The sequence below is a fragment of the Streptomyces sp. NPDC017520 genome, assembly GCF_044329855.1.
Classification (GTDB): domain Bacteria; phylum Actinomycetota; class Actinomycetes; order Streptomycetales; family Streptomycetaceae; genus Streptomyces.
Genome location: NZ_JBIRKB010000002.1, coordinates 806,461 through 861,962 on the forward strand (window position 1 = coordinate 806,461; position 55,502 = coordinate 861,962).

General features: G+C 71.2%; 51 protein-coding genes and 1 pseudogene (1 of these 52 running past the window's edge). 13 read left to right on the forward strand and 39 right to left on the reverse strand.

The genetic code is table 11. The features are described 5' to 3' along the window. Window positions 1-678, reverse strand: partial view of an amino acid adenylation domain-containing protein gene (locus tag ACH4KB_RS07445; protein WP_398064528.1) — the 5' portion only. The gene continues 2,556 nt to the left of window position 1, outside the view; the window shows 678 of its 3,234 coding nt (coding positions 1-678); its start codon is at window positions 676-678; its stop codon lies off the left edge, out of view. 264 nt (window positions 679-942) lie between these two features. Here ACH4KB_RS07445 and ACH4KB_RS07450 point away from each other — a divergent pair, with 264 nt between their 5' ends. The 3 genes from ACH4KB_RS07450 to ACH4KB_RS07460 are packed head-to-tail and all read left to right on the forward strand — an operon-like array spanning window position 943 to window position 3,942. Continuing rightward, window positions 943-2,610, forward strand: a complete 1,668-nt coding sequence (locus ACH4KB_RS07450) for an AMP-binding protein (protein ID WP_398064530.1) — start codon at window positions 943-945, stop codon at window positions 2,608-2,610. 58 nt (window positions 2,611-2,668) lie between these two features. Next, window positions 2,669-3,007: a PadR family transcriptional regulator gene (locus tag ACH4KB_RS07455; protein ID WP_398064532.1), complete on the forward strand. Its 339-nt coding sequence runs from the start codon at window positions 2,669-2,671 to the stop codon at window positions 3,005-3,007. Next, window positions 3,004-3,942, forward strand: coding sequence for an HAAS signaling domain-containing protein (locus tag ACH4KB_RS07460; protein WP_398064534.1), 939 nt, complete (start codon window positions 3,004-3,006; stop codon window positions 3,940-3,942). Before ACH4KB_RS07455 ends, ACH4KB_RS07460 begins: the two co-directional genes overlap by 4 nt. A gap of 90 nt (window positions 3,943-4,032) precedes the next feature. Here ACH4KB_RS07460 and ACH4KB_RS07465 read toward each other — a convergent pair whose 3' ends face one another. Then, the gene (locus ACH4KB_RS07465; protein ID WP_398064536.1) at window positions 4,033-5,100 is read right to left on the reverse strand and encodes a diiron oxygenase; all 1,068 of its coding nucleotides are present in this window, start codon (window positions 5,098-5,100) and stop codon (window positions 4,033-4,035) included. 214 nt (window positions 5,101-5,314) lie between these two features. On the opposite strand from ACH4KB_RS07465, the gene ACH4KB_RS07470 reads away from it, so the two are divergent. The 6 genes from ACH4KB_RS07470 to ACH4KB_RS07495 all read left to right on the forward strand — a co-directional run bounded on the left by ACH4KB_RS07470 (window position 5,315) and on the right by ACH4KB_RS07495 (window position 15,745). Next, window positions 5,315-6,115: a thioesterase II family protein gene (locus ACH4KB_RS07470; protein WP_398064538.1), complete on the forward strand. Its 801-nt coding sequence runs from the start codon at window positions 5,315-5,317 to the stop codon at window positions 6,113-6,115. Between the two features lie 157 nt (window positions 6,116-6,272). Further along, a complete protein-coding gene (locus ACH4KB_RS07475; RefSeq protein ID WP_398064540.1) occupies window positions 6,273-12,578 on the forward strand; it encodes an amino acid adenylation domain-containing protein in 6,306 nt (2,101 codons plus the stop codon). A gap of 60 nt (window positions 12,579-12,638) precedes the next feature. Continuing rightward, on the forward strand, window positions 12,639-12,848 hold the full coding sequence (locus tag ACH4KB_RS07480; protein ID WP_398064542.1) for an MbtH family protein: 210 nt from the start codon (window positions 12,639-12,641) through the stop codon (window positions 12,846-12,848). A 45-nt stretch (window positions 12,849-12,893) separates the two neighbouring features. Beyond that, window positions 12,894-14,036, forward strand: a complete 1,143-nt coding sequence (locus tag ACH4KB_RS07485; RefSeq protein ID WP_398064543.1) for a glycine amidinotransferase — start codon at window positions 12,894-12,896, stop codon at window positions 14,034-14,036. Window positions 14,037-14,410: 374 nt separating this feature from the next. Further along, the gene (locus tag ACH4KB_RS07490) at window positions 14,411-14,632 is read left to right on the forward strand and encodes a hypothetical protein (protein ID WP_398064544.1); all 222 of its coding nucleotides are present in this window, start codon (window positions 14,411-14,413) and stop codon (window positions 14,630-14,632) included. An 84-nt stretch (window positions 14,633-14,716) separates the two neighbouring features. After that, window positions 14,717-15,745 carry a sporulation protein gene (locus ACH4KB_RS07495; protein WP_398064546.1) on the forward strand — a complete coding sequence of 343 codons (1,029 nt, stop codon included), beginning with the start codon at window positions 14,717-14,719 and terminating at the stop codon, window positions 15,743-15,745. Between the two features lie 351 nt (window positions 15,746-16,096). Here ACH4KB_RS07495 and ACH4KB_RS07500 read toward each other — a convergent pair. After that, window positions 16,097-16,592: pseudogene (locus ACH4KB_RS07500) on the reverse strand (hypothetical protein); the annotation flags it as partial. A 3-nt stretch (window positions 16,593-16,595) separates the two neighbouring features. Continuing rightward, entirely contained in the window at window positions 16,596-16,997 is a 402-nt protein-coding gene (locus ACH4KB_RS07505) for a BlaI/MecI/CopY family transcriptional regulator (protein ID WP_398064548.1), read from the reverse strand. 242 nt (window positions 16,998-17,239) lie between these two features. Between ACH4KB_RS07505 and ACH4KB_RS07510 the strand changes: the two genes are divergently transcribed. From ACH4KB_RS07510 to ACH4KB_RS07520, 3 genes are all read left to right on the forward strand, one after another. Further along, entirely contained in the window at window positions 17,240-17,815 is a 576-nt protein-coding gene (locus tag ACH4KB_RS07510) for a TerD family protein (protein WP_398064549.1), read from the forward strand. Window positions 17,816-17,890: 75 nt separating this feature from the next. Then, window positions 17,891-18,136 carry a twin-arginine translocase TatA/TatE family subunit gene (locus tag ACH4KB_RS07515; protein ID WP_398064551.1) on the forward strand — a complete coding sequence of 82 codons (246 nt, stop codon included), beginning with the start codon at window positions 17,891-17,893 and terminating at the stop codon, window positions 18,134-18,136. Between the two features lie 238 nt (window positions 18,137-18,374). Next, window positions 18,375-19,415: a sodium:calcium antiporter gene (locus ACH4KB_RS07520; protein ID WP_398064553.1), complete on the forward strand. Its 1,041-nt coding sequence runs from the start codon at window positions 18,375-18,377 to the stop codon at window positions 19,413-19,415. 207 nt (window positions 19,416-19,622) lie between these two features. On the opposite strand, the gene ACH4KB_RS07525 is transcribed toward ACH4KB_RS07520, so the two are convergent. From ACH4KB_RS07525 to ACH4KB_RS07575, 11 genes are all read right to left on the reverse strand, one after another. Further along, complete coding sequence (locus ACH4KB_RS07525) at window positions 19,623-20,240, reverse strand: NADPH-dependent FMN reductase (protein WP_398064555.1); 618 nt, start codon at window positions 20,238-20,240, stop codon at window positions 19,623-19,625. A gap of 159 nt (window positions 20,241-20,399) precedes the next feature. Continuing rightward, window positions 20,400-21,431 carry a glutathione S-transferase C-terminal domain-containing protein gene (locus ACH4KB_RS07530; protein ID WP_398064557.1) on the reverse strand — a complete coding sequence of 344 codons (1,032 nt, stop codon included), beginning with the start codon at window positions 21,429-21,431 and terminating at the stop codon, window positions 20,400-20,402. Further along, complete coding sequence (locus tag ACH4KB_RS07535) at window positions 21,428-23,080, reverse strand: dipeptide ABC transporter ATP-binding protein (RefSeq protein WP_398064559.1); 1,653 nt, start codon at window positions 23,078-23,080, stop codon at window positions 21,428-21,430. The genes ACH4KB_RS07530 and ACH4KB_RS07535 overlap by 4 nt, the downstream gene beginning before the upstream one ends. Further along, window positions 23,077-23,853 (reverse strand): ABC transporter permease, encoded by a 777-nt coding sequence (locus ACH4KB_RS07540; protein ID WP_398064561.1) that lies wholly within the window; start codon window positions 23,851-23,853, stop codon window positions 23,077-23,079. Before ACH4KB_RS07540 ends, ACH4KB_RS07535 begins: the two co-directional genes overlap by 4 nt. Window positions 23,854-23,927: 74 nt before the next feature. Next, a complete protein-coding gene (locus tag ACH4KB_RS07545) occupies window positions 23,928-24,872 on the reverse strand; it encodes an ABC transporter permease (RefSeq protein ID WP_398064563.1) in 945 nt (314 codons plus the stop codon). Then, window positions 24,869-26,506, reverse strand: coding sequence for an ABC transporter substrate-binding protein (locus tag ACH4KB_RS07550; RefSeq protein WP_398064565.1), 1,638 nt, complete (start codon window positions 26,504-26,506; stop codon window positions 24,869-24,871). The genes ACH4KB_RS07545 and ACH4KB_RS07550 overlap by 4 nt, the downstream gene beginning before the upstream one ends. Before the next feature lie 55 nt (window positions 26,507-26,561). Beyond that, a complete protein-coding gene (locus ACH4KB_RS07555; RefSeq protein ID WP_398064567.1) occupies window positions 26,562-27,479 on the reverse strand; it encodes an LLM class flavin-dependent oxidoreductase in 918 nt (305 codons plus the stop codon). A 176-nt stretch (window positions 27,480-27,655) separates the two neighbouring features. Continuing rightward, window positions 27,656-28,279, reverse strand: coding sequence for a TetR/AcrR family transcriptional regulator (locus ACH4KB_RS07560; RefSeq protein ID WP_398064569.1), 624 nt, complete (start codon window positions 28,277-28,279; stop codon window positions 27,656-27,658). A 186-nt stretch (window positions 28,280-28,465) separates the two neighbouring features. Continuing rightward, a complete protein-coding gene (locus ACH4KB_RS07565) occupies window positions 28,466-28,816 on the reverse strand; it encodes a DoxX family protein (protein WP_398064571.1) in 351 nt (116 codons plus the stop codon). Window positions 28,817-28,909: 93 nt separating this feature from the next. After that, window positions 28,910-29,827, reverse strand: coding sequence for an aldo/keto reductase (locus ACH4KB_RS07570; RefSeq protein WP_398064573.1), 918 nt, complete (start codon window positions 29,825-29,827; stop codon window positions 28,910-28,912). Between the two features lie 5 nt (window positions 29,828-29,832). Further along, a complete protein-coding gene (locus tag ACH4KB_RS07575; RefSeq protein WP_398064575.1) occupies window positions 29,833-31,386 on the reverse strand; it encodes an MFS transporter in 1,554 nt (517 codons plus the stop codon). Between the two features lie 89 nt (window positions 31,387-31,475). On the opposite strand from ACH4KB_RS07575, the gene ACH4KB_RS07580 reads away from it, so the two are divergent. Then, window positions 31,476-32,138 (forward strand): TetR/AcrR family transcriptional regulator, encoded by a 663-nt coding sequence (locus tag ACH4KB_RS07580; RefSeq protein ID WP_398064577.1) that lies wholly within the window; start codon window positions 31,476-31,478, stop codon window positions 32,136-32,138. Between the two features lie 81 nt (window positions 32,139-32,219). Here the strand turns inward: ACH4KB_RS07580 and ACH4KB_RS07585 are convergent, their stop codons facing one another. From ACH4KB_RS07585 to ACH4KB_RS07700, 24 genes are all read right to left on the reverse strand, one after another. Next, a complete protein-coding gene (locus tag ACH4KB_RS07585; RefSeq protein WP_398064579.1) occupies window positions 32,220-32,705 on the reverse strand; it encodes a nuclear transport factor 2 family protein in 486 nt (161 codons plus the stop codon). 10 nt (window positions 32,706-32,715) lie between these two features. After that, window positions 32,716-32,970 (reverse strand): acyl-CoA carboxylase subunit epsilon, encoded by a 255-nt coding sequence (locus tag ACH4KB_RS07590; protein ID WP_398064581.1) that lies wholly within the window; start codon window positions 32,968-32,970, stop codon window positions 32,716-32,718. A gap of 31 nt (window positions 32,971-33,001) precedes the next feature. Then, complete coding sequence (locus ACH4KB_RS07595) at window positions 33,002-34,555, reverse strand: acyl-CoA carboxylase subunit beta (protein ID WP_398064583.1); 1,554 nt, start codon at window positions 34,553-34,555, stop codon at window positions 33,002-33,004. Further along, a complete protein-coding gene (locus tag ACH4KB_RS07600) occupies window positions 34,552-35,430 on the reverse strand; it encodes a 4'-phosphopantetheinyl transferase family protein (protein WP_398064585.1) in 879 nt (292 codons plus the stop codon). The genes ACH4KB_RS07595 and ACH4KB_RS07600 overlap by 4 nt, the downstream gene beginning before the upstream one ends. Next, window positions 35,427-36,701 (reverse strand): MFS transporter, encoded by a 1,275-nt coding sequence (locus tag ACH4KB_RS07605; RefSeq protein WP_398064587.1) that lies wholly within the window; start codon window positions 36,699-36,701, stop codon window positions 35,427-35,429. Before ACH4KB_RS07605 ends, ACH4KB_RS07600 begins: the two co-directional genes overlap by 4 nt. 10 nt (window positions 36,702-36,711) lie before the next feature. Next, window positions 36,712-37,623 carry an alpha/beta hydrolase gene (locus tag ACH4KB_RS07610; protein WP_398064589.1) on the reverse strand — a complete coding sequence of 304 codons (912 nt, stop codon included), beginning with the start codon at window positions 37,621-37,623 and terminating at the stop codon, window positions 36,712-36,714. A 76-nt stretch (window positions 37,624-37,699) separates the two neighbouring features. Further along, on the reverse strand, window positions 37,700-39,133 hold the full coding sequence (locus tag ACH4KB_RS07615; protein WP_398064591.1) for an NDP-hexose 2,3-dehydratase family protein: 1,434 nt from the start codon (window positions 39,131-39,133) through the stop codon (window positions 37,700-37,702). Continuing rightward, on the reverse strand, window positions 39,130-40,137 hold the full coding sequence (locus tag ACH4KB_RS07620) for an NAD-dependent epimerase/dehydratase family protein (RefSeq protein ID WP_398064593.1): 1,008 nt from the start codon (window positions 40,135-40,137) through the stop codon (window positions 39,130-39,132). Before ACH4KB_RS07620 ends, ACH4KB_RS07615 begins: the two co-directional genes overlap by 4 nt. Next, a complete protein-coding gene (locus tag ACH4KB_RS07625) occupies window positions 40,128-40,739 on the reverse strand; it encodes a dTDP-4-dehydrorhamnose 3,5-epimerase family protein (protein ID WP_398064595.1) in 612 nt (203 codons plus the stop codon). The genes ACH4KB_RS07620 and ACH4KB_RS07625 overlap by 10 nt, the downstream gene beginning before the upstream one ends. Beyond that, window positions 40,736-41,476, reverse strand: coding sequence for a class I SAM-dependent methyltransferase (locus ACH4KB_RS07630; protein ID WP_398064597.1), 741 nt, complete (start codon window positions 41,474-41,476; stop codon window positions 40,736-40,738). The genes ACH4KB_RS07625 and ACH4KB_RS07630 overlap by 4 nt, the downstream gene beginning before the upstream one ends. Continuing rightward, entirely contained in the window at window positions 41,469-42,590 is a 1,122-nt protein-coding gene (locus ACH4KB_RS07635) for a DegT/DnrJ/EryC1/StrS family aminotransferase (RefSeq protein ID WP_398064599.1), read from the reverse strand. The genes ACH4KB_RS07630 and ACH4KB_RS07635 overlap by 8 nt, the downstream gene beginning before the upstream one ends. Window positions 42,591-42,661: 71 nt before the next feature. Beyond that, on the reverse strand, window positions 42,662-44,143 hold the full coding sequence (locus ACH4KB_RS07640) for an FAD-dependent monooxygenase (protein ID WP_398064601.1): 1,482 nt from the start codon (window positions 44,141-44,143) through the stop codon (window positions 42,662-42,664). A gap of 41 nt (window positions 44,144-44,184) precedes the next feature. Beyond that, window positions 44,185-45,174, reverse strand: coding sequence for a dTDP-glucose 4,6-dehydratase (gene rfbB, locus ACH4KB_RS07645; protein ID WP_398064603.1), 990 nt, complete (start codon window positions 45,172-45,174; stop codon window positions 44,185-44,187). Continuing rightward, window positions 45,171-46,346 (reverse strand): nucleotide disphospho-sugar-binding domain-containing protein, encoded by a 1,176-nt coding sequence (locus ACH4KB_RS07650; RefSeq protein WP_398064605.1) that lies wholly within the window; start codon window positions 46,344-46,346, stop codon window positions 45,171-45,173. Before ACH4KB_RS07650 ends, rfbB begins: the two co-directional genes overlap by 4 nt. Window positions 46,347-46,380: 34 nt before the next feature. Then, on the reverse strand, window positions 46,381-47,061 hold the full coding sequence (locus ACH4KB_RS07655; RefSeq protein ID WP_398064607.1) for an antibiotic biosynthesis monooxygenase family protein: 681 nt from the start codon (window positions 47,059-47,061) through the stop codon (window positions 46,381-46,383). Window positions 47,062-47,094: 33 nt separating this feature from the next. Further along, window positions 47,095-47,964: a glucose-1-phosphate thymidylyltransferase RfbA gene (rfbA, locus tag ACH4KB_RS07660; RefSeq protein WP_398064609.1), complete on the reverse strand. Its 870-nt coding sequence runs from the start codon at window positions 47,962-47,964 to the stop codon at window positions 47,095-47,097. 124 nt (window positions 47,965-48,088) lie between these two features. Then, entirely contained in the window at window positions 48,089-49,546 is a 1,458-nt protein-coding gene (locus ACH4KB_RS07665; RefSeq protein WP_398064611.1) for an FAD-dependent monooxygenase, read from the reverse strand. Next, window positions 49,546-50,484 carry an aromatase/cyclase gene (locus ACH4KB_RS07670; protein WP_361883432.1) on the reverse strand — a complete coding sequence of 313 codons (939 nt, stop codon included), beginning with the start codon at window positions 50,482-50,484 and terminating at the stop codon, window positions 49,546-49,548. Before ACH4KB_RS07670 ends, ACH4KB_RS07665 begins: the two co-directional genes overlap by 1 nt. A 22-nt stretch (window positions 50,485-50,506) precedes the next feature. Further along, window positions 50,507-51,292: a 3-oxoacyl-ACP reductase FabG gene (gene fabG, locus ACH4KB_RS07675; protein ID WP_398064613.1), complete on the reverse strand. Its 786-nt coding sequence runs from the start codon at window positions 51,290-51,292 to the stop codon at window positions 50,507-50,509. 57 nt (window positions 51,293-51,349) lie between these two features. Next, window positions 51,350-51,625 carry an acyl carrier protein gene (locus tag ACH4KB_RS07680; protein ID WP_326703848.1) on the reverse strand — a complete coding sequence of 92 codons (276 nt, stop codon included), beginning with the start codon at window positions 51,623-51,625 and terminating at the stop codon, window positions 51,350-51,352. Window positions 51,626-51,788: 163 nt separating this feature from the next. Continuing rightward, complete coding sequence (locus ACH4KB_RS07685) at window positions 51,789-53,024, reverse strand: ketosynthase chain-length factor (RefSeq protein WP_398064616.1); 1,236 nt, start codon at window positions 53,022-53,024, stop codon at window positions 51,789-51,791. After that, window positions 53,021-54,292: a beta-ketoacyl-[acyl-carrier-protein] synthase family protein gene (locus ACH4KB_RS07690; RefSeq protein WP_398064618.1), complete on the reverse strand. Its 1,272-nt coding sequence runs from the start codon at window positions 54,290-54,292 to the stop codon at window positions 53,021-53,023. The genes ACH4KB_RS07685 and ACH4KB_RS07690 overlap by 4 nt, the downstream gene beginning before the upstream one ends. Continuing rightward, the gene (locus ACH4KB_RS07695) at window positions 54,289-54,618 is read right to left on the reverse strand and encodes a TcmI family type II polyketide cyclase (protein ID WP_398064620.1); all 330 of its coding nucleotides are present in this window, start codon (window positions 54,616-54,618) and stop codon (window positions 54,289-54,291) included. The genes ACH4KB_RS07690 and ACH4KB_RS07695 overlap by 4 nt, the downstream gene beginning before the upstream one ends. A gap of 275 nt (window positions 54,619-54,893) precedes the next feature. Then, a partial coding sequence (locus tag ACH4KB_RS07700) for a biotin/lipoyl-containing protein (protein WP_398064622.1) occupies window positions 54,894-55,502 on the reverse strand: 609 nt, incomplete at its 5' end.

Genomic DNA, 55,502 nt, shown 5'->3' on the forward strand with positions numbered 1-55,502 from the left:
GATCGCCATGCCCGCCGCGCCCGTCGGCGCTCCCGGCGCCAGACCGGCCGTCTCGGGCCGGTCGGCGAAGACGCCGGCCCAGTACGCCCGGTCCGCGGTGTAGTCCGCCGACGCGCGGTAGGCGCTCTCGTCCGCCAGCAGGTCCTGGAGCCGGCCCAGCGGTTCACCGTCGGGCTCCGTCCCGGCGGCCAGCGCCTCGTAGCACGCGGAGATGCGGCGCGAGTGCAGTACCGATCCGAAGGCGTCGGACAGGATGTGGTGGCTGCGCTGGTACCAGACGTGGTGATCGGCTCCGACCCGGATCAGGATGTGCGCCGACAGCGCGTCCTTCTCCAGGTCGAGCGGGGTCGCGCGGTCACGGTCGATCAGCGTCCGCGCGGCGGCGAGAGGGTCCGGCTCGTCGCTGAAGTCGTACTCCTGCCAGGTCGAACAGCCGGGTGGGACGGGCCGCTGGTACGTGCCGTCCGGCCGCTCCACCAGTTCGACGTCGAAGCTTCCGCTCTCCCCCTCGGCCCGGCGGATCGCGCGCTGGAGCAGCCCGCCGTCCAGCGGTCCGCGCACCTCCATGGCGACCATGGTGTTGTAGGCCGGGTTGGCGGGGTCGAGCTGTTGGGCGAAGAACACCCCCCGCTGGGCCGCCGTCAGCGGCAGCAGACCGTTCTCGGCGCGTGAAGTCATCGGGTCGTAACCGCTCTCTCGTGCATCCCCGCGAGCCTGGAGGCCCGGATCTCGCGACGATGCTGCATCGCCCGCCCGGGCGGAAACCAGGCAACCGGACCGGCAATCAGCGGCGCTGTTCGAAATGCCGCCCGGTCCGTGCCGAGTTACCGGCCGCTTGCCTGGTCCTCGTACGGGAGGCGGGTGATGCTGCGGCGAGCCGGGTACGGCGCCACGCCTCGCGTGTGCCGGACGTGCCACGAACCACTGGAGAGGACAGGGACGTTGGGAGACCAGGACCGGGGCCTGCTCGATTGGCTGGACCAGCCGTCCACCGAGCGCGGCCTGTACTACGCGGATTCCGCCGACGGATGGGACTTCTGGTCCTACCGCGATCTGGCCGCGCTGGTGCTGAGGACCGCCGCCGCCCTGCGGGCACAGGGGGTCGGGGAGGGCGACGTCGTCGCCCTGGTGCTGCGCTCCAGTCCGGGTTTCGTCGCCGGCTTCTTCGGCGCGCTGGCGGCCGGTGCGACGCCGTGCTCCATCCCGCCGCCCTTCGCCTTCCAGCACGCCGACGAGTACGAGAGGCACGCGAGCCATCTGTTCGGGACGGCCGCGCCCCGGTTCACCATCTGCGACGACGAGTCGCTGAAGCAGATCCATGGGATCGCGAGTGGGCTGGGACTGAAGGAGCCGGTCGCCTTCGACGAACTCGTCCTCGGGGTGCAGCCGTTGGAGCGGCCGATGCCGCTGCCGGAGACCGCGCTGATCCAGTTCACCTCCGGGTCGAGCGGCTTCTCGCGCGGCGTGTTGATCTCCGCCGACGCCCTGCGGACCAACCTCGCCGGGATGGGGCAGTGGCTGGGCTGCGCGCCCCAGTACCCGGCGATCAGCTGGCTGCCGGTCCACCACGACATGGGTCTCGTCGGCTTCCTGCTGAACGTCGTCGTCACCGGCTTCGACGGCTGGATGATGCAGCCGGACGACTTCATCCGCTCGCCGCTGCGGTATCTGCGCTGCATCAGCGACCAGGGCGCCGTCATGACGGCCATGCCCAACTTCGGGCTGGCGTACATTCTCCGCCGGGTGAGACCGGCCGACCTGCGGGAGCTGCGCTTCGACTCGGTCCGGTGCGTGATCATCGGCGCGGAGCGGGTCGACCGGCAGGTGCTCGAGGACTTCCACGCCCTGCTGGGGCCGCACGGTCTCGACCGCGGCGCGCTGCTCCCCGCCTACGGCAGCGCCGAGGCGACCCTCGCGGTGACCGGTCTGGCGCCCGGGGAGGGCTGGTCGGCGCAGGCACCGGACGCCGGGGACGCGGCGTCCCTCGCCGGAGCGGCGGTGGTCGGGTGCGGCCGTCCGCTGGAGGGCAGGACGGTGCGGATCCTGTCCGAGGAAGGTGAGGAACTGCCGGACGGGCGGGTCGGCGAGATCGTCGTCACCGGGGTGTCGATCGCGAGCGGGTACATCGGCGCCACCGGGTCCGCCTCCGGTACCAGCGTCGATGACGGGGGTCTCGCCACCGGTGACGCGGGCTTCCTGCGGGACGGACAGCTCTTCGTGATCGGCCGGCTCGGCGACGGGCTGAAGGTGAACGGGAAGATGGTCTTCGCCGAGAGCCTGGAGGCCCTGCTGCACCACCGGGGCATCCCCGAGCGGCGCGTCGCCGTCCTGCTGGGGGTGCGCGACGGGGTACCGACCGGCGTGGCGGTGTTCGGCGGCGTGCGGCCCGGCTGGCGGGAGGCCGCCCACGAGGTTCTCTCCGCATGGCTCGGCGACGCGGAGCTCCACATGGTCGAGCTGCCCCGTGGCGGTGTCTCGGTCACGTCGAGCGGAAAGCCGCGCCGGAGGGTCATCTGGAAGGCCCTCTGCGCGGGCGAGTTCGACGCGACGTCCCGGCCGCTGACGGCGGAGGCGGAGGTGGAGGCGGACGCGCAGGTCGCGGCCGACTGATCGGCCCTGGCGACCGTACGCGTGACAATAGTGTGTGCCGCACAGTACAGTGTGGTGCATGGCTACAGAAGAGATCGCTCTTGGCCAGGCCCAGGAGCTGCGGCGCGGCACGGTCGTCCTGGCCTGCCTCGCGCTGCTCCGCAAGCCGCAGTACGGCTACGCCCTGCTGGAGACACTCAACGACGCGGGTGTCACCGTCGACGGCAACACCCTCTACCCCTTGCTGCGCCGACTGGAGAAGCAAGGCCTGCTCACCAGCGAATGGAACACCGACGAGTCCCGGCCACGGAAGTTCTACCGGGTGAGTCCCGAGGGCTCCCGGGTACGCACCGCACTGGTGCGCGAATGGCAGGACCTCGTCGCCTCGATCTCACGGCTTACCAAGGAGAATGGATGAGCACGAACACGCTCACCGAGCGCTACGTGCACGAGGTCGTCAGGCGACTGCCCGCGGATCAGCGCGACGACATCGCCGACGAGCTGCGCACCACCATCGCCGACACCATCGAAGCACGCGACCCGGCCCGTCCCGAGGCGGTCGAGCGCGAGGTGCTGAGCGAGATGGGCGATCCGATCCGGCACGCCGCGCGCTACACCGACCGGCCGCTCGCCCTGATCGGCCCCGACCTCTATCCGACCTACATCCGGCTGCTGGTCTTCCTGCTGACCACCGTGCTGCCGGTGCTCACCGCCGTGTTCGTGCTGCTGGAGATCGTGGACGACAACGGCCTCGGGGCGGCCGTGGGCGCCGGCGTCGAGACGGTGTTCACCGTGGGCGCCCAGATGGTCACCGTACTCACCGTGCTGTTCGCCGTCGCCGAGCGCGTCGGCCATCGGAAGGGGACTCTCATCCGTACCACCGACTGGACCCCCGACGACCTGCCCGAGACCCGTGAGCCCCAGAAGGCCGGCACCGGTGCCGTCCTGACGGCGGTCTGGTACGCGCTGCTGCTCGGCCTGACCGTCTGGCAGCAGCTCTCCGAGCCCTACCGGACCGACGGCGGGGAGCGGATCGCGGTCCTCGACCCGGACCTGTGGTCGGGGTGGATGTGGCCGGTCCTCATCGGGCTCGCCGGCCTCGTCGTGCTCGCTCTGGTCCGTGTGGTCACGCACGGCTGGACCAGCCGGCTGGCCGTCCTGCACGCCATCGCCCAGGCGGTGTTCGTGCTGCCGCTGGCCTGGATCCTCCAGCAGCGGCAGATCTTCAACCCGGACTTCCTGGCGGACGTCACCGACAACACGACGCCCGAGGTGTACACCGGGGTGGCTCTGATCGTCCTGGTCGCGAGCCTGATCGCCGTCGTCAACGGCTTCCGCGCGGCGAAGAAGTAGGACGGGACAGCCCTGAGGGAAGCGGAAACGCCGGCGCCGATGTCACCCGAGGTGACATCGGCGCCGGCGCGACGGCGGAGGAGCCCGGAATCAGCGCGTCACCGCCATGATCTCGGGACGCACCAGGTTCTCCGCCAGCAGCAGGCTCTTGACCCGGTCCGAGAGCATGTCCAACTGCCGCAGGACATGGATGACCTGCTGGAACAGCATCTGCCGGTAGGTGGCCATCATCGGGTTCGTCCGGGCGAACAGCAGCCCCTTCTCCACGTCGAGGTCCATCCGCTCCCAGACCTCGCGCAGCATGAACCGTCGCGACATCAGCTGGATGGCCTCCAGCAGGAAGTCCTCGCGCTCACGCAGTTCGGCGGCGGTCACCTGCCCGTACATGCCGGTGAGCGCGGTGACCCCGAAGGCGATGTGCCGGGCCTCGTCGCTCGCGACCATCTTGGTGATCTGCCGGATGATCGGGTCCCCGAAGCCGCTGCTCGCGAGCCGCAGCGCGGTGATCGCCAGCCCCTCCACGACCACCTGCATGCCGAGATAGACGATGTCCCACCGGGATTCCGACAGCAGATCGTGCAGCAGCGTCTTGAGCCCGGGATTGATCGGGTAGGAGTCGCCCAGCTTCTCGTCGACATAGCGGGCGAACGCCTCGACGTGCCTCGCCTCGTCGGCGACCTGCGAGGCCGCGTAGGTCTTGGCATCCATGTCCGGCACCGTCTCCACCAGCCGGGCCGTGGTCACCAGCGCACCCTGTTCGCCGTGCAGGAACTGGCTGCACATCCACGACTGGTACTGCCAGCGGAACTGCGTCAGCAGTTCGCGGGGCACGGGGCTTCCCTCGCCGACGACGAAGGACGCGAGTCTCCCCCCGCTCTCCTCCGACATCTCCGACCCGAAGTGGATGTCGTGGTCCCAGTCGATGTCGGTGGTGGCGTTCCACTGCGAGAGCTTGTTCTTCTCGTAGAGGTTCCACACCCGGCTGTCGCGTTGGCCGTAGTCCCAGTTCAGGAACGACTTGAACATCGCGTCGACCTCCATGAGGTCCGCGGTGACGGCGTCCAGTGTGAAGAAGGTCGATTCGGCCGAGCCGGTCGTGGCGGCCGACCCGCCAGGAGCGGCCGCCAAGCCGGTCACCGAGTCCGGAACTGTGGTCATTGGATTACGGTCCACCCCTCGGGCACGGAACAGGACTGACGCTCGTGGAGTCTGACGCGCCCGCGAACAGCTCTCCAGGCACCCGTGGGGGCAACTAGGCGGCAGACCGGTTGCCGGTCCCATGCCTGGCCCCGCCGCCACCCGCCGAACCATGATGCCCGCAAGGGGCTGCTGCCCCGCATGACCGTCGGCCGACCGAAGGGGCGGGACGCGCATGACTGCCGTCGCACCACCCACCCGCTCAGGAAACCCGTCCGGCTCGCGAAGCGCACCGGCTCCCGAGGACGACTGCCCCTGGATCGTGGGCCGCGTCCGCGCGGCACAGCCCCGGACGCGGCTGTTCTGTCTGCCGCAGGCGGGCGGCAGCGCGGCCTCGTTCGCCCCGTGGCGTCTCGCCCCGCCCTCCGGCGTGGAGCTGGCGACGGTGGAGCTGCCGGGGCGGGGTGTACGCGGCACGGATCCGCTGCCGGAGACCATGGAGGAACTGGCCGACGCGGTGATCGACGGCATCGCGGACGAGTTCGACCTGCCGTACGCGATCTTCGGCCACAGTTTCGGCGCGCTGCTCGGCTACGAGATCACCGTCGGGATCGCGCGGCGCGGCCTGACCCCGCCGCGCGCCCTGCTGGTCTCCGCGGCACGGTCGCCGCACACCCCGGTGCGCCGGCGCGTATCGGACCGGGACGACGCCGGGCTGCTCGCCTGGCTGGACAGCTTCGGCGGCATTCCTTCGGAACTGTCGCGCTATCCGGCGTACTTGCGGTACGCGCTGCGCACCGTCCGCCGCGACCTCGTCCTCACCGAGGCCTACCTGGCCCCCGGGCCGGAACGGGTCGACTGCCCGCTGCATGTCCTCGGCGGTGCGGACGACCCGCTGATCAGCGGGGAGCAGTTGGAGCGCTGGCGGGACTGCGCGGCGGGCGAGTTCTCCCTCCGGCTGCTGCCGGGCGGGCACGACTACCTCTTCACCGGCGCGCCCACGGCGCTCGACGCCCTCGGAACGACGCTGCGCTGAGGGCGGGAGCCGGCCGGGGGAAGCTGCCGGTCGGGCTGCCTGTCCCCGCACGCGGACCGTGCGGCAGCATCGCGCTGTCGGCCGCGTCGGCGTGCTCCGCACACCGCCCGCCGCCTTGTCACTGCCACCACCGAACGCTCACGGGGATGACCTCACAGTGAACGAAGCGACAGACTCGCCGATCGAGATGGCGCTGCCCCTCACGCCACTGCAGGAGGGCATGCTCTTCCACGCGCTGTACGACTCCGAGACGGTGGACGTCTACAACATCCAGGCCGGCTTCGAGCTGACCGGGGAGATCTCGGCGGAGCGTCTGCGCGCGGCCTGCGCCGCCACGCTCCGCCGCCATGCCGCCCTGCGGGCCGGTTTCCGGCTGCGTGCCAACGGAAAGCCCGTGCAGTTGGTACGCCGCGTCGTGGAGACGCCGTGGACGGAACTCGATCTGTCGGCGGAGTCCGAGTCCGGACGGCGGGCGAGGCTGCTGACCTTCCTCGAGGACGAGCGGCTGCGCCGCTTCGAGATGGGGACGCCACCGTTGATGCGGTTCGCGCTGATCCGGCTGGCACCCGACCATCACGCCTTCGTCATGACCTACCACCACATCCTGCTGGACGGGTGGTCCCTGCCACTCGTCCTCCAGGACCTGCTGGCGTTCTACCGGAGCGACGGCGACGACGCCGGACCTGGCCCCCTCACCTCCTTCTCGGACTTCCTCAGGTGGCTCTCCCGCCAGGACCGGCCCGCCGCGGAACAGGCATGGCGCGACGCTCTGCACGGTCTGGACGAACCGACGCTCGTCGCCCCCGGCGCGCCCTTCGCCGAGGCGATGCCCGGGCTGGACTTCGTGACGCTGTCCGAGCACGCGACCAAGGCGCTGACCGCGACCGCCCGGGAGTACGGCCTCACGCTCAACACCGTCGTACAGGGCGCCTGGTCGCTGCTCCTCTCGCTGCTGACAGGGCGCGACGACGTGGTCTTCGGCCAGACCGTGCACGGCCGCCCGCCACAGCTCCCCGGGGTCGACACGGTCGTGGGCCTGCTCATGAACGCGATCCCGGTACGGGTACGGATCGCCCCCGAGGATTCGCTGGCCGCCCTCTTCGCCCGGATCCAGGACGACCAGGCCGCACTCGCCCCGCACCACCACCTGGGACTGGCCGAGGTACAGCGGCTGGCCGGGCTCGGCGCCCTCTTCGACACCTCCACCGGTTTCGGCAACGCGCCCTTCGACTGGGAGGCCGTACAGGACGGTCCGGCCGGCCTGCGGGTGACGCTGCTGGAAGGGGACAAGGAAGCGGCCGGACAGCAGGAGATCACCGGTTCGACCCACTACCCCCTGAGTGTCTTCGCCGTCCCCGGCCCCAGCCTGCGGCTCGAACTCAACTACCGCACCGATCTGTTCGACGCCGAGCGCATCGAACTGATCGGTTCCCGGCTGAGGTTGCTGCTCAAGACATTCGCCGAACAGCCCACGACGCGGGTCGCCGCCGTTCCGCTGCTGACCCGCGAGGAACGGGAGCAGGTGATCGGCGACCGGGGAGGCCGGCGAGCGGAGTCCGGGCACGTTCCCGCCCGCGTACCGGCGACGCTCACCGAGCGGTTCGAGGCCCAGGCGCACGCCACACCCGACGCCCCGGCCGTGGCGGACGGGGAGCGGTCGCTCAGCTACCTCCGGCTCGACGCGGAGGCGAACCGGCTGGCACGGCTGCTGCTGGCCCGCGGGGTGAGGCCCGGCGACCTCGTCGCCGTGGCGCTGCCGCGCGGTACGGACCTGATCGTGGCGCTGCTCGGCACGCTGAAGGCGGGAGCCGGATACCTGCCGGTCGATCCCTCCTATCCCGCCGAGCGCATCTCGTTCCTGCTCGACGACGCCTCCCCGTCCGTCGTCGTCTGCGCCGGCACCACCCGCCCGGCGCACATCACGCATCCGTCGGTCGTCCCGCTCGCCGCCCCCACCGTGCGGGAGGAGCTGGCACTGCTGCCCTCGCACCGCGTGGAGGACGGCGAACGCGGCGCGCCGCTGCGGCCCGCGGACGCCGCGTACGTCATCTACACCTCGGGATCGACCGGCCGGCCCAAAGGCGTCGCCGTCGAGCACCGTACGGTCGACAGCTACCTCGCCTTCGCCCGCGCCGCCTACCCCGGCCTCGCCGGACAGGCGCTGGTGCACTCACCGCCCTCCTTCGACCTCACGGTCACCGGCATCTTCGGCCCGCTGACCTCCGGCGGTCTGGTGCGCATCGTCGATCTGGAGGACTTCGACGCCCCGGCCGGCGCCACCCCGCCGCCCACCTTCGTCAAGGCCACGCCCAGCCACCTGCCGGTGCTGATCGCGTCGTCCGACTGGTACTCACCGACCGGGGAACTGGTCCTGGGCGGTGAACAACTCAACGGCGAGGCGCTGGCACCATGGCGTGAGGCCCACCCGGGCGTGACCGTCGTGAACGAGTACGGTCCCACGGAGGCCACCGTGGGTTGCATGGAGTACCGCCTGGAACCCGGCGATCCGCTGCCGGGGGGTGCGGTGCCGATCGGCCGTCCGGTCCCCGACGCCCGTGTCTACCTCCTGGACGGTTTCCTGCGCCCCGTCCCCGCGGGCCTGCCCGCCGAGCTGTACATCGGCGGTGACGTGCTCGCCCGCGGTTACGTCAACCGGCCCGGGCTCTCCGCGTCCCGCTTCGTCGCCGACCCCTTCGGCCCGCCCGGTTCCCGGATGTACCGCACCGGCGACATCGCGTACCGGCGGCCCGACGGCATCCTGGTCTACCGCGGCCGGTCCGACGACCAGGTCAAGGTCCGCGGCTTCCGGATCGAGCTGGGCGAGGTGGAGACCGTCGTCGCGGCCGATCCCGCCGTCGCCCGGGCCGCGGCGGCCGTACGGAAGGACCGGCACGGGAACGAGCGGTTGCTGGCCTATGTCGTACCGGCGGCCGACCCGTCCGCGGACCTTGCCACTCTGGCGGACCGGATCGGGGCGCGGCTGCCCGCGAACATGGTTCCCTCGGTGTTCGTCACCCTGCCCGCACTGCCGATGAGCCCGAACGGCAAGGTGGACCGGGCCGCGCTGCCGGCCCCGGACGAGGCGCGCGAGTCCGGTCAGCGGCAGGGGGCGGACAAGGCGCGGGACGAGAGCGTCGAGACCGTTCTCGTCGAACTGTTCATCCAGGTGCTCGGTGTGGACAGCGCCGTGGCGGCGGACGACTTCTTCGCCCTCGGCGGCGACTCCATCACCGCCATCCAACTCGTCGTCCGCGCCCGCGCCGCAGGCCTGCACCTGACCCCGAAGCACATCTTCACCCACCGCACCGCGAGCGCTCTCGCCGCCTTCCTCATGGTGAGCCCGGCGGGCGCGGTGGACGCCGCGGACGGCGGCTCGGACGCGGCCGACCCGGGGGCGCGGTGGCCGGCGGACGTGATCCCCGCGACGCCGATCATGCTCTGGCTGCGGGAGCAGGGCGGAACGACCGACGCGTACCACCAGTCGACCCTGCTCCGGGTGCCGGCCGCACTCGACGCCGACCTGCTGGCCACCGCCGTAGGGACTCTCGCCGAGCGGCACCAGTCGCTGCGCGCGCGCCTCCGGGAGGACGGGACGCTGACGCTGGACGCGGCGGACCCGGTGAAGTCGGAGAAGTCGAGGAACTCGGTACGCCGGGTGGATGTCGTGGGTCTCGCGCCGGAGGGGGTCCGTCTGCGGATCGCCGCGTGCGCCCGCGAGGACGCCGACTCCCTCGCCCCGCGCGCCGGAGCCATGCTGCGGGTGACCTGGTTCGACGCCGGGGAGGGCACCCAGGGCAGGTTGCTCGTCACCGTCCACCACCTGGCCGTCGACGCGGTCTCCTGGCACATCCTGCTGACCGACCTGTACGGCATCTGGCAGGAGCTGGCAGCGGGCGCCGTCCCGGAGACCGGTCCGGTGCCGTTCTCGATGCGGGAGTGGAGCCTGCTGCTCCGCGCCGCGGCGGAAGCACCCGCGCTGCGGGACGAACTGCCCCACTGGCGGAGGACTCTCAGCCGAGGCCAAGGGCCGGGTGACGGCAGGCTCGCCGACGTGGAGCTCTCCCCGTCGCACGACGTGTACGCGACGGCCGGTGAACTCTCCCTCACCCTTCCGCCGGATCTGACCACCCCGCTGCTCACGACCGTGCCCGCCGTCTTCGGCACCCACACGAACGAGGTACTGCTCACCGCTCTCGCGGTGGCCGTCGCCGCCTGGCGTCGTGACCGCTCGCCCGGTGAGGACGACAGCACGGCCGTGCTGATCGACGTCGAGGGCCACGGCCGCGAACAGATGTCCGAGGACGTCGACCTGTCCGGCACCGTCGGCTGGCTGACCACGCTGTACCCGGTACGCGTCGACGCCAGGATCGCCGACTGGGCGCCGGACGACGATCCCGCCGGAGCCCGCCTCGGCGAGGCCGTGCGCCGGGTCACGGCCCAGTTCGAGGCCATCCCCCGGCGCGGCACCGGCTTCGGTCTGCTGCGCTACCTGAACCAGGAGACAGCCGCCGAGCTGGCGGCCCGCCCCGCACCCCAGATCGGGTACAACTACCTCGGAAGACAGGGCGGCGCGGGCACCACCGACTGGAGCGTGGCCCCCGAGTCGGACGTACTGCCCCTCGGGGCCGACCCCCGTATGCCCATGGCGCACGTCGTCGAACTGACCGCGGCGGTCAGCGACAGCGCGGAAGGGCCACGCTTGGTCACCCACTGGCTGTGGGCCCGCCGGCTCCTGTCCGACCAGGACGTCGCCGAGCTGGGCCGGCTCTGGTTCGCGGCCCTGCGCGCGCTGGTGGAGCACGGGACGAGCACGGAGGCCATCGTCCCGCGGCAGGCGATGCCGCCCGCCATGCCGTGGGAGGGCGGTCCACTGGGCGGAGAACCGCTCGACCGGCACGACACCGAGCTCGCCGGTCTCGGCGCCCGTATCGGCCTGCCGGTCGTCGAGGCCCTGCCGATGACGCCGCTCCAGGAAGGGCTGCTCTTCCACGCCCGGTACGACAGCCGCGACCTCGATGTCTACAACGTGCAGATCTCGTTGGAGGTGCGGGGCCGGCTCCACGCCGAGCGGTTCCGGGGCGCCTGCGACGCTCTCCTGGAACGGCATCCGATGCTGCGGGCGGCCTTCCTGCAGAAGCGGTCCGGGGAGCCGGTCCAGGTGATCCCGGAACGGACGGCCATGCCGTGGCACGTCCATGACCTGGCCGGCCTCGACCCGCACGAACAGGCCGAGAGGCTGGCGGCGGTGGTGGCGGCCGACCGGCGCCGACGCTTCGACCCCGCCGACCCGCCGCTGATGCGCTGCACCCTGGTCGGCCTGGGCGAGGAGAGACAGCAGATCGTCCTGACCATGCACCACCTGCTGGTGGACGGCTGGACCACTTCGCTGCTGCTGCGCGACCTGCTCGCTCTCTACGACCACGGCACCGCGAGCGGGCTGCCCGCACCCGGCCACTACCCCGACTATCTGCGGTGGCTGGCCGGACAGGACCGCGAGAAGGCGCGTACCGCCTGGCTGGAGGCGCTGGCGGGTCTGAAGGAGCCCACGCTGGCCTGCCCCGGCACGGACACCGCGCGGATACGCGTCCTTCCGGAGCGGATCGTCGTCGCCCTCTCCGAGGCGGACACCTCCGCGCTGCTCGACATCTCGCGCCGCCACGGTGTCACGCTCAACACCCTGGTCCGGGTCGCCTGGGCGCTGTGCCTGCACCGGCGGACCGGACAGCTGGACATCACCTTCGGGGCCACGGTCTCGGGCCGGGTGGCCGAACTCCCCGGCGTCGAGGAGATGGTGGGGGTCTTCATCAACACGGTGCCGGTACGGGTGCGTCTCGACCCGTCCGAGCCGGTGGCCGAACTGCTCGAACGCCTCCAGGGCGAGCACGCCGAACTCCTCGAGTACCACTACCTCCCGCTGAGCGACATCCAGCGGACGGTGGGAATGGGGACCCTGTTCGACAGTTGCGTCGTCTTCGAGAACTTTCCGACCGCCGAGACCCTGCCGAGCGGTCCGGACAACGGCTTGCGGCTGACAGATGTCGTCGGCCACGACGCCTATCACTATCCGCTCAAGCTGATGGCCGCACCCGGCCGGCAGCTGGAGCTGGAGATCAGCTACCGCCCGGACCTGTTCGACGCACCACTCGGGCAGCAGGTGGCCGATCGTCTACGGGAACTGCTGATCGAGCTGCCCGGAGCGCTGGCCCTCCCGACGGGCCGGTTCCTGGAACACACTCCCGCACCACCTGCCGAACCAGGGCAGCAGATGATGTGCGAGCTGATCGCGGAGGTGCTGGGACGTGACTTCGTCAGCGCGGACGAAGACGTGTTCGAGCTCGGCTGTGACTCCCTGACGGCTCTGCGCCTGGCGGGCCGGATCGAGACGGAGCTGGGACGGCCCGTCGACGTGGAGAGCGTCTTCCGCTGCCGTACCGCCCGCGCCCTCGGCACCGCACTCGCCTGAGGCCCACGCGAAGCCCGGAATCAGCCCGGGCCGAACCCTGAGAACAGAGAGACTGAAACCATGACAAACCCCTTCGACAACGAAGACGGCGTCTTCCACGTGCTCGTCAACGACGAGCGTCAGCACTCCCTGTGGCCCGCGTTCGTCGAGGTCCCGGCCGGCTGGAACGTGGTGGTGTCGGACAGCACCCGGCAGGCCTGCCTCGACTACATCGAGGAGAACTGGACCGACCTCCGGCCCGCCTCACTCGCCGCGACCGACGCGGCCTGACCCGTTTCCCTCATCGAACGCTCCGGCAGAGACAGGTGGCCGCACATGCCGAACAACCTCCCCCCCGTCGTCAACTCGTGGAACGAGTGGGACACCCTCCGGGAAATGGTGGTCGGCTCCGCCGACAACGCCTGCTTCGAACCGGCTGAACCAGGCAGCCGGCCCGCGATACGCAACGCCCCCGACCAGCCGTTCCCGACGGGCCCGAAGTCCAAGGAGGCCATCGATCTGGCCAACGAGGAACTCGCCGGTCTCGCCTCGCTCCTGGAATCCCAGGGCGTGACCGTACGCCGCCCCGAGACGCACGACTTCTCCGCCCCGGTCACCACCCCCGACTTCGAGGTCGAGAACCAGTACTGCGCCGTCTGCCCGCGTGACGTGATGATCACCATGGGCAACGAGATCATCGAGGCGACCATGTCGCGTCGGGCCCGCTACTTCGAGTACCAGCCCTACCGGAAGCTGGTCTACGAGTACTGGAACGCCGACCCGCGGGTGGGATGGACCACCGCGCCCAAGCCGTCGATGAAGGACGGCATGTACCGCGAGGACTTCTGGGAGTGGCCGCTGGAGAAGCGCCACGCGAAGATGCACTCGTTCGAATTCTGCATCAACCAGGACGAGGTGGTCTTCGACGCGGCCGACATGAGCCGGCTGGGCCGCGACATCCTGGTCCAGGAGTCGATGACCACCAACCGGGCCGGCATCCACTGGCTCAAGCGCCACCTGGAACCCCGCGGCTTCCGCGTCCACCCCGTGCACTTCCCGCTGGACTTCTTCCCGTCCCACATCGACTGCACCTTCGTACCGCTGCGCCCCGGCCTCATCCTCACCAACCCGGAACGGCCGCTGCGCGAGGGCGAGGAGAAGATGTTCCTCGACAACGACTGGCAACTGGTCGATGTGCCCCAGCCCGTCCTGACCAACGACGAGATGCCGATGTACTGCCAGTCGTCGAAGTGGCTCTCGATGAATGTGCTGAGCATCTCGCCAACCAAGGTCATCTGCGAGGAGCAGGAGAAGCCCCTCCAGGACCTTCTCTCCTCACACGGTTTCGAGGTCTTCCCGATCCCGTTCCGCAACGTCTTCGAGTACGGCGGCTCCCTCCACTGCGCCACGTGGGACATCCACCGCGACGGCGACAGGCAGGACTATTTCCCCTCCCTCCCGTACGAGCCGCTGTCCTGACCGTTCCACCCCCTTTCCCGCACCAGCAGAGACGGCCCCGGCCACTGGCCGGGGCCGTCGGCTTCGTGGTGGCACGGTTCGTACGGGGAGACTCGCCCATGACGGGTCGCTCCCACTCCTTCTCTGCTCGGTGCGGTGAAGCCGCCGAGGAACCAGGCTCGCGCCGACGACAACGATCACGATCCGCGACCGCGGCAGGGAACGCGCCGCACGCAGTACGCGCGCCAGGCGCAGGAGCCGCGGCACGGTTTTCGGACATTTCCCGTGAGCCGCAGCGGTATGCGGTCGGCGGGGCCGGCCGCCCCCTATGCTTCTACATGCGTGTAGATATCGCGAGCCCGACCCGCCAATCATCCACTTCCGAGGAGGACTTCATGGCGTCGATCGACCTGGACAAGGTGCTGGACAAGGCATGGGCGGACAAGAGCCTGCCGGAGATACTCGCTGCTCCCGTCGGCGCCCTGAAGGGCGTCTCGGACCGTGACGGCGAGCTGCTGCAGGAGGCGTTCGGCGTCAAGACCGTCCGCGACCTCGCCGAGCTGAAGTACGTCCGCTGGGCGCAGGCCCTGGCGGCACTGGACGCGGCCGCCAAGTAGGCAGACCGGCGGGTTGCCGCACCCCGGGGTGCGGCAACCCACTCCCCCGAACCTCCACGTACATCTGAAGGAGAGAACGCCACGATGGTGTTCAGAAAGCTGCTCGGGTCGCTCGGCGTAGGCGGCCCCACCGTGGACACCGTCCTGGAGGGCGGCCCGGTCCAGCCCGGCGGGACGCTGCCCGGAGAGCTCCGTCTCGTCGGCGGAAAAGCCGACTTCGACATCGAGCAGATCACCCTGGAGCTCGTCGCCCGCGTCGAGGCGGAGCACGAGGACGGTGAAGCCGAAGGGACGGTCGCCTTCGAGCGCTTCACTGTCGGAGGCGGATTCCGCCTCGCCGAGGGCGAGCGCCGGACCATCCCGTTCGCGGTGACGGTGCCGTGGGAGACCCCGGTCACCGAACTTCACGGCCAGCCGCTCGGCGTCGTGCTGGGCCTGCGAACCGAAGTGGCAGTGGCGGGCGGCAAGGACAAGGGCGATCTGGACCCGCTGACCGTCCGGCCGCTTCCTGCGCAGGAGGCAGTCCTGGAGGCATTCGGACAGCTCGGGTTCGGGTTCAAGTCGGCAGACCTGGAGTACGGACACATCGGTGGAACCGGCCAGCAACTGCCCTTCTACCAAGAAGTCGAGCTCACGCCGGCCCCCCAGTACGCGCACGCCATGCGGGAGATCGAGGTGACCTTCCTGGCCAACCCCGGCGGCATGGAGGTAGTCCTGGAGGCCGACAAGCCCGGAGGCCTCTTCTCCTCCGGCCACGACGCGGTCAACCGCTTCACCGTCAGCCATCAGGGCGTCGAGCAGCGCGACTGGCACACCGAGATCGACGGCTGGGTACGCCAACTGGCAGCCGGACACGGGTCACACGGGGCCCACGCCCCGCACGATTACGGACACGGACCCGGGCACGGGCACGGGCACGGGCACGGGCACGGGCACGGCGAGCATCACCACGGCGACAGCCACCACCGCTCCGGCCCCGGCATGGGCACCGTGGTCGCCGCCGGCGCGGCAGGGCTGGCCGTCGGCGTCGTCGGCGGCATGGTGGCCGCCGAAGTCGTCGACGAGGTGGGCGACTTCTTCGAAGGGGACGACGAAGAGGGCGAAGAGGGCTGAATCGCCGGTAAGCCTCCTGATAGCTTCTACACGACTGTAAAAGAATGTGGGTGTCCGGATCCGGCCCCCTTTCCGGCCCGGACGCCTCCTGACGCATATGGAGTTCTTATGGCCCTGTGGGATCGCTTCAAGGAGTCCGCGTCGGGTCAGCCGGGCGGGCCCTTCTTCCCCCTTGCGGCGTCGCCGCGTCGGCTGTGCCCGGCGGCCGTGCCGCCTCCGGCCCTGCGTACCCACCTGGTGTCCTCCGGTCCTTGGCGCTCGTCCGTCCGCAACCGCGGCTCCGCGCGGCGCGTGAACTCTACAGTTACGTAGAGGCGTGTATCCGCGGTCGGACCCCCCGGGCTGCCCGTAGGTGGCGGATCGCAGAACGAAGAACAAGGCGATTGCCGCGTTGAGCGCGGACAGGGCCGACGCGGCCGTTCCGGCTGCGGCGACGATGGCGGCCGCACCGGCCGCAGTCAGCGCCGGCGGCCGGTCGGCGGTTGGCCGGCGGTTGGCGGAACCGGCCCCAGCGGCGCGGCCATGCGTCGCGGCGCCGGTCCGGCCTCGGCGAAGGCGGCCAAGCCGAGTACTGCCGCGCGCTGGGAGATCAGCGCGGCCTTGCCGACGGCGCGTGCCGTTGTCCGGCGGTCCCCGGCGATGCGGGCGGCTTCCCCGTCGGCCCAGCGCTCCGTGCTGTAGCCCACCGCCGCTCGGGACGGGCGCAGCAGCGGGTTCGCAGCGAGGATCACCGCCACCCAGGTCAGCAACAACGCGGCGATGCCGGATGAAGATGCTGTTCGGCCAGCCGCGCGATCGGCAGTGCGGTCAGCGGCAGGACGAGGGGCAGGAAGACGAAGACACCCATCGGTCAACGCTCCGGATCATCAGCTTCGTTGAGGAGGGAGCGCAGGAGCTGCTCGTCGTCCGAGGACAGGGACGACACGAAACTGGAGAGCACCGCATCGCGGTCCTTCTGGTTGTCGAGCAGCTTGCGCATGCGCATGGCCACCAGACCGGCCCCGTCCGCCACCGGCGTCCACTCGAAGGACCGGCCGGCCCTGGTGCGGGCCACCGCCTTCTTCGCGTACAGCCTGGTCAGGATCGTGATGACCGTGGTGTACGCCAGATCGCCGCCGAGCTGTCTCTGCACCCACGCGGCAGCCACCGGGCCCGGAGCCGAGCCGAGCACCGACAGCACCTGCATCTCCAGTTCGCCCTGGCGCCTGCGACCGCGTCCATCCGGGCTCGCCTTCTCCGTGCCGTCAACCATGGCGCGGCCTCCTTTCCGTTCCGCCGCCCCGAACCGGTACGAGCGTCGAGGAGGCATCGTACTGGCCACTCCGTGCCGGCCTCTTGCGCGAGCAGAACGCCTGTGCGGCTGGAAGGCGCCCACCGGCGCGCCCGGTTCACCCACCCATCTGCTTCTACATTGCTGTAGATTCCCGATGGTGTCATACGAGGGCCCGGAGCGGTGTGCCCGTTCCGGGCGCAGGTCTTGAGAAGGGAAGCGACATGGGTGTGAGCCTCGCCAAGGGCGGCAATGTCTCGCTGAGCAAGGAGGCGCCGGGGCTGTCCGCCGTGCTGGTGGGCCTGGGCTGGGACGTCCGTACGACGACCGGTGCCGACTACGACCTCGACGCAAGCGCGCTGATGGTGGACGAGGCCGGGAAAGTCACGTCCGACCAGCACTTCGTCTTCTTCAACAACCTGACCAGTCCTGACGGCTCGGTCGAGCACACCGGCGACAATCTCACCGGCGAGGGCGAGGGAGACGACGAGGTGATCAAGGTGAACCTGGCCACCGTCCCCTCCGACGTATCGAAGATCGTCTTTCCGGTCTCCATCCATGACGCCGAAGCTCGCGGCCACAGCTTCGGCCAGGTCCGTAACGCCTTCATCCGCGTGGTCAACCAGGCCGGTGGCGCCGAGCTCGCTCGCTACGACCTGAGCGAGGACGCCGCCACCGAGACCGCCATGGTCTTCGGCGAGCTCTACCGCAACGGCGCCGAGTGGAAGTTCCGCGCGGTCGGCCAGGGCTACGCCAGCGGACTGGCAGGCATCGCCACCGACTTCGGCGTCAACCTCTGATACCCGCGGCCCGGGGTGCGGCCGAGACCCGCACCCCGCGCCCGGCTCACCCACCACATCGAGAGAGCGGACCCGATGTTCGGAATCAGCGAACTCGCGATACTCCTGATCGTTGTCGTCGTCCTCGTCGGCGCCAAAAAGCTCCCCGAGCTGGCCCGCAACGCCGGCAAAGCGGCACGCATCCTCAAGAGTGAGAGCAAGGCCATGAAGGCAGAAGGGCCTGCCGAGCAACAACAGGTCCCCCACGTCATCCAGGTGCGGCCCGGTGACAGGACCGCCGAACGACCCGACAACGGAACAGACGGCCCTGTGCGGACTTGACCCAGCAGCTCGCCCCTTCAGCCGCCTCCGCGATCCGGCGAAGACGGTGACCCCGACGTGGGCAGCGGCCGGGAAACCGGTTCGGCCACGCAGAGGCGCGCGCGTAGGCCCGAAGGGCCCGATCGGACATCGCGCTCGCCGACACAGGGTGCGTTGCGTACGTGCCGTGTAGAGCGGGTGATCCGTGGTATGAGAGAGCCGATCACTCCCCGCTGCCTCACACCGGCGAAAGGCGTCCATGTCCGCATTGCCGACCGACGTCTGGCCTCTGAGTTGGAGCATCGGGATCTTCCTCCTGGCCACGGCCGTCACCGTCGTATGCAGTATCCGGCTCGCGGGGGTGGGCGATACCCTCGCCGACCGCACCGGCTGGGGAGAAGCTCTGTTCGGCGCGGTGCTGTTCGGCCTGGTGACGTCTCTCTCGGGCATCGTGATGACCGCGGTCAGCGCCGCCGCGGATCAGCCCGACCTCGCGTACAGCAACGCTGTCGGCGGCATCGCGGCGCAGACCCTCGCGCTGGTCGCCGCCGACGCCTTCCTGAGGAGAGTCAACCTCGAACACGCCGCCGCGTCACTGCCCAACATGATGTTCGGCTGCCTGCTGATCGGTTTGCTGGGCATCGCTCTGATGGCTGCGTTCAGCCCATCAGTCACCGTTCTGGGCCTGCATCCGGCGTCCGTGGTGATGGTGGCCTTCTACGTCGGCGGTCTCCATCTCATCCGCTCCTACGGCGAACCCATGTGGCGCGCGGTGCCCACCAGGGAAACGGTTTCCGATGTCGCGAGCGAGGACACCGAGGGGCTCGCCGGGCACAAGACGTCACGGCTGTGGACCGAGTTCGCGGCCGTGGCGGGCCTGGTCATGCTCGGAGGCTGGGCGGTGGCCCGCGCGGCGGAGGGCATCGTGGAGCACACGGGCCTGAGCGCCGGTCTCGTCGGCGCTGTGTTCATGGGCCTGGTCAACGCCCTCCCGGAGGCGGTCACCTCCATCGCGGCCGTCCGGCGCGGAGCCGTCACGCTGGCCATCGCCGCCGTCGTCGGCGGGAACTGCCTGGACGCGCTCAACCTCGTCGTCGGGGACATCGCCTATCGAGGAGGGTCCCTGTTCCACGCGGCGAACCAGGATGAACTGTTCCTTACGAGCGGCGCGCTGGTCATGACCGCAGTCCTGCTCGGCGGCCTCCTCGTCCGCCAGAAGCGTGGCTGGCTCAAGATCGGCTTCGACGGAATCCTGCTCATCAGCATCTACGCGGGCACCGTTGCCGTGCTCGCCTTCTGAAGCCGACCGCGCTGGCATGTACGCATCGCGAGTGGTTGCCGACGGTCGCGTGGCCACACCATCACGAACTGCCGGATCGCCACAGGGGAGCTCTCTTGAGCCGGCCGATTCGGCAGGCTTCCCGTCCTGCCCGAGTAGGGGCCCCGGAGGCCGGGGCCCCGGAGGGGGCAGGGGTTCGCCGTGAGGGGCGAACCGGAGCGGCCGGTGTCAGGCCTCGGTCGCGGCCCTCTGCGCGATCGTCGCTCGGACCTGCTTGAAGGACTCGGCCCAGAGGACGAGGTCGTCGAGCAGCTCGTGGAGGGTGGCCTCCTGGTGCTCGCCGGGGGTGATGTCGCCGGGGAGGGTGGGGTCGGTGATGGCGAAGTCGGTGAAGGCGGAGAGGGCGACCTGGCTGCTGACCGTGGCGACCTTCAGCTCGGCCAGTACGCCGCGCAGGTGCTCGACGGCGCGGGTGCCGCCGTGGACACCGTGGCCGACGAAGCCGGCCGGCTTGTGCGCCCACTCTCCGTACAGGAAGTCGATGGCGTTCTTCAGTGAACCGGGAAAGGAGGCGTTGTACTCGGGAGTGACGAAGACGAAGCCGTCGAACCCGGCGATGGCCTCCGCCCAGCGCTTGGTGTGCTCGTGGGTGTACACACCGAAGGCCGCCGGCGCGGGCTCGTCCAGGTGGGGAAGGTTGAAGTCGACCAGGTCCACCAGTTCAACGGTGACGTCCTCGTTCTTGACGGCCGGGTGGCGTCCTGCGGCTTCGAGAACCCACTGCGCGGCGACCGCGGTGCGGCGCGTGGGACGAGTGCTTCCGACGATGACGGCGATCCGGGTCATGGGTCCTGCTTTCTTCGCATTGACTGACGCGATGTCATGTGCTCTGAAGGTACAACAATCATGGCAAACACTGCAACCATCGTTGCTCATGCCAGGAGTGGACAACGGCGGCGAGAGACAGGGGAGTTCGGCCTCGCGCCGCAGCGTCACGCCGCAACCTCACCGCCAGTCGAGGTCCGCCGGATCGACGTCGATGTGCCGGACGCCGTCGGCCCGCTCGGGAGGCGGGCTCATGCGGTAGGCGCCGAAGTCGGTGGAGTCCCGGAAGGCGGGCAGGCGGTACAGGTCGCGTGCGTACGCCCACAGGTGCGGGAAGGCCCGGAGACCACCGCGGCAGATGCCGCCGACCGGGTTGTAGGCGAGGTCGAACCGGGCGAGTGTCGGCCAGAGCCGGACGTCCGATTCGACCACCGCGTCACCGAGCAGGTATCTGCGGTCCGCGAGCCGGGCGTCGAGCGCCTCCAGCGCCTGGCACACCCGCTGTCGCGACGACTCGTACCCGGCCTGCGTCCCGGCGCCGTCGACGCGGTACACCCCGTCGTTGACGTTCTCGTAGAGGTACTCGTTCAGCTCGTCGATCTCGGAGCGGAGCGGTTCCGGACGGAGGTCCGGCCCCGGAGCGGCCCACGCGTCGAAGGCGGTGCACAGGTCGGTGGTGATGTCGCCGGAATGGTTGCTGACGATGCGGCCGGTGCGGCGGTCCCACAGCACGGGGGTGGATATGTGGCCCGGATAGCCGGGCTCGGTCGCCTCGTACGCGTCAAGGAGCAGCCGGAACCCCCTGACCGGGTCAGGGCCTCGGCGTTTCCTGAACGCCCATCCCCTGCCGTCCCGTTCGTCGTCCACGTAGGACAGCGTGACGACCTCCTCAAGCCCCTTCAGCTTGCGCACGATGGCGGCACGCTGTGCCCAGCCGCAGCTCCACGCGGCCCAGAGGTGGTAGCGGCCCGGTTCGGCGCGGTACCCGCTGCTGCCGTCGGCGGTGATCCTGCCACGGAACGGGTAACGGGGACGCTGCCAGCCCTCGGCACCCTCGGCCACCCTTCCGGGTCCGTACGGACCGTACGTTCCGATGTCCGCCGGGCTGGCGAAGGCCGGGGCGCCGCTGTCCGCGGGGCCGGTGGAGACGGGGATGCCGCTGTCCGCGGGGCCGGTGGAGACGGGGATGCCGCTGTCCGCGGTTCTGGTCATGTGAGCACCTTCTCGGGCAGGTCGGGTACGGCGGAGAGCAGTTCGCGTGTGTAGGCGTGGCGGGGCTCGGTGAAGACGTCCTCGGTGTCGCCCGTCTCCACGGCGCGGCCGTCCTTGAGCACCACTACCCGGTCGCTGACCTCACGCACCACCCGCAGGTCGTGGGAGATGAACAGACAGGCGACACCGTGCTCGGACCGCAGCCGGTCGAGAAGCCGCAGGATCTCCGCCTGGACCGTGACGTCGAGCGCGGAGACCGGCTCGTCGCAGATGAGGACGCGCGGCCGCAGCGCCAGGGCACGGGCGATGGCGACGCGCTGGCGCTGTCCGCCGGACAGACGCAGCGGCCTGCGTTCGAGCAACGCGGCGCCGAGGCCGACCTGTTCGAGCAGTTCCGCCGCTCGTTCCCGTCGCGACGCCCGGGAGGGCTTCCGGTCCCGGCCGGCGATGAGGGCCTCCTCCAGCACCCGCCGGACGCTGAAGCGGGGGTCGAAGGAGCCCAGCGGGTCCTGGTGCACGGTCTGGACGGACCGCCGGGTCTCCCTGCGTTCCCGGGCCGTCCGCTCCTGCCAGGTCCGGCCGTCGACGAGCAGTCGGCCGTCGTCGGGCCGGATCAGGCCGGTGACCAGCCGGGCGAGGGTGGTCTTGCCGGAACCCGACTCGCCCACGAGGCCGAGAGTCTCGCCCGCGCGCAGCGAGAAGGACACGTCGTCGACGACGCGCCGTCCGTCGTACGAGGCGTACAGCCCCCGCGCTTCGATCAGCGGCGTTCCGTCGCCGGCCGCCGAGCCGGTGGGCGCGGCGGCCGGCGACGGACGCGCGACGTGGTCCCGGGCGCGCCGCAGCCCCGTGGGCACGGCATCGCGCAGCTGCCGGGTGTACGGGTGCCGCGGGGTCGTGAGGAGCCGGCGGGCGGGACCCTCCTCGACGACGAGGCCGTCCTTCATCACCATCACCCGGTCGGCCAGCTGCGCCACCACGGACAGGTCGTGGCTGATGAGCAGCAAGGCCGTACCGGCCGCCTTTCGCTCGGCGAGCAGTCGGAGGATCTGGGCCTGGACCGTCACGTCGAGCGCCGTCGTGGGCTCGTCCGCGACGATCAGCGGAGGGTCACAGGCCAGCGCGCAGGCGATGAGAGCACGTTGCCGCAGCCCCCCGGACAACTGGTGCGGATACTGCCGGGCGCGCAGCTCGGGCTCCGGAGTGCCCGTCAGGCGCAGCAGCTCGACCGCACGGGCGGCGGCCTCCTCGCGCGAGAGGGGTCGGTGCAGCCGCAGGGCTTCGGAGATCTCCCGGCCGGTGCGGCGCAGCGGGTCGAGGGACACGAGGGCGTCCTGCAGGACGAGGCCGATGTGCCGGCCGCGTACGGCGCGCCATTGCCGGTCGCTGTAGCCGGTCGCGTCCTTGCCCGCGACGCGCAGCGTCTCGGCGGTGACGCGGGCGTCCGGCCCGGCGAGACCGAGGAGGCTGCGAGCGGTGACGCTCTTGCCCGACCCGGACTCGCCCGCGATCGCGAGGCACTCCCCCGGACGCACGGTGAACGAGACGTCCCGTACGGCGTGGGCCGGTGCGCCCCGCTCCCCCGGGAACGCCACGGACAGCCCGCGGACTTCGACGAGCGGCTGGTCCTGCGGCGGCGTACGGCTCACGTGGGCCTCCCTTCCAGGCGCCGCTGAAGCCAGCGGCCGGTGACGACGGTCGACAGCACCGTCGCCGTGATGGCGAGGCCCGGGAACACCGCGACCCACCAGGCGATGCCGAAGTAGTCCCGTCCGCCGCCGAGCATCGCGCCCCACTCGGGCGCGGGCGGCTGCGGGCCGAAGCCGAGGTAGCTCAGCGAGGAGACCGCGACGATCGCGGTGCCGACCTCGATGGTGGCGAGCACCAGGATCGGCCCGAAGGCGTTGGGCACGATGTGCCGGAGGACGATGACCGGCTCCCGCAGGCCGAGCGACCTGGCGGCCTCGACGTAGCCGGAGTGCCGGATCGCCAGGGTCTGCACCCGGACGAGCCGCGCGTACAGCGGGATGCTGTAGACGGCGATGGCGTACAAGGTTCCCACGGCGCCGGGCCCGGTGACACCGAGGATCAGCAGAGCGAGCAGCAGACTCGGCAGCGCCAGGACCATGTCGGCCAGCCGCATGACGACCTCGTCGGCGACGCGGCCGCCCAGTCCCGCCAACAGGCCGAGCAGGGTGCCGCACACGACGGCGAGGGCGGTGGCTCCGATGCCGGTCAGCAGTGAGGGGCGCGCTCCGTGGACGATGCGCGTGTAGACGTCCCGCCCGTTGGCGTCCGTGCCCAGCGGGTGGTCGGCGCCGGGCGGTCGCAGGGTCTGGCTGATGTCCGAGGCGGTGGGCGAGCCGTCGGCCAGCAGGCCCGGGACGGCCGCGGCGAGCGCGATCAGGACGAGGAACGCCATGGCGGACCACAGTCCGGGACGGATGCGCGGCGCACGACGACGGGGTGCGCGGACTCGGAGCGGTGCCGGGATGGTCACGCGGTACCTCGCAGGCGGGGGTCGACGATCCGGTACACCAGGTCGAGCAGGGCGCTGACGGTGACGTACACGGCCGCGCTCAGCAGCACGACCCCCATGACCACGGGCATGTCCTTGTCCTGGACGGCGGCGAGGACGAGCCGGCCCACGCCCTGGCGGTTGAAGACCTGCTCGATGACGACCAGCGCCCCGATGAGGCTGCCCAGCATCCAGCCGGCCAGCGTGACGACGGGCAGGAGTGCGTGCCGCAGCGCGTGCCGCAGCCGGACTCCGGCGTCAGACATGCCGCGGGCTCGCGCCGTGAGGACGAACGGTTCGTCCAGGGCGATCTCCAGTCCTTCGCGCATGACCTGGGTGAGGAGCGCGGTCAGTGGCACCGCCACGGCCACGGCGGGCAGCACGAGGCCCGCCAGGCCCTCGCCCCCGGCCGCCGGGAACCAGCCGAGCCGGAAGGAGAAGAAGGTCAGGAGCAGGATGCCCACCCAGAACGTGGGTACGGAGACGCCGACCAGCTCCACGCCCGAGGAGAACCCGCGCAGCCACCGGGCCCGGCGGGCGGTGAGCAGGGCGAGCACCGTGGAGGCGACCAGGGCGAGTGCCAGGGCCGTCAGTGCGAGGGCCATGGAGTCGCCGACCTGGGAGCCGACCGCGGAGGCCACGGACTGGTGCAGCTGGTAGGAGTGCCCGAGGTCACCGGTCGACACGTTCCCGAGGTAGGTGCCGTACTGGACGAGGAAGGACTGGTCGAGCCCGTGGTCCGCGACGATCTGCGCCCGGACCTGCGGCGTGACGGTGCTGGTGCCGATCAGCGCGTCCTCGACGCTGCCCGGAGTGAGCCGGAGGGCTGCGAAGGAGACGGTGACCGCGCCCCACAGGACGAGCACCGAGGTACCCAGGCGGACCAGGACCGCGCGCAACCGACGGTGTCGCACGGTCGTCACGGGGCCCGCCAGGCGTCGTCGAAGGTCGGGTACGCCTGCGGGTCCCAGCCGAGGCCCTGCACCTTGTCGGAGACGCCCACGACCACGTTGGTGACGTAGACGGGGAAGGCGGCCGACTCGGCGGCCACCCGGCCCTGCACCCGCCCGTACAGCTGCTCGCGCCGCTCCGGGTCCGAGACCGTGAGGGCCTCCTCGAGCAGGGAGTCGGTCTCCTCCTCGTCGTACCGGGCGGCGTTCTGACCGAACGTCTCGGGGGTGGCGATGCTGTCCGAGTGGAAGAGGCTCCGCAGGGCGTCACCGTCGGCGCGGGTCCAGCTGAGGTCCATGAGGTCGTAGTCGCCCTTGGAGTACCGCTGGATGAGTTCGTTGAGGGTGCCCTCGACGAGCTTCAGCTCGATGCCCAGTTCCTTCGCCTCGGCCTGGATCTGGGCGGCGAGGGTGGAGCGCTGCTCCCGGGCGCCGCTGGCCTGCACGAACGGCCAGCGGACGGTGAGGCGGCTGCCTTCCTTCGTCCGGTATCCCTGATCGTCGCGCTCGTCCCAGCCCGCCTCGTCGAGGAGCCGTGCGGCGCCCTTCGGGTCGTACCCCAGCTTCCGCGGAACGGGGGGAGCGCCCGGGGTGCTGGGGGACAACGGCGCGTGGGCCCGGTCGAACACGCCGAAGTAGAGCTCCTTGACGACGGTGGTGAAGTCGATGCCGTCCCGGAACGCCCGGCGGACCCTGGCGTCCTTGAAGACACCGGCACCGGTGTTCGGGTAGTAGGTGTACGCGCCGCCCGGTGCCTGGTGCTTCGCGGTACGCAGCCGCGGGTCGGCGTCCACCTGGCGGACGGCGGACGGCGGCACCTGCGCGATGGCGTCCACCTGGCCGCTGGTCAGTGCGCCCACCCGGGCGGAGTCCTCGGTGACGACCTGGAGTTCGAGACCCTTCAGCCGGGCGGGGCCTTTGCGGCTCGTGGTCCCGGGTGCCCAGTCGTAGGCTTCGTTGCGCTGGTACTCGGCGCCCTTGCGCGGGGTGAAGTTCTTCATGACGAACGGCCCCGAGCCGACCAGCTTCCGGGCGATCGACTCCGCCCCCCGGCGCAGCGCCGCGGGCGACTGGATTCCGAGGTAGGCCGTGGAGAGCGCGGCGAGGAACGGCGCGTGCGGACGCTCCAGGGAGACCGCGACGGTGTGTGGTCCGGTCACCTTCGTGCCCCGGTAGGGCTCGATGTAGCCGGCCGCCATCTCGGACTTCGTCTTCGGGTCGACGACGTGGTCGAGGTTGGCCTTGACCGCCTCCGCGTCGAACGGCGTCCCGTCGTGGAACGTGACCCCTTCCCGCAGGGTGAACGTGTACGTCTTCCCGTCGGCGGAGACGCTCCAGGACCTGGCCAGCCAGGGACGGATCCGGCCGTCCGCGTCCATCGAGACGAGCGAGTCGAGCACGGGCCGCGCGAAGAGCGCGGTGACGTCCTGCGGGCTGGCGTGCGGGTCGAGGTTCACCGGTTCGGAGTTGACGGCGTAGGTGAGGGTGCCGCCGCTGACCGGCCGGCCCGGGTCCGCGCCCCCCGCGGCGCCGCTGTCACAGGCGCTGAGGAGGAGTGCGGAGCCGGCGAGCAGGGCGAGGGTTCTGAGCGGGCGGTATGCCTTCATGAGGAGTGTCTCCTGGCGTAGCGCGTGGGGCGGTGGACGAGGTGTCCAAGCGGCGTCAGCCCTTGGCCAGTGCCTCGCGGACCGCCGGGACGATCTCGGTGGCCCAGCGGCCCAGCGAGACGTCCGTGGGCGCGGGATCGGCGAAGTCGAAGAACACGAACCCGTCGGCGCCGTGTTCGAGGACGGCGCGGGTGAGTTCCTCGACCCACTGGCCGACGGAACCGCCGGCCCAGCGGCCGTCCTCGTCCCGGGTCCGGGGCAGCGGATGGTCGGTGATGCGACCGGGGAGGTTGAAGATGGTCTCGATGTCCGCGGGGTCGCGGCCCGCCGCGGCCGCGGCCTCGTCGATGCGCGGCCGGGACTCGCGGTACAGCTCGCTCGCCCAGTCGGAGGCGTGCCCGGGGAACCACCCGTCGGCCACCCGCCCCGTGGCGGCCAGGGACTTCGGGCCGACGGAGCCGGTCCAGACGGGTGGGGCGGGGACCGGGGACGGCTCGGCCCGGTCCAGGGAGGTGAACTCGCCCTCGAACGTGACCGGTGCTCCTCCCCCGGAGAGCTTGCGGATCACGGTGACCGCCTCTTCCAGCGCCCGGACGGCCTGACCGGGGGTGAGCCGGGGCACGCCCAGGCGCACGATGTCGTCCCAGGAGCCGCCTGCCCCGAGCCCGAGCGCGACCCGGCCGCCGGAGAGTGCCGACAGCGAGGTGATCGAGCGGGCCAGCATGGGGGCGGGGCGGCTCGGCAGGTTGGTGACGTTGACGGCACCGGTGAGGTGGGAGGTGCTGCCGAGGACGACGCCGAGGACGGCGTACGCGTCGAGCCTGCCGCCCACGTGGGGGTGGTCGGAGAGGGTGAAGAGGTCGAGTCCGGCACGGTCGGCCTGAACGGCGTACCGGAGCACGTCGGCGGAGTCCCCGACTCCGGCGCTCCAGGGACCGAATCCGAACCGGACGGTACGTGCGGATGCCGACATGGCTGCCTCTCTCTGTGCCCAACACCGGTGCGCGCGAGGAGGTGAACGACCTTCGCGGTGTTCGTAAGCCTTGTCGCTGCCCGTGTGCGGCTCAAGAGAGGGCGATGCAAATGTTGACGCGGTTACGTCAGGTGAACGTCATGCGGCGTCGGGCACGCCCGGCCTCGACGATCCGGTCAGCGCGGCAGGTAGCCGCGCAGGAAGGCCCGGACGCCGGAGCGGATGAGACTGCTCACCTCTTCGGGAGGCAGCGGCAGCGCTCCGTAGTAGGAACGGTCGATGATCTCTCCCGAGATCAGCTGGAGGAAGTGCACCGCGGCCTGGCGCGGGTCGTCGGTCCGCAGCATGCCGTCGTCCGCCAGGCCTTGGAAGCGCTCCCCGAGGGCGCGCTCGACCCGCAGCGGCCCGGCCTCCTCCCATGCCTTCAGGAGCTCGGGTGGCAGGTGCCCCACCTCCGCCCGCAACTGCCTCACCAGCGCGAAGTGGTCGGGGAAGGTGCCGAGCGGCTCGACCCAGGCCCGTCCGAAGTCGACGAGGTCGTCCTCCAGGTCGGTGACCTTGCGCAGCCAGCGGTCGATCACGTCGAGCTGCGCGTCGTGGATCTGGACCGCGCCCTCCTCGACGATGATGCGGAACAGCTCGGCCTTGCCGTTCTCGAAGTGGTTGTAGATCGTCCGGGTGGAGACCCCCGCCTCCTTGGCGATCGCGTCGACGCTGGTACGCGTGTACCCGTCACGACCGAAGACCGTGCGGGCCCCGCGCATGATCGACTCCCGCTTCTCCACCATCCTGCCTGCCACGAAGCATCCTTTCTCAAGCCCTTGTGTCCACGGCGGCCGTGACAACGGGACACCACGGCATCGTATGCAATGGCCGGGCCCGCTCAGGCCCGCACGGCGTCCCCGTGCGGGCCTGAGCGGGCTCGGCACTCCGCTCAGGCCCGCACGGCGTCCCGTGCGGGCCTGAGCTCGGCACTCCGCGCACCGTCACACCGTGGCGAGTCCGAGGACCACCGGGGCCGCCGCCAGCAGGACGAGGACGACCGGCACCGGAGCGCCCTTGGCGTCCTTGACCCGCAGGTGGGAGATGACCGCGCCGATGAAGAAGAGCACCACACCGATCGCGGCGGCGATGCCCAGCGGCCGGTAGAAGATGCCGATCAGCAGGCCCACGGCTCCCGCGAACTTCAGCAGGGCCAGCACGGGGATCCAGCTCTTCGGCACGGCCAGCCGGTCGAGTGTCTCCATGATGTCCTTGTCCTTGACCAGCATGCTGCGGCCGGAGAAGACCAGCAGGATCGACAGCAGGACGGCGACGACGACGTAAGCGATGAACACAGTTCCTCCAGGAAGCGGATAAACGGGCGGATACGGGTACGAGTACGGGTACGGGTACGGGTCGAGGGGATCTCGCGGTGGAGCTGTCGCGGATCAGGCGGGGGGCAGTGACGCCGCGTCGAGCCGGTTCAGCTCGTCGGCGCCGAGCAGGATCGAGGCGGCGGCCACGTTCTCCTCCAGATGCGGCACCCGGCGGGTACCGGGGATCGGGACGACCGGGGTGCCCCACACCTGCGCCTGGTGGTGCACCCAGGCCAGGGCGATCTGGCCGGGCCTGGCGCCGTGTTCCGCGGCGATTTCCCGCAGGGCGGCGGGGAGGTCCTCACGGCCTGGGAAAGTGTGGGCGAACTGCGCCGTCGTGTCCGGCCCGCCGTTGAGCAGCCCGCGGCCGTTGGGCGAGAACGGCACCACTCCGACGCCTAGTTCGGCGCAGACGGACACCATCGACTCGATGCGCCGGGCGCCCAGGGACCATTCGGACTGCACGGCGGAGATGGGAGCCACGGCGTGGGCACGGCGCAGCTCGTCGCCGCTGACCTCCGAGAGCCCCAGGTGGCGCACCTTGCCCTGGGTGACCAGCTCGGCCATCGCACCGACGGTTTCCTCCAGGGGAACGTCCACGTGCGGCCGGGCCAGGTAGTAGAGGTCGATGACGTCGGTGCCGAGACGGCGCAGACTGGCCTCGCAGGAGGAGCGGACGAAAGCGGCGTCGCCCCGCATCCGCCACCCCCCGTCGGGGGTGAAGACCACGCCGAACCGGGTGCACAGCACCGCTTCGTCGCGTCGACTGCCCAGAGCCTGGCCGACGATCTCCTCGTTACGGCCGCGGCCGTACATGTCGGAGGTGTCGATCATGGTGGCGCCGAGGTCCAGCGCGTGGTTGACGATGGTGCTCGCCTCGGCCCGGCCGGCCGCGGCGGCCGATTCGGTCATCCGCATGCAGCCCAGGCCCTGGAGGGGAACCACGAGGCCGGTGCCGCCCATGGATGTCGTCGGCAGTTTCGTGAGCACAGCTGTCACTCCTTCTCGTTGGCGGCGGTGCCGGCCGGCTGCGGGGCGGGCGCGGGGTCCTCGCGGTGCGCGGCTCGGGGGCCGATCAGGCGGTGGACCACCAGGGCCGACACCGCGCACAGGGCGGCGACCGCCCACAGCACGACATGCCAGGCTTCGGTGTACTTCGCGGTCAGGAACTCGGTGCGGCCCTCGCCCAGGTCGCCCGCGGCGATCCGGCCGGCCACCTCGCGTCCGCCCACGGACGACTCCATCAGGGTGATCAGGAGGGCGCCGAAGATCGCGAGGACCAGGGCGTTGGCACCGCCGCGCATGGTGTTCAACAGCCCCGACGCCATGCCGACCCGGTCGGGGGCGACGTGTTCCATCGCCTGCGCGTCAATGAGGGCGGCGGCCATACCGTTGCCGACGCCGAGCAGCACCAGCGGTCCGACCAGGTTGGCGACGCCCGAACCAGGGGCGAGAACGGTGAGCCAGGCGTTGCCGCCGGCGATCAGCCCGATCGCCAGGATGATCAGCAGCCGGGGTGGCGTGCCCTGGTTGACCAGCTTTCCGGCCAGGGGTGGCACCAACAGGACGGGCAGGGTCATCGCCAGCATCATGGTGCCGGCGTCTCCGGCGGAGTAGCCACCCGCACCCTGAAGGTACGTCGGCAGATAGACCAGGACCCCGACCGTGCCGACGGCCGTGGTGAGCGCGGCCAGCAGCCAGCCCGTGAACGGACCGCCACGGAGCAGGTCCAGGTCGAGGACCGGCGTATGGGCGCGCCGCTCGACGACGACGAACAGCACGAACATCAGCAGACCGGCGCCGACGCAGCCCAGCACCTTCGGGCTGGCCCAGCCGGACGAGGCCACCAGGTTGGTGCCGTACATCAGGCCGATGATGCCGAGCATGAAGGTCAGGCTGCCGGCCAGGTCGAACCGGGAGCGCTGCTCGGCCGCGGACTCGGACATGAACAGCGTGCCCGCCACGAGCAGCACGCCCGCGGCGGCGAACACGGCGAACATCTCACGCCAGCCGACGGTGCTGACCAGCCAGCCCGCGAAGGTCGGTCCGAAGGCGAGGCCGACCCCCACGGTGGTTCCGACCATGGCGAAGGCCCTGATCCGGGCGGCGCCCTGGAAGGTGCTCGCCAGGATGGCGCCCCCGCCCGCCATCACCCCCGCGGCCCCCACCCCTGACAGGGTGCGGGCCGCGTCGAGGACCAGCACGTGCGGGGCCAGAGCGGCGCCGAAGGTGCTGAGCGCGTAGAGCGCGGCCCCGACCCGGAAGATCCGGCGCCGGCCGAACAGGTCGCCGAGTGATCCCGCGACGAGCATCAGGCACGAGGCCGCGAGGAAGTAGCCCGTGACCACCCATTGCAGGGCGCCACCGCTGCCGCCGATGTCGGCGGCGATGCGAGGCAGCGCGACGCTGGTGCCGGACATGGCCATCGGGACGATCAGATAGCCGAGGAGGACGGACCCGAGGGCCAGCCCGGCCTTGACCCTCCCGATGGGAGGAGGGGGCGCCCCTGAGGGCAGCTCGGTGCCGTCGAGCTTCCGTGATTGGCTCATAAAGGTAAAGTACAACCTGTATGGGAGTCAGTAAAGTGTTCGTTGTAAGGGCAGGGAGCTAACGTAGCGGTTCACGAGGAGGCGCCACGATGACCGACACCGGCGAGCCCGGTCGAACACGACCTCGCAAGGGATACCCGGCGAAGCGGCGGGCCATCCTGCGTGCGTCGCGGAAGGTATTCGGCCAGGCCGGCTACGGGGGCGCGAGCATCGACGAGATCGCCGCCAAGGCGAGTGTCTCCACCCGCACGATCTACAACCACTTCGCCAGCAAGGAGGAGTTGTTCGCCACCGTCGTCAAGGACAGCACCGAACAAGTGGCCGCATCGCACGAGGCGATGACCCTGCGCCACCTCGGCGGCGTCTCGGCCGGCGATGATCTGGAGGCCGACCTGATCAGGCTGGCCAGGGACTGGGTGCGGCCCCGGCCGGAGTTCACCGACCACTTCGCGATCGTCGGCCGGATCAGCACCGCCGGCGACGACTTCCCGCCTCATCTGCGCGAGACCTGGCAGAAGGCGGGGCCGCTGCGCGTCCAGCGCATCCTCGCCTCCTGCATGGCCCGCCTCGCCGAACGCGGGCTCCTGAGGGTCCCCGACGTCGACTTCGCGGCCCAGCACTTCGTGGTGCTCGTGACCAACACCTGGGGCCGGGGCCCGGCCGGTGCGGACGCGATGTGCGAGGAAGAACTGGTCGCCATGGTGACGGCCGGCGTGCGCGCGTTCCTGTACGGGTACCTGCCCCGGAGCTGAGGCGGCGCGGGTGGGGGACCGGCCGCCGCGCCCCCCACCCGCCCGGTGCCGGCCCGCCCCCGCTCCCCGGCCGCCCCCGGGTCAGTGACCGGCGGCCGGCCGCTGCCCGGCGTGCCACACCAGGTCGAAGGCGAACCTCCTGATCCGCCAGCCGGCGCCGGTGCGTACGAGGTCGGCCTCGTAGTGGCCGCCGATCTCGAAGTGCTCGGCCGCCGGCTCCTCACGCCTGCTGACGTGCACGGCCATCAGGTGGGCCCGTACCCGTGCCCGGTCGTGGTCGCCTTCCGGGTAGAGCTGGACCTCGTAGTTCCCCGCGAGGTGATGGGTCCGCTCGAAGTTCGTACGAGCCATCTTCTGGAAGCCCGCCAGCCCCTCGAAGCCCTTGTACTCACCGAAGGGAAAGGAGAGATGGACGTCGTCGGTGAAGACCGAGCCGAACCAGGTGTCCTCGTGGCGGCTCCGGTCGAGGTGGATGACGTAGAGGTCGCACACCTCCGTCACCTCGGCGCGGTCGGTGAGCCGCAGTATCCGGGTGTGCAACTGGTCGAATGCGTCGGGCGTGGTCATGACAGTCCTCTCAGAGGGTGCGGGCACGGTGGTGGGCGGCTGCGGAGCGCCAGCCGTGTGGGGCCACGTAGGCGGCGGTGCGCTCCGGCCGCTGCCACCGGGCCGTCGCCCGATGACGGCGGGACAGGTCGTCCGGCTCGACGCCGGCCGCGGCGGCCCGGGACATCAGGACGGCTGTGAGGGCGGCCAGTTCCTCGGCGTCGGGAGCGCCCCGCTCGATCCGGAACAGGCTGCTGGGGGCATCCACGTCGGACGTGTGACGCATGGTCAGTTCCTCCTGGCGGCAGGGTCGGACATCACTGGGGCGGGTTTCCGTGCTTGCGGTGCGGCAGATCGACGTCCTTGGTGACGAGCATGGAAAGCGTTCGGCAGAGCACCGAGCGTGTCTCCCGTGGGTCGATCACGTCGTCGACCAGGCCGCGCTCCGCGGCGTAGTACGGGTGGACCAGTTCGCGCCGGTACTCCTCGATCTTCTCGGAGCGTGTCGCGTCCGGGTCCCGCGCGGCGGCGATCTCCCGGCGGAAGACCACGTTGGCCGCGCCCTCGGCGCCCATCACCGCGATCTCGTTGGAGGGCCAGGCCAGCGCGACATCCGCGCCTATGGACCGCGAGTCCATGACGATGTAGGCGCCACCGTAGGCCTTGCGGAGCACCACCGAGATCCGCGGGACGGTCGCGTTGCAGTACGCGTAGAGCAGCTTCGCGCCGTGGCGGATGATCCCACCGTGCTCCTGGTCGACACCCGGCAGGAAGCCCGGCACGTCGACGAGGGTCACCAGCGGGATGCTGAAGGAGTCGCAGAACTGCACGAACCGCGCCCCCTTCTCGCTGGCCCCGATGTCCAGTGCGCCCGCCATGGACAGGGGCTGGTTGGCGACGATGCCGACGACGTGGCCGTCCTGCCGGGCCAGCGCGCAGACGATGTTGGGCGCCCAGGAGGCGTGCACCTCCATGAACTCGCCGTCGTCGACGACCTCCTCGATCACCGCACGGATGTCGTAGGAGCGGTTGCCGTCGGCCGGGACCAGGTCGAGCAGCGCGTCGCCGGGTCGGTCCACCGGGTCCTCACCGCGTACCCGGGGCGGCAGTTCCCGGTTGTTGGAAGGCAGCAGGGACAGCAGGTAGCGGACCTCGGCGAGGCAGGTCTCCTCGTCGTCGTAGACGAAGTGCGCCACACCCGAGACGCCGGCGTGCACGTCCGCGCCGCCCAGTTCGTTCTGCGTGACCTGCTCGCCGGTGACGGCCTGGACCACGTCGGGCCCCGTGATGAACATCTGGGAGATGTCCCGCACCGCGAAGACGAAGTCCGTCAGCGCCGGCGAGTACGCGGCACCTCCGGCACACGGACCGAGCATCACGCTGATCTGCGGGACGACCCCGGAGGCGCGGGTGTTCCGCCGGAAGATCCCGCCGTACCCGGCGAGTGCCGAGACACCCTCCTGGATCCGGGCGCCGGCTCCGTCGTTGAGCGAGACGATAGGGGCGCCCGCGGAGATCGCCATGTCCATCAGCTTGTGGATCTTCTGGGCGTGGGCCTCGCCCAGGGCGCCGCCGAAGATGCGGAAGTCGTGGGCGTAGACGAAGACGGTGCGCCCCTCGACGGTGCCCCAGCCGGTGACCACACCGTCGGTGTAGGGCCGCTTGGCCTCAAGGCCGAAGCCGACCGCCCGGTGTCGGCGCAGCGCCTCCACCTCGGTGAAACTTCCCTTGTCGACGAGGAGTTCGATGCGCTCGCGCGCGGTCAGCTTGCCCTTCGCGTGCTGTCGTTCGGTGGCCTTCGGATCAGGGCCCCGGTGGGCTTCCTCCTTGACCCGGAACAGTTCGTCGAACCTGTCGGTCGTAGTCGTCATGGCCTCGGCCATGTCTCCCCCTGTCGTCGTGGTCGGGACGGGCTTGGTCCGGGCCGGCCGGGTGCCGGCACTGCCGTGCTCAGGGCCGGCTCGACCCCACCGAGCAGCTCGGCAGCCTGACGGGCCGGAAGGTGCAGGAACGCGTGGGGCAGTTCGCGCAGAACGGCTCGGCCGGGGCCGGTGCCGGCGGCGAGGGCCCAGGCGGCCGCGTGGTCCGGGCAGCCGGGCAGATCCGCCACCGACCAGCCCCGCGCGCCGTCCGAGCGGCCTGAGGCGTGGTGTACGCCCAGGTAGGGGGCCGCGCCGACGCCGTGGCTCAGTCCGGTGCCGATCCCCTTGAGCAGGGCTTCCTTGCGGGTCCACAGCTCGGCGAACGCGCGGGGCCGCGCCGCCGCCGGCAGGTCGAGCAGCTCCCGCTGCTCCCTCGGGTGCAGGACCGGCAGGCACAGTTCCACGGTCCGGGCGGTCGGTAGCCGCTGCACGTCCACGCCCACCGGTGTCCGGGCGATGCCGATCAGGGCGAGGCCGTGGCTGTGGGAGAGCGAGAAGTGGAGCCCCGGCGGACCGGCCAGCACCGGACGCCCGTGCGGCCCCGCACACCGCGGGCAGGCGTCCTGGCGCAGATCCAGGAGAGCGGGGGCGATGCCGGTGTACGCCGACAGCAGCCGGCGCAGGGCCAGGTGCGCGCGGACGTAGAGCAGCCGCCCGGCGGGCCGGACGAAGGCGGCGGCCCGCCGCCGCTCCGACGGGCTCAGCTCCGCCGCGGCGGCCGCCGGCACCCGTGTTCCCTCAGGCGTGTCCAGCGCCCACAGCTGCACATCGTCGGCCGGCGCCTCCACGCGGGGGCCGGCGGGGAGATCCCGTGGGTAGGTCATGTGCCGTTCTCCGTCGGGTGCACAACCTTGGACGCGGGGACGGGCCGCGGGTCCGGCGCCGGTCGGGACCGGCGCTCCACGACCAGGGCGACCAGCGCGGCCGCCGTGGAGACGAGGCCACCGACGACCAGCCCGGAGCGGGCGCCCAGCACCTCGGCGAGGAGGCCCACCAGCAGGGCGCCCAGCGGGGTGGAGCCCTGGAGGATCAGGGTGTAGAGGGCCATCACCCGTCCCCGGTAGCCGGGGTCGCTGCCGAGCTGGATGCGGTGGTTGGCGGCCTGCACGAAGTAGGTGGACGCGAAGCCGGTGAGGCCCAGCAGGACCACGGCCGAGGTGAAGTCGGGCGCCCCGCCCGCCGCGGTCTCCAGCAGGCCGAAGGCCAGCGCGGACACCAGGACCGTGCGGGCCGGTGGCCGGCCCCGGCGGCCGGTACCGGCCAGCGCGGCCAGCAGGGAGCCGGCCGCCAGCGCCGAGGTGAGCAGCCCGAAGGCGGTGGCGTCGGCGTGGAAGACGGTCTTCGCCATCAAGGGGAGGGTCAGCTGGAAGTTGAGACCGGCCAGGCCGATCACCGCGACCAGGAGCGTGGGTGACAGCAGATCCGGCCGGCCCGCCACGTACCGGAGTCCGTCGAGGACACCGCCCCGCCCGGCGGGCCGCTCGGTCCGGTGCAGCTCGGAGGTGCGCATCAGCCGCAGACCGACCACCGTGGCCAGGTAACTCACCGCGTTGAGCAGCATGACCGGGCCGGGCCCCATCACGCCGATCAGCAGTCCCGCCAGGGCCGGTCCGGCCACCCGGGCCGTGTTGAAGTAGGCCGCGCTGAGCGCGGAGGCGTTGGGCAGCAGCCGGGTGCCGACCAGTTCGCTGACGAAGGCCATCCGGGCCGGTATCTCGAAGGCGTTGACCGTGCCGAGTGCGAGCGCGAACAGGTGGATGTGCCACAGCCGGGCCTCACCGGTCAGTTCCAGCACCGCGAGTCCCAGGGCGAGCGCGAGGGAGACGAGGTTGGCGACGGTGAGCAGCATCCGCTTGTCGTAGCGGTCGGCGAGCCGCCCGCCGTACAGGGTGAACAGCAGCAGTGGACCGAACTGCAGTGCCGTGACCACGCTCAGGGCCGCGGCCGAGTCGTCGCTGAGGGCGAGGACCATCCAGTCCTGGGCCACGACCATCATCCAGGTGCCCGCGGCGGACACGAGCTGGCCGGCCGCGAAGAGACGGAAGTTGCGCACCGACAGGGAGCCGAACACCGTGGTGTGATGCCGTCTGAACATGCCGCCGCCCTCAACGTCCGGGCGGAGCGCTCTCGCGCAGGGCGAGGCACTCCTCCAGGAAGCCCAGAGCGCGCAGATGGTACGAGCGGGCGGCCCAGCCGAGGCTGACGTTGTGTCCGGCGCCCTGGAGCCGGTCGATCGTGACGGAGCGTGCTCCGGCCAGGTGTCGTCGCAGCTCGGCCACGGCCTCCTCGTCGTGCCGCCACCACGCCTCGTACTGGGCGAAGGTGAGGCGCACCGGTACCCGAACCCGCCCGGCGACCGAGGCGAAGAGCTCCGGCCAGGCTCGGGCCTCCCGGCGCTCCAGCAGCGGCATCGGGGCCACCCGCGCGCCGCTGTCCTGGAACGCGCCCGGCGGGTAGAGGCACAGCTTGCCCCAGGTCAGGGGCCAGGAGCCGTGGCCGGACTCGTCCGGAAGGGCGTCGAGCGGTACGGCGTACCGGTGCCCGGAGCCGGAGATGTCCAGGCCCAGCAGCCCGTGGCCGGCCTGGCGGGCGGCGGCGGTGAGGGCGAGCTTGCCGCCGTAGGAGTGGGCGAGCAGGAAGATCCCGGCGCCCGTGGGACGGGTCGCGGCATAGTCATCGAGGGCGGCGGCCAGACGGTCCGCCTGGTCGGCGAGGCGCAGACCGTCGGGCAGGACGGCGGCGGAGGCGCCGTAGCCGGGCCGGTCCGGCGCGAGGACGGTGTAGCCGAGCCGGGCGCCGAGGGCGAGCAGGGACTGTCCGGGGTGCGCCTGTCCGTCGAAGTAGCCGGAGTTCATGCCGCCGCCGTGCAGGGCGACGACGGTGGCACGCGGAGCGGTGTGCTCAGGCTCGGCGAGCAGCGCGGACAGGCCGAGGCCCGCCGCGTCCAGGGTGATCCGGCGGACGCCGGGTGACAGGGCCGGCACGGCCGGGAGCACTGCGGGGACGTGCGTCGTCATCGGTTCCTCGCCTCTCCTCGGGGGCGGCACGGCGTCGGGCCGGCGGCCGTCCCGCCCGGGCTGCTCCGGCTCCGGCTCACCCGGGACCCGCCGGGGCGCCGCCCGCGCCCTGGAGCCGTACGGCGCCGGTCTCCAGGCAGGCCAGGAGGGTCCGCGCCTGGACGTTGACGTAGTGGCCGTGGCCGGTGAGCGCGCGCAGCTGCGCCGGCGTGGCCCACTGGTACCCGGGGGGCGGGGTCAGCGGAGTCTCGGACTCGTCGGTCTCGATGAACAGGTAGCGGCTCTCGGCGTTGAGGAAGCGTCCGCCCTCCTCCGAGTGCACGGCCGCGTAGCGCACCCGGTCGGCCGGGGGATCGAGCGCCAGGTCCAGGAACGGCGGCCGGTCCCGGGAGGGGAGGTGCGCCCAGTTGCCGGGCGTGGCCTGGACGGTGGGCGCGATCTCCACGGTGTCCAGGAAACCGGCCTCCACCTTGGCGTTGACCAGCAGATGCGGCAGCCCTTCGAAGGTGCGGTACAGAAACGCCGTCACTCCGGTGCCGGTGGGTTCGATCAGCGGTTGGTCCCAGCCGCCGACCTCCCGGCTGCCGGCCTCGACACGCGCGCCCACCACCCGGAAGTAACGGCCGTCGTCCCGCTCGATCACGTCGTCGCCGTACCGCCAGCCCCTGATGCCGGCCAGGGGGACGCGCTGGACGTCCACGTCGTGGCGGGAGCGTTCGACGGTGAACCAGGACTGCAGTTCGGCGTCGGTGAGCAGCGCTCCCCCGTCCGAGGGCGGCGCGGGGAAGCAGGCGAGGACGGTGCGGGAGTCCATGTTCACCACGTTGTCGCGGCGAAGCAGCCGGCCCAGCTGGCCGAGGGTGAGCCAGCAGAAGTCGTCGTGGAGCGGGACGTCGGTGTCCGGGTCGGCCTCGACGAGCATGTTCCGGTTGGACTTGCGGAAGAACCAGGAGCCGTGCTCGGACTGGAGCACGTCGGTGAGAACCCGGCCGCGCCCCGCGCCCGCGAAGTACTCCAGGTACTTCACCCGTGAACCGCGGTGCACGGCGGAGTAGTTGCTGCGGGTCGCCTGCACGGTCGGGGACAGCTGGAGGAGGTTGCGGTTCCCGGGCTCCATCTTGGCCTGCATCAGGAAGTGCAGGACTCCGTCGAACTCCTTGGCGAGGAGGCCGAGGATGCCGACCTCGGGCTGCCGGATGACGGGTTGCTGCCAGTTGTGGGCCGGGCCCTCGCCGACCGAGGCGGACAGCCCCTCGACGCTGAAGAACCGTCCGGTGTGATGGACCAGGTTGCCGGTGCCCTCGGCGAAGGACCAGCCGTCGAGGCGGCCGAGCGGGACCCGGTCCACCCGGAAGCGGTGGGCGCGCGCCCGGCCGGCGAGCCAGGCATCGACGTCGGCCGTGTTCAGGAAGTGACCGTCCGCGGTGGCGGCCGAGCGGGCCAGCCGGGCCGCCAGATCCGGATCGGTGCGCGGCCGCAGCGGCGGCGCCAGGGCGGGGGGCGCGGTCACGACAGAGCCCCCTCGCCGCCGTCGGCCTGGAACGCCACCGTGCGCCGCAGCGCCTCGTCCAGGCTCGTCCGGGGCTGCCAGCCGGTCACGGCACGGAAGGCGGAGGAGTCGACGGTGACGCTGCGGAAGTCGCCGGCCTCGGCGTGCGCGGGCGGCTCCACGGACACCACGGGTACGGCCGGCTCGCCCGTACGGCCGGCCGCCAGGTCCGCCACCGTACGGAACACCTCGCCGAGCGGGCGGCCCGAACCCGTGCCGAGCAGCCAGTGGCGGCCCGCCAGCTCGTCGAGGTGGTCCAGGGCGGCGACGAGGGCGCGGGCGGCGTCCTCGACGTAGAGCAGGTCGCGCCGCACGGTTCCGTCGTGCCACATCGTCAGGGGCTCCCCGGACAGGGCGCGGCGCACCATGGCGGAGACGACCCCCTTGTCCCGGGCCGTGGAGGACGGGCCGTAGCCGAAGACGGTGGGCAGCCGGAGGGAGGCGGCGCGCAGGACACCCTCGGCGTCCGCGTCCAGCAGGAGCCGCTCGGCACGGAGCTTCTGCCGGTCGTACGCGCCCTTGGGCCGGTCGCTCTCCGTACCGTCGAGCACCTCCTTGTCCAGCGGGCCGACCTGCGAGGCGGCTCCGACGAACAGGACCCTCACCGGTGGGGCGCCCTCGGTACGGCGGGCGCGCAGGGCCTCGACGACGTCCTGGGCCACGCCGACGTTGAGCCGCTCGGCGCCGGTGTCGCCGTCCTCGACGCGCCAGGTGGTGGCCCCGGCGCTGTGGAGCAGGGTGTGCACCACGACGTCGGCGCCGTCCAGCGCCTCGGCGACCGCTCCGGGTGCGGTCAGGTCGGCGGTGTGCACCTCGACCCTGTCGCCGGCACCCGCCGGGACCAGGGCCGGGCGGCGGGAGACGGCCCGGATCCGGACCGGCTCGGCGGCGAGCTCGCGCAGCACCGCGGAGCCGACGAAGCCGGTGGCGCCGAGCAGCACGATCAGCGGGGGTGTCACGGCCACAGTTGTGCCTCCACTTCCAGGCAGGCGTCGTAGGAGGGCAGCAGGCCCCGCTCACGGGCCTCGGCGAGGGTGGGTGCTGACAGGTCCCGCTCCGACTGTGCGGGCGGCGGTCCCCCGGGGAGCGGCAGGCCCAGCTCGGGGTCGAGCGGGGAGACGGCGCGTTCGTTCTCCGGGACGTAGCCCTCGGACATGACGTAGACGACCATGGAGGCGTCCTCCAGGGAGAGGAAGGCGTGACCCACACCGACCGGGACGTACAGGGCACGGCAGTCGTCGCCGCTGAGCTCGGTCGTCTCCCACTTCCCGAAGGTGGGTGAGCCGGTCCGCAGGTCGATCAGGAAGTCCCGCACCCGGCCGTGCGGACAGTAGACGTACTTGGCCCGGCCGGGCGGGGTGGCGGTGTAGTGGATGCCGCGCAGGACGCCCGCGGCCGACAGGTTGTGGCTGATGTCCTTGACCGGGAACAGCGGCCGGCCGGTCGCCTCGGCGAACGCGGCGCTCTGGAAGGGGCTGGAGAACAGGCCCCGGTCATCCTTGTAGACGGCGGGGGTGAACTCGAAGGCGCCCTCGATCCCCAGCTTGTGCACCTGCACGACGCTCACGCACCTTCCTGCTTGACGCCGACGAAGAGGCCGTTGCCGGCGTACTCGCCCTCGATGAACTCCACCGTGAGTCCGGCCCTGGTGAAGGCCGACTCGTAGTCCTCGCGGCTGTAGAGGGCCATGACGTGCGTGTCGGAGAAGTGCTCGATGCCCTGCCCGGGCCGCGCGACGACGTACGTCACGTCCATCCGGCTGGCGTCGCCCTTCTCGTGGAGGACGGTGTGGGAGACACGGGCCACGGTCATGCCGTCGTGGGTGACGACGCTGCCGCCCACGTGGTCGGGGGTGAAGTTCTCCGGGAACCACCAGGGTTCGAGGAGGACCACCCCGCCAGGCACCAGGTGGCGGGCGAAGGACGCCAGGGTGGCGTCGAGGTCCTTCTGCCCGGAGAGGTTGCCGATCGCGGCGAACAGGCACACCACCGCGTCCACGCGGACGCCCAGGTCGAAGTCGCGCATGTCGGCGCGCTCGACCGGCACGTGCGGCACGGTGCGGCGCGCCACCTCCAGCATGCCCTCGGCCAGATCGATCCCCCGCACCTCGGAGAACTCCTCGGCGAGGTGGACGAGATGGCCTCCGGTGCCGCAGCCCACGTCGAGCAGGGAGGCGGCCTGGGGGTGGCGGCGGCGGACGTGCTTGGCGACGACCGCCGCCTCGGCCCGGTAGTCCTTCCCCCGGCCGTGGTAGATGGCGTTGTAGATCTCGCCGACGTCGTAGATCCCGGCGTGCTCAGACACGGGCGAGCACCTCGCGCAGGGCGTCGACGACCTTGTCCTGGACGCCTTCGTCCAGGGACGGGTACATCGGCAGGGAGAAGATCTCCCCGGCCAGCCTCTCGGTCACCGGCAGGGAGCCCTCGGCGTATCCGAGGTCGGCGAAGCCGGACATGGTGTGCACGGGCCACGGGTAGCTGATGTTGAGGTGGATGTCGTACGCCTTGAGCGCCTCGATGACGGCGTCGCGCCTGGGGTGGCGGACGACGTAGACGTAGTAGACGTGTGTGTTGCCGGGATGGGTACGCGGCAGCAGCAGCCCGTCCCCGCCCGCGAGGTCGCCGAGGCGTTCCTCGTAGCGGCGGGCGACGGCGTTGCGGCCGGCGAGGTAGGCGTCGAGTCGGGTGAGCTTGCGGCGCAGGATCTCCGCCTGCACCTCGTCCAGGCGGGAGTTGTGGCCCGGCGAGCGCACGACGTAGTAGGTCTTGTCCATGCCGTAGTAGCGCAGCTGCTTCATGGCACGGTCGGTTTCCTCGTCCGCCGTGATCACGGCCCCGCCGTCGCCGTAGGCCCCGAGGACCTTGGTGGGGTAGAACGAGAAGGCGGCCGCGTCCCCCAGGGTGCCGGTGAGCTCGCCGTGGTGGCGGGCGCCGTGCGACTGGGCGCAGTCCTCCAGGATCTTCAGCCCGTGCCGCTCGGCGATGCGTCGCAGCGGGGCCATGTCGACGCTCTGGCCGTAGAGGTGGACGGGAAGCAGCACCTTGGTGCGCGGGGTGACGGCGGCCTCGACCTGGTCGACGTCCATGAGGAAGTCGTCCTCGCGGACGTCCACGAACACCGGGGTGGCCCCGGTGCCCGCGATCGCCACGACGGTGGGCGCGGCCGTGTTGGAGACGGTGACGACCTCGTCCCCGGCTCCCACGCCCAGCGCCTCCAGGGCGAGCTTGAGGGCGTTGGTGCCGTTGTCGACACCGGTGGCGTAGGGCAGCCCGTGGTAGGCGGCGAACTCGTTCTCGAAGCCCTTGACGCTCTCGCCGAGCACCAACTGGCCCGAACCGAACACCTTCTGGACGGCGTCCAGGATGTCGTCCTTCTCCTCTGCGTACTCCGGCAGATAGTCCCAGACTCGGGTGGTCACGCGATCGCCTCCTGCTTGACGTTACTCGGGGTCGGGTCGGGGCCGGTCCGGGCCCGGTCCCGCGGTGCGGGTCAGCTCTCGTCGGCCGTGGACGGCCCGAACCAGCGCCGCAGGGCGGACTCGGCCCCGGCGCCGTCGGCCGAGGTCCAGACGACGTATCCGTCCGGCCGTACGAGCACGGCGGCCCCGGCGAAGGGGTCCGAGCGGGTCTCCGCCTCGTCGGGGACGGCGACGACGGTGACCACGCGGTCCTTCCAGCCGGCCGCGGTGCGGTGCAGCTCCTCGTCGCCCGCGGGGTCGATCAGCACGCCTTGGGCGGAGTGCAGCAGCTCGGCCGTGCCGGTGGTGGTGCCGGCGGAGGTGCGCAGGCTGCGCGGAGGCAGCCGACGACCGAGCAGCGGGTGCTCGCCGGGTCCGCAGTCGTAGCGGATGTCGAGGTGGCTCACCGAGCCGGCCAGGTGCTTCTTGACCTCGTCGTGTGCGATGAGCTCGGTGAACAGCTCGCGCAGGGGGTCGGCTTCCTCACCGCCGAGGAAGACCATTCCCTGCGCCCGGGTGTTGTTGAGCAGCCGGACGCCGACCGCGTGCCGCTCCGTGTGATAGGAGTCGAGCAGTCCTTCGGGAGCCCGGCCCGCCACCTCGGCCGCCAGTTTCCAGCCCAGGTTGACCGCGTCCTGCACACCGGTGCTCAGGCCCTGCCCGCCGGCCGGGAGGTGGATGTGTGCGGCGTCGCCTGCGAGCAGCACACGTCCGCGCCGGTACTCGGTGGCCTGACGGGTGGCGTCGGTGAAGGAGCTGACCCAGGCGGCGCTGCCGTGCGAGATGTCCTCGCCGGTGATGCGCTGCCATGCCTCGGCCACCTCTTCGAAGGTGACCTTCTCGGCACGGTCGCGGGCCGGCGTGCCGTGCGGGCAGACGATGATGCGGTCGACGCCTTCGCCCAGCGGGGCGGCCATCACCATGCCGCCCGTCAGCTTCTCACCCAGGAACCGGGGCTTGAGGTCGCAGCCGACGACGTCGGCCAGGTACATGCCGCGGGTGGCGGGGGTTCCCGGGAAGTCGAAGCCGGCGGCGCCACGCACCGCGCTGTGCCCGCCGTCGCAGCCCACCAGGTACCCGGCGCTCAGCCGCTGTTCGCCCTCCGCCGTGCGGAAGGTGGCCTCCACCCGGTCACCGTGGTCGGTGAGGGAGCGGAACTCCCAGCCGCGCCGGATGTCCGCGCCGAGGGAGGAAGCCCACTCCTCCAGCACGGCCTCGGTCTGCGACTGGGGTATGCCACGGGCTCCGAAGTGCGCGTCCTCCAGCACCGTGTAGTCGAACTGGACACCGCCGAAGTGGCCCACCGGGCTGGTCTGCAAGCCCCCGAAACGGGGCACCAGGCCCCGCTGGTCGAAGGCCTCCCACGCGCGGGCGGTGAAGCCCAGTCCGCGCGACTGTCCCGTGGGCTCGTCCAGCGATTCCGCCACGACGACCCTGGCTCCGCCGAGGCGGAGCTCGCCGGCGAGCATCAGTCCGGTAGGCCCGGCACCGACGATGATGACGTCCGTGTCCACGATCGTCCCCTCCTGTCCATTGGCTGTCAGCTACGTGTGGTTCAGGCCGCGGCTGCCGCGTCCGCCGACGCTCCCGCGGTGCGCCACCGGTCCGGGTGTTCGCGGTACCAGGCGACGGTCTCGGCGAGCCCCTGGTCGAAGGCGGTGCGGGGCGCGTAACCGAGCTCCTCGCGGATCTTGCTGTCGTCGAGCGAGTAGCGCAGATCGTGCCCCTTGCGGTCGGTGACCCGGCGGATCATGGAGGGTCCGGCCCCGCACAGGTCGAGGATCCGCTCCGTCAGTTCCAGGTTGGTCATCTCGTTGCCGCTGCCCACGTTGTAGATCTCGCCCGCCCTGCCCCGTTCGAGGACCAGGTGGATGGCCCGGCAGTGGTCGTCGACGTGCAGCCACTCGCGCCGGTTGCGGCCGTCGCCGTACAGCGGGACCGGCTCACCGCGCAGCAGGTTGGTGACGAAGCGGGGGATCAGTTTCTCGGGGTGCTGGTACGGCCCGTAGTTGTTGGAACAGCGGGTCACCGAGACGTCCAGGCCGTGGGTGCGCCAGAAGGACCGGGCCACCAGGTCGGAGGCCGCCTTGGAGGCGGCGTAGGGGGAGTTGGGCAGAAGCGGCCACTGCTCCGTCCAGGACCCCTCCTCGATCGACCCGTAGACCTCGTCGGTGGACACGTGCACGACCCTCTCCACGCCGCCGGCGAGCGCCGCCGCCAGCACGACCTGGGTGCCCATCACATTGGTCCGGACGAACTCGGCGGCGCCGACCAGGGAGCGGTCGACGTGGGACTCCGCCGCGAAGTGCACGATCGCGGTGTGGCCCGGCACCAGGTCCGCCAGCAGGTCGGGGTCGCAGACGTCGCCGTGGACGAAGTCCAGCCTCGGGTGCGCGGCCGGCAGGTTGCGGCGGTCGCCGGCGTACGTCAGCTTGTCCAGCACGGTCACACGGGCGTCGGCCGAGCCGGGATAGCGGCCGTCGAGGAGCGCGCGCACGTAGTGGGAACCGATGAATCCGGCTCCCCCGGTCACCAGCATCCTCATCGGCTGCTCCCGAGCAGTCCGGGCAGCGTGGCGACGACGTCGGCGGGTGCCGGCATGGCCCGCATCTCCGCCGCCACCTCACCGCCCGCCGACCGGAAGGCGGGTTCGTCGAGGAGTCGTGCCAGCGCGGAGGCGATCTCGGCGCCGGTGGCCTTCGGGCCCTCCAGCATCAGGCCCGCCCCCTGCGCGACCAGCACCTGGGCGGCGGCGTGCCCGTCGTCGTGCGCCATGGGCACGGCGAGCTGGGGCACCCCGGCGTCGAAGGAGGCGTACATCGTGCCCATGCCACCGTGGTGGACGATCGCGTCGCACGTGGCGAGCAGGGCGCGCAGCGGTATCCAGTCGACGACCCGCACCCGGCCGGGCAGCGGGTCGGGCAGCGCCGACAGGTCGGCACCGCTGGTGGTGAGGACGACCTCCAGGTCCAGCTTCGCGAGGCCGTCGATGATCTCCAGCAGGCGCGTACCGTCGCCGTAGAAGGTGCGCAGGGAGCCCAGGGTGACCGCGACACGGGGCCGGTCACCCCGGCGCAGCGCCCAGTCGGGCAGTACGGCGCCGCCGGTGTAGGGCGCGTACCGCATCGGCAGGACGTGCGCGGCGCCGCTCTTGAGCGGGCCGTCCTGGAGTACGGGGACGAGCGAGGCGGGGTTGAGGTCCAGTTCCACCTCGGCCTCGGGCAGCTCGGCGACGCCCAGCCGCTCCGCGACGGAGGTGAGGCGCTGGAGCGCGGGCCGGAAGGTGGGGCGGCGGGTGCCGATGCCGTGGAGGACCGCGGGGACGCCGACGGCACGGGCGGCGAGCAGCCCGGCCACGGCGGGCGGTGTGTAGACGACGGCGTCCGCACCCCAGGCCGTGGCCGTGTCGGCCAGCCCGTCCACCATGCGGGCTCCGACCTCCGCGAAGACCTCGGCGACGTGGGCGATCACCTCGTCGGGCCTGAGCCTCCAGCTGATGTCGGTCTCCGTGAAGCGGCGGACCATGTCCTCGTACGGCTCGGCCGACGCCCCGTCGTCGGTGGCGACGGCGTGCAGGCCGGCCGACGCGGCCGTGGCCGGGGCGGGGCCGCTCGCCGCGACGAGCACGTCGTGTCCGGCGGCGAGCGCGGCCTGCGCCAGGGGGACCATCGGCAGCATGTGCGAGGGCCCTGGGAGGGTGGTGAACAGCAAGCGCATGACGGTGTCTTTCCGGTCGGAAGTCGTCGGGCCGTCAGCTCTGGGCGGAGCGCGAGTGCCACGCCCGGAACGTGTTCGCCCACCGTGAGGTGGACAGTGACCGCGCCCGCACCCGCCCCTTCTGCACGTCGAGGGGGCGTTCGGTGTCGGGCAGCGTGTGGAAGGCGTCGTAGGCCTCCTTGCCGTCCCACTGGGCGTAGTTGAGGACCGAGGTGCCGTCGAGGGACCGGAAGTAGGCGTGGGAGCGGTACCCGGGGACGGTCAGCAGCCATTCGTCGGGCTTGGCGAGCGTGTCGACCAGGGCCGCCTGGTTCTCGGGCTCGCAGCTCAGGACGAAGATGACGGTGTAGTCGTCACGCTCGGGGGAGATCTCGGTGGTGTCCCCCAGGGACGGGTGGCGCTGGGCGAAGACCGCCTCGGTGCGGATGAGCTGCACGGTGGTCGCGAGCCGGTGGAACTCCGGCACCGTCCTGGTCCGGAACTCCTCCCCCGCGTACCTCTTCGCGAGGTCCTCCGCACTGCGCCACTGGACGAGGTTGGCGGTGCCCGGGGAGTCCTGTCCGGCGTGCACGGTGGAGGAGATCCACCCCGGGTAGTCGGCGTTGTCGACGATGCCCCGCATGGCCTTCAGAACCTGTGACTCCTTGTCACGGTCCTCGGTGTCGAAGAGGTTGAAGAGGGTCAGGTAGCCGTCGTCGGGCGAGATGAAGGGCACGGTTCTCCCAGGTCGAGGTGGGCGGTTGTGAGGTCAGCCGGCCGCGGCGACGTCCATGACGTAGCGGCCGTACGAGGACTTCGCGAGCTTGGTGCCGAGCTGGTAGCACGCCTCGCGGTCGATGAATCCCATGCGCCAGGCGATCTCCTCGATGCAGGCGATGCGGACCCCCTGGCGGTGCTCCAGGATCTGCACGTACTGGCCGGCCTCGGTCAGCGCGTCGTGCGTGCCGGTGTCCAGCCAGGCGAAGCCGCGGCCCAGCGAGATCAGCTTCGCCTTGCCGCGCTCCAGGTAGAACCGGTTGACGTCGGTGATCTCCAGCTCGCCGCGCGCGGAGGGGCGCAGGTTCTTGGCGATGTCGACGACGTCGTTGTCGTAGAAGTACAGCCCCGTGATGGCCAGGTTCGACCTGGGGCGGGCGGGCTTCTCCTCCAGCGACAGGAGGTTCCCCTTGTCGTCCACCTCTCCCACGCCGTACCGTTCCGGGTCGCGCACGGGGTAGCCGAACAGCACGCAGCCGTCGACGTCCACCACGGTGTCCTGGAGCAGCCCGCTGAAGCCGGGGCCGTGGAAGATGTTGTCCCCGAGGACCAGGGCCACAGGATCGCCGCCCACGTGGTCGGCGCCTATCACGAAGGCGTCGGCGAGACCGCGCGGCTCGTCCTGCTGTGCGTAGGAGATGGTCAGTCCGTAGTCGGAGCCGTCACCGAGAAGCCGGCGGAATCCCTCCAGATCCTGTGGGGAGGAAATGACGAGGATATCGCGGACACCGGCCAGCATCAGGACCGAAAGCGGGTAATAGACCATCGGCTTGTCGTACACCGGAAGCAATTGCTTCGATATTCCCATCGTGATGGGATGCAGCCGCGTTCCGTGGCCTCCGGCCAGAATAATTCCTTTCACGGTACCTGCCTCCAGGATTTCTCCGCCGGTGTTTCTAGCGGAATCCAGCACCCATCATCCTGAGCCGCCGGACCGGCTTCAAGGTGGCTCAGGTCAGAACGACGTCAATTCCGGTCAGAGCATTTCAGCGAGCTTCGCCGAACCAGGCGCGGAGCGCGTCCGCGGCCTCCGCGGCCCCGTCGCCCGTCCACGCGACATAGCCGTCAGGACGTACGAGAACGCCGCCGGCGTCGCCCAGCGGGCCGTGAGGGCCGCCGGGGCGGGCGGTGACGGTGACGACGCGGTCCGCCCAGGGCGCGGCCCCGGCGCGCAGCCCGGGATCGTCGGCCAGGTCGAGCAGCAGTCCGCGGCCCCCGGTGCGCAGGAGCGCGGTGGTGCTCGACGTGCCTTCGGGCGTCAGCAGCCCGGTGTGAGGGAGGCGGCGGTGGTCGCCGTAGCGGATGTCGAGCCCGGAGATCATCCCCGCCAGGTGTTCGCGCACCTCGGGCCGGTCGCGGATCAGTTCGTGCAGCAGGGCCCGGAGCGGCTCGATCCCGGGGCCGCCCAGCAGGAGCTGGGCCTGGGCCCGGATATTGCCGAGGACCCGGCGGCCGACCGCGTGCCGTTCGGTGTGGTAGGAGTCGAGCAGGCCCTCGGGAGCACCGCCGCGCACCTGGGCCGCGAGTTTCCAGCCGAGGTTGACGGCGTCCTGGAGCCCGAGGTTGAGCGCCTGGCCGCCGATGGGCATCTGCCGGTGGGCCGCGTCGCCGGCGAACAGCACCCGGCCCTCGCGGTAGCGGACGAGTTGCCCGTGCGCGTCGCCGAAGGAGTTCACCCACAGCGGGGCTCCGGCGCTGATGTCCTCGCCGGTGACCTGCTTCCACGCCTGGGCCACTTCGGTGAAGTCCACGTCGCCGTCGCGGTGCCCGGCCACCGCGCCGAACGCGTGCACCATGACCCGGGTGACCCCGTCGGACCGGCGCGCCGCGACGGCCAGGCCGCCCGGCAGCCGCTGGAAGCGCCGGTCGGGCACCTCGATCCCGGCGACGTCGGCGCGCAGCAGCTCGCGCACCGGGGCACGGCCGGGAAACTCGGCCCCCGTGAGCCGGCGCAGTGTGCTGTCCTCACCGTCGCAGCCGACGGCGTACCGCGCCCGGACGCGCAACGGGTCCCCTCCGGGGCCGGCGACGACCGCCTCGACGGCGTCCGCGCCTACCCGCACCGCCCGCAGCTCGTGCCGGCGGCGCAGGTCCGCGCCCAGTCCGGAGGCCCATTCCGTGAGGAGTTCCTCGGTGCGGGTCTGCGGCACCTTCCACTGTCCGGGCCAGGGGCCGGGCAGGGTCAGGTCGAGCGGTATCCCGCCGAAGTGCCCGCGGGGCTCGTTCGGCGGGTCGCCCAGCGCGTCGAGCAGACCGCGGCTGTCGAAAATCTCCATGGTGCGGGCGTGCAGGGTGGAGGCCCGCGACTCGGTGGTGGGCCCTTCCCCGCGGTCCACCACGACGGTCTCCGCACCGCCGCGGCGCAGTTCTCCGGCGAGCATCAGCCCGACGGGTCCCGCACCGACGACGAGCACGTCGGTGTCCACGGCGCGTGCGGCCGCCATCAGCGCCGTCGGCTCTCGGCGTGGTCCTTGGCGTGTCCGAGGGTGGCCCGGCTGTTGGTGCTCAGCGCGTTCCGCACGTACTCCCGGGCGTCCGCGACCGTCGCGTCCGGGCCGAGGATCCGGGCGATGTTGTCCGTGTTGAGGGTCACGGTGTGCTGCGAGGACACGGCCGCTCCCTCCTCGTTCTCCTCGAACGTCCAGTAGCCGGTGTGCAGGGTCATCAGCGCCGGCAGGGTGACCTGCTTGTAGGCGATCCGGTGGTGCGGGAAGGTCACCCGGTACGACTTGGTGGTGTGCGTCGAGCCGTCCTTGGCCCGGGTGTCCATCTCCAGGCTCTGCAGCCCGGGGGTGTCCTCGCTGAACCGGACGGAGGCGACGTGCGGCAGCCGCTCCGCCCACAGGTCCGCCTCGTTGACGAAGTCGTAGGCGTCCTTGACCGAGCCGGCGACCTGCACCGTGTCCTCGAAGGAGAAGGTCAGTTCCTCGGCCGCGTGCGCCAGTTCGACGTTGGTCCTCAGCGCCTCCAGCTCGGAGCGGCTGTTGCGGTCGACGGCCTCGTCGATCCACCGCAGACCCTCCGGGTCGTCGTCGACGGCCCGGTAGTCGTGGAGCAGCCTCACCCGCGACCGGGTGCCGGAGAGCGACTCGATGATCCAGGTGCCGCCCATGGCGGCGACCGGCGGGGCCGAGACCTCCTGCCGGAACTCGATCCGCCGCTCCCGCGGGTCCAGGGTGCGGCGCGAGGTCCAGTTCTTGGCCTGGCCGTTGGCGGTCGCCCAGATGCGGATGCGCTCCTCGCCGTCGCCCCGCTCCAGATGGTCCACGTAGATGGTGGGAGGGAAGATCCGAGGCCAGTTGTCGACCTCGGCGATCAGCCGGTAGACGGCGTCGGCGGGAGCCTCGATGGCGATCTCGTGCTCGACCTGGCGGGTCGTCATGATGTCGTTTCCTCCGTCGGTCTCAGAAGTTGCCCAGGCCGCCGCAGACGTTCAGCGCCTGCGAGGTGATGGAGGCCGCGGTGTCGGAGGCCAGGTAGCCGACCAGGCCGGCCACCTCCTCGGGTGTGGAGTAGCGGCCGAGCGGGATCTTCGCCTGGAACTTCTCGAGGATCGCCTCCTCGGTCGAGTCGTAGGCGGCCGCGTAGCCCTGGCGGACGCGCTGGGCCATCGGCGTCTCGACGTAACCGGGGCAGACCGCGTTGACCGTGATACCGGTGGGCGCCAGTTCGTTGCCGAGGGCCTTGGTGAAGCCGACGACACCGTGCTTGGAGGCGGAGTACGGGGCACCGAGCACGACGCCCTGCTTGCCGGCGGTGGACGCGATGTTGATGATGCGACCGCGCTGCTTATGGCGCATGCCTCCGGTGTTCAGGACCTCGCGGGTCACCCGGAAGACACTGGTGAGGTTGGTGGCGATGACGTCGTCCCACAGTTCGTCGGCGATGTCGGCGGTCACCCCGCCGCCGCTGCGGCCCGCGTTGTTCACCAGTACGTCGACGGTGCCGAAGCGGTCGACGGCAGCCTGCACGAACGCCGTCACGGCGGGGCCGTCACTGACGTCCACGGCGGCGCCGTCGATGTCGACGCCCTCCTCGGCCAGTTGCTTGACGGTGGATCTGACGTTCTCGGCGTTACGGGCTCCGATGAAAACCTGGTGTCCCTGCTCGCCGAGGAGCCGAGCCACGGCGAGACCGATGCCACTGGTGGCTCCGGTGACGAGGGCGACCTTCTTGATCTGCTCCGGCATCTTCTTCTCCGGTGGGTGATGGGGGTGCGGTGGTCGGGGCTGAGCGGGCCGGCTCCGTCAGGCCACGGTCCCCACGGAGCCGATCGTGGCGTTGACGGCGGCAAGCAGCGTGCGCGGCGTCTGCGCGTCGGTCAGGACGTCGTCATCGAGGGTGACGCCGAACTCGCGCTCGATCCGGCCGGCCGTCTCCAGCAGGGCCAGCGACTCGTAGCCGAGCTCCTCGAAGCCGGTGTCGAGGATGTCGCCGTCGAGGTCCACGCCCTCGTCGGCGCCTGCGCCCTCGCGCAGAATCCGCTTCAGGTCGTCCAGGCTGAATTCCGTCGTTGCGGTCACGTGCGGTCTTCCCTTCGTGTGCTGGATGAGGTGTGCGCGGAACCCCGGCAGAGAGTCGGCCGGACCGCTCACGCGGCCCTGGGGCCAGGCGTCGCCCGGCAGGCCGCAGTTCGACGACAGGGCCCCGGGCGTGTCCGGCGGACCAGGGCCGTCGTGGACCCGGTCAAACTCCGCCGGACACGCCCTGGTCGGCGGCCCGGACCACCATGGCCGAGTTGAAGCCGCCCTGGCCGCGGGCCAGCACGACGGCGGTGCGGAGCGCGGCGGGACGTGGGGTTCCGAGGACGAGATCGAGGCCGTACTCGGGCAACGGGTCGGTGTTGACCGTGGGCGGGATGACGCCGTCGGCAAAGGCGAGGAACGCCGCGGCCAGGTCCAGCGGGGCGGCGCCGGAGTACAGGCGGCCGGTCATCGTCTTGGGCGCGGTGACGGGAACCCCACGCGGTCCGAAGACGGCGGTGAGTGCCTGCGCCTCCGCACGGTCGAGCTCGGGCACCGCCGCCGCGTCGGCGAAGACCACGTCGATCTCCTCGGGCCGCACGCCCGCGTCCGCGAGAGCGGTTTCCAGAGCCCGGCGCAGTCCTGGCTCGCCTCCGCTGCCCGGCCGGGGATCGATGGTCGCGCCGTACCCCGCGATCTCTCCGTAGATTCTGGCACCGCGCCGGCGTGCCGCGTCGGCGTCCTCCACGATGAGGATCGCGCCGCCCTCGCCGGGAACGTGGCCGCCCGCGTCGACGTCGAACGGCCGGTAGGCGCGCGTCGGCTCGTCGCTGGTGCTCAGCCTGCCGCCCGCCAGCTGGGCCACCCACCCCCAGGGGCAGAGGGACGCGTCCACCGCGCCGGAGACGATCAGCTTGGTGCCTTTGCGGATCTGCCGGCGCGCCTGTGCGACCGCGTCCAGGCCCCCGGCCTGATCGCTGACGACGACGCCGCTGGGGCCCTTCATGTTGTTGCGGATGGATATCTGGCCGCTGTTGACGGCGTAGAACCAGGCGAACGACTGATACGCGCTGACGTGCTGGCTGCCCAGACTCCACAGCTTCCGCAGCTCGTTCTGGCCGAACTCGAATCCGCCGGAATGACTGGCCGTGACCACGCCCATGTCGAACTCGGGCAGTTCCGCAGTCGTCACGCCCGCGTCCTCCAGTGCCCAGTCCGCGGCGACCAGCGCCAGCCGGGTCATCCGGTCGGTCTGCGGCAGCAGCCGGCTCGGCAGGTGGTCCTCGGCCGTGAAGCCCGGGATCTCGCCGGCCAGCCGTGCTGGGTAGGAGGACGCGTCGAATCTGGTGATCCGGCCGATGCCGCCCTTGCCTCCACGGGTCGCCGCCCAGAAGTCCTGGACGCCGAGCCCGTTCGGCGACAGGACGCCGAGTCCGGTCACCACCGCGGACACGCTCATGCCGTGCTCCTCTCGGGCCTGGCCAGCACCATGGCACTCTGGAAACCGCCGAACCCGCTGCCGACGGTGAGCACCGCGTCGGTTATCTGTTCGCGGGCGGTCAGCGGCACGTAGTCGAGGTCGCACTCCGGATCCGCCGTGTGCAGGTTGGCCGTGGGGGGTACCACGTTGTTCTCCATCGCCAGAGCGGACGCGGCGATCTCGATGGAGCCGATCGCGCCCAGCGAGTGTCCGACCATCGATTTGATCGAGCTGACCGGGGTGCGGTAGGCGTGCTCCCCGAGGCTCCGTTTGAAGGCGGCGGTCTCGTGCCGGTCGTTCTGCTTGGTGCCGGAACCGTGGGCGTTGATGTAGTCGATCTCCTGCGGGTTCATCCGCGCCTCGTCGAGCGCCACCCGGATCGCCTCGGCCATCTCCGTACCGTCGGGCCTGAGGCCGGTCATGTGGTAGGCGTTGCTGCGCGTGGCGTAGCCGGCGATCTCGGCGTAGACGTGGGCACCGCGCTTCTTCGCGGCCTCCAGCTCCTCCAGGACGAACACCGCGGCCCCCTCGCCGAGCACGAATCCGTTACGCGTCCCGTCGAAGGGCCTGGAGGCGCGCTCGGGTTCGTCGTGGCGGGGTGTGGTGGCCTTGATCGCGTCGAAGCAGGCCATCGTGATCGGTGAGATCGGGGCGTCGGAGGAGCCCGCGACCATCACGTCCACCGCGCCCTCGCGGATCAGCTCCACCGCGTAACCGACCGAGTCGATGCCCGAGGTGCAGCCGGTGGAGATCACCGTGCTCGGGCCCTGGGCGCCCACCGCCCACGCCACCTCTGTGGCGAACGAACTCGGCACCAGGTAGTCGTAGAGGTGCGGCACGGCGTAGGTGTGGTCGACCAGGTCCAGCCGCCCCCCGTCGCTGACGACCCGGTACTCCTCGTCCAGACCCATCGTGGCGCCCACGGCGCTGCCGACGGTGACGCCGACGCGGTACGGGTCCAGCTGCCCCAGTTCGATGCCGCTGTCGGCGACCGCACCCCGGGCCGCGACCACCGCGAACTGCGCGGCCCGGTCCATGCGGCGAGCCTCCTGCGGGCTCAGCCCGTGCTCCTCGGGGTCGAAGTCGATCTCGGCGGCAACGCGGGAGCGGAACGGAGAGGGGTCGAAGAACGTGATGCCGCGGGTCGCGGTGCGGCCCTCGTTGAGCAGGCTCCAGAAGTCCTTGACGCCGATGCCACCGGGTGCCAGGACCTCGATGCCGGTGATGACGACTCGCCGGCCCGTCACGCGGACGCCTCCCAGTTGTAGAAGCGGGTCGCCATCGCATCGGCGGGGGAACGCCACGTCGCCGGGTCGTAGGCCTGGATGAACGGCTTCAGGTCGTCGCTGATCCGCACGAAGCGGGGGTCCGTCTTGGCCTGCTCGATCAGCTCTCCCCCGTTGTCGGAGTCGAAGTCCTGCAGGTGGAAGTAGAGGCCGCGGTAGGCGAACAACTGGCGACGTCGGGTGCCCATGCGGTGAGGCATCTCGGAGCCGTCGAAATCAGCGAACAGTTTCGAAACGTCGATGCTGGATTCGGAATCCATCCGGGCCACGATCAACGTACTGTGCATACTTCGTCTCCTCCGCGTACATCGGAAAGGGCTTCTCATCAACCTCACGCGCAGCAACCCGGCGAACGCGAATTCCAGAGTTCCCTAAAGAGCACTGCACCTCAAGGGAGTTCAGGTCAGATGAATGTCAGAGCCCATCAGATCTGTGCGCGGTGATGTCAGCGCGGGTGAGGTCGGTGCGCGGCTATGTCAGCGTGCGGGAGCCGTGTGCGGGTGGGGTCGGCGCGGGGGGCCGTGTGCGGGTGGGGTCGGCGCGCGGGAAGGCTCCCGGAACGTCAGTCCTTGATCTCGCAGATGACCGCGCCGGAGGCCAGCGAGCCACCGACCTCCGTCTCCAGCCCCTTCACGGTTCCCGCGCGGTGGGCGTTGATCGGCTGTTCCATCTTCATCGCCTCCAGGACCACGATCAGCTCGCCCACGGCGACTTCCTGGCCCTCCTCGACGGCGACCTTCACCACGGTGCCCTGCATGGGTGAGGCGAGGGTGTCACCGGAGGCTGCGGGGCCGGAGTTCCTGGCCGCGCGCCGTTTCGGCTTGGCGCCGGCGGCGAGGCCGGTGCGGGCCAGGCTCATGCCCAGTGAGGAGGGGAGCGAGACCTCCAGGCGCTTGCCGCCGACCTCGACGACGACGGTCTCCCGGCCGGCCTCGTCGTCCGTGTCCGCGTCGGCGGGTGCGGCGAAGGGCTTGATGTCGTTGACGAACTCGGTCTCGATCCACCGGGTGTGGACGGTGAACGGGTCCGCGGTGAAGGCGGGGTCGGCGACGACGGCACGGTGGAAGGGGATGGCGGTGGCCATGCCCTCGACGGTGAACTCGGCGAGCGCGCGGGCGGCGCGCTGGAGCGCCTGCCGGCGGGTCGCGCCGGTCACGATGAGCTTGGCGAG

Excerpts from the sequence above, each read along its gene's own strand:
- ACH4KB_RS07605 (WP_398064587.1), bottom strand. The coding sequence starts at position 36,701 with ATGTTCAGACGGCATCACACCACGGTGTTCGGCTCCCTGTCGGTGCGC.
- ACH4KB_RS07525 (WP_398064555.1), bottom strand. The coding sequence starts at position 20,240 with ATGACCCGGATCGCCGTCATCGTCGGAAGCACTCGTCCCACGCGCCGC.
- ACH4KB_RS07465 (WP_398064536.1), bottom strand. The coding sequence starts at position 5,100 with ATGACCACAGTTCCGGACTCGGTGACCGGCTTGGCGGCCGCTCCTGGC.
- ACH4KB_RS07580 (WP_398064577.1), top strand. The coding sequence starts at position 31,476 with ATGACCGACACCGGCGAGCCCGGTCGAACACGACCTCGCAAGGGATAC.
- ACH4KB_RS07550 (WP_398064565.1), bottom strand. The coding sequence starts at position 26,506 with ATGAAGGCATACCGCCCGCTCAGAACCCTCGCCCTGCTCGCCGGCTCC.
- ACH4KB_RS07510 (WP_398064549.1), top strand. The coding sequence starts at position 17,240 with ATGGGTGTGAGCCTCGCCAAGGGCGGCAATGTCTCGCTGAGCAAGGAG.
- ACH4KB_RS07515 (WP_398064551.1), top strand. The coding sequence starts at position 17,891 with ATGTTCGGAATCAGCGAACTCGCGATACTCCTGATCGTTGTCGTCGTC.
- ACH4KB_RS07685 (WP_398064616.1), bottom strand. The coding sequence starts at position 53,024 with ATGAGCGTGTCCGCGGTGGTGACCGGACTCGGCGTCCTGTCGCCGAAC.
- ACH4KB_RS07495 (WP_398064546.1), top strand. The coding sequence starts at position 14,717 with ATGGTGTTCAGAAAGCTGCTCGGGTCGCTCGGCGTAGGCGGCCCCACC.
- rfbB (WP_398064603.1), bottom strand. The coding sequence starts at position 45,174 with ATGAGGATGCTGGTGACCGGGGGAGCCGGATTCATCGGTTCCCACTAC.
- ACH4KB_RS07670 (WP_361883432.1), bottom strand. The coding sequence starts at position 50,484 with ATGACGACCCGCCAGGTCGAGCACGAGATCGCCATCGAGGCTCCCGCC.
- ACH4KB_RS07555 (WP_398064567.1), bottom strand. The coding sequence starts at position 27,479 with ATGTCGGCATCCGCACGTACCGTCCGGTTCGGATTCGGTCCCTGGAGC.
- fabG (WP_398064613.1), bottom strand. The coding sequence starts at position 51,292 with ATGCCGGAGCAGATCAAGAAGGTCGCCCTCGTCACCGGAGCCACCAGT.
- ACH4KB_RS07540 (WP_398064561.1), bottom strand. The coding sequence starts at position 23,853 with ATGGCGTTCCTCGTCCTGATCGCGCTCGCCGCGGCCGTCCCGGGCCTG.
- ACH4KB_RS07480 (WP_398064542.1), top strand. The coding sequence starts at position 12,639 with ATGACAAACCCCTTCGACAACGAAGACGGCGTCTTCCACGTGCTCGTC.
- ACH4KB_RS07590 (WP_398064581.1), bottom strand. The coding sequence starts at position 32,970 with ATGCGTCACACGTCCGACGTGGATGCCCCCAGCAGCCTGTTCCGGATC.
- ACH4KB_RS07575 (WP_398064575.1), bottom strand. The coding sequence starts at position 31,386 with ATGAGCCAATCACGGAAGCTCGACGGCACCGAGCTGCCCTCAGGGGCG.
- ACH4KB_RS07665 (WP_398064611.1), bottom strand. The coding sequence starts at position 49,546 with ATGGCGGCCGCACGCGCCGTGGACACCGACGTGCTCGTCGTCGGTGCG.
- ACH4KB_RS07485 (WP_398064543.1), top strand. The coding sequence starts at position 12,894 with ATGCCGAACAACCTCCCCCCCGTCGTCAACTCGTGGAACGAGTGGGAC.
- ACH4KB_RS07585 (WP_398064579.1), bottom strand. The coding sequence starts at position 32,705 with ATGACCACGCCCGACGCATTCGACCAGTTGCACACCCGGATACTGCGG.
- ACH4KB_RS07520 (WP_398064553.1), top strand. The coding sequence starts at position 18,375 with ATGTCCGCATTGCCGACCGACGTCTGGCCTCTGAGTTGGAGCATCGGG.
- ACH4KB_RS07490 (WP_398064544.1), top strand. The coding sequence starts at position 14,411 with ATGGCGTCGATCGACCTGGACAAGGTGCTGGACAAGGCATGGGCGGAC.
- ACH4KB_RS07470 (WP_398064538.1), top strand. The coding sequence starts at position 5,315 with ATGACTGCCGTCGCACCACCCACCCGCTCAGGAAACCCGTCCGGCTCG.
- ACH4KB_RS07460 (WP_398064534.1), top strand. The coding sequence starts at position 3,004 with ATGAGCACGAACACGCTCACCGAGCGCTACGTGCACGAGGTCGTCAGG.
- ACH4KB_RS07610 (WP_398064589.1), bottom strand. The coding sequence starts at position 37,623 with ATGACGACGCACGTCCCCGCAGTGCTCCCGGCCGTGCCGGCCCTGTCA.
- ACH4KB_RS07505 (WP_398064548.1), bottom strand. The coding sequence starts at position 16,997 with ATGGTTGACGGCACGGAGAAGGCGAGCCCGGATGGACGCGGTCGCAGG.
- ACH4KB_RS07650 (WP_398064605.1), bottom strand. The coding sequence starts at position 46,346 with ATGCGCTTGCTGTTCACCACCCTCCCAGGGCCCTCGCACATGCTGCCG.
- ACH4KB_RS07595 (WP_398064583.1), bottom strand. The coding sequence starts at position 34,555 with ATGACGACTACGACCGACAGGTTCGACGAACTGTTCCGGGTCAAGGAG.
- ACH4KB_RS07695 (WP_398064620.1), bottom strand. The coding sequence starts at position 54,618 with ATGCACAGTACGTTGATCGTGGCCCGGATGGATTCCGAATCCAGCATC.
- ACH4KB_RS07600 (WP_398064585.1), bottom strand. The coding sequence starts at position 35,430 with ATGACCTACCCACGGGATCTCCCCGCCGGCCCCCGCGTGGAGGCGCCG.
- ACH4KB_RS07530 (WP_398064557.1), bottom strand. The coding sequence starts at position 21,431 with ATGACCAGAACCGCGGACAGCGGCATCCCCGTCTCCACCGGCCCCGCG.
- ACH4KB_RS07455 (WP_398064532.1), top strand. The coding sequence starts at position 2,669 with ATGGCTACAGAAGAGATCGCTCTTGGCCAGGCCCAGGAGCTGCGGCGC.